This window comes from Catellatospora aurea, assembly GCF_042663325.1.
GTDB lineage: Bacteria > Actinomycetota > Actinomycetes > Mycobacteriales > Micromonosporaceae > Catellatospora > Catellatospora aurea.
Genome location: NZ_JBHTAC010000005.1, coordinates 223,435 through 264,986, shown reverse-complemented (window position 1 = coordinate 264,986; position 41,552 = coordinate 223,435). Strand labels below are relative to the sequence as shown.

The window sequence follows — 41,552 nt, the reverse complement described above, 5'->3', positions numbered from 1 at the left end:
GCCGATGGTACTGCAACGGGGACGTTGTGGGAGAGTAGGACACCGCCGGACAAACATCGCTGTTCAAGGCCCGACCATTCATGGTCGGGCCTTGACGCGTTTAAGGGCAAGGAAGGGCACCTTCACAACCTATCCGTCAGGCAAGGGCACCTTGTCAACGCCGCGTCTATTCGGGCCCCTGCCACGGGGCCCTTTTCCGTATCCAGGATCAGGGGCGTAGTAACTCCAGGAGACGTGTGGCCTGAGCCTCGACCGTGCCCGGCGGGTTGCGGTGGGCGTTCCGCCCCTCGGTCAGCACCAGCCGAAGCCAGAACATCGCCCACAGCCGGCGGCCCGCGCGCAGGCGAGTGCGGTCCACGTCGAATCGTGCGCAGAACGCCTCGATATCCGTCGTGCGCAGGGACAGATGCTCGGACAGGATCGCCAGTTCCATCGCGCGATCGGAGACCGCGGCATCCTCGAAGTCGACGATACGCACCCGTTCGCCGTCCCAGAGATAGTTCGGCAGGTGCGGATCACGGTGCCCGATGACCGTCGCGGCCGGCGGTCGGCTCAGCAGGTCCGGATCGGGGCCGTCCCACCAGGACATGGCAGCGTCGTAAGCCGCAGCGGCGACGACGTCGTCGGGTCGCGGCCCCTCGGTCAGCCGCCGCGCGAAACCGAGGTCGTCCGACCACGGCCAGGCCGCGGCCAGTTCGCCGTGCGGGATACGCCACAGCCGGGTGAGGGCCACGCCGAGCGCGAGCGACTGGGCGGTGCTCAGTCCGCCGGAGAGCGGCTCCCCGGGCAGCAGTGACATGGTCACCGTGGGCGGGTCTGCGGTGAGGTCGGCGTGCAGGGGCTCCGGCACCAGGTCGGGTTCATGCCGATGCGCCAGCCGGAGTGCCGTCCACTCGCGCAGGTGCTCATCCCGTTCCCAGGAGACGTAGCGCTTCGTGAGCCGCGTTCCCTCGACCGTCACATCATGGGTGTGCACCACGTCCGCGACGCTATCCGATCCCGATCACCGCTGGTGTCCCGCCGACCGAGGGCGCCGCCGTCCCCGTGATCGCGCCGTTCGAGATCTCACCGGTAATCGTCGAGCCGCCGCCGACACAGAACAGGGTGACAATCGCCATCGCAGTAGGGAGTTCGTATGGGCCCGCCGCCCGGCCGCGACGAAGGCTGGTTCACCAAGATCTATGACGAGCACTACCAGCAGATCCTCCGGTACGGCAGGCGTCGCCTGGCCGACGAGGACGGACCCGCCGAACTCGCGCAGGAGGTGTTCGCGGTTGCCTGGCGTCGGCGCGACGAGGTGCCCGAACACTGCCTGCCCTGGTTGTACGGGGTGTCTCGACGGCTGCTGGCCAATTACTGGCGAGCTGGCCGGTCCGCCGGGCGCCAGGTGCCGATCGCCGAGGCGGACGCCCTGCGGGTGCCGGGCTCGGCGGGCGCCGACGCGACGCTGGGGGTGGCCGACGTCAGGGCCGCCATGCGTTCGCTGTCCGACCTGGACCAGGAGATCCTCCGCCTGATCGGCTGGGAGGAGCTGACGGTCGCCGAGGCCGCGCAGGTGCTCGGCTGCAGCCGTACGACCGCGGCGGTGCGGCTGCACCGTGCCCGCGGACGGCTCACCGCTGCCATGTCTGCCCCACTCACCCCGTCCGTGCCGCTTCGCAAGCTGGCCCGATCGTGAAAGGACCTGAGATGTTTGGAGCACGGCGGACCCGTACCCTGCTCGGCCCTGCCGACCCGGCACGCCGCATGCCCCCGGAACCGCCCCGGCTCTCGGCCGCCGAGCTGATCGCCTGGGCCGAGGCGACAGCCGAGCCGAATACGCCGCGGAGAGGCGTGCGCCGCGATGCCCGACTGCCGCGGCGGATGGTTCTCGCGACCGGGGCGGTCACGCTCGCGGCCGGTGCCGTGGCGGTGATCGGGGCATCGGGTGTGCTCGTCGACGTGGAGCGTGGTCCCGCTGATCCGCCTGGCACAGCGGCGGGCCGGGTGCTCGTGCCGGTGGCGTACCAGCCGGGCACGGACGAGGCGGCCGGGCCCCGGCTGCGAGCGCTGGCCGACGGGCTGGTCGACGCCGCGTACGAGAGCAGCGCGGGCAGGTACACCTACCATCGCAAGCAGGTGTGGGGTGATCCGGTGATGACATCGCCCGACGGCCGGTTCTCGGTCGCCTTCTCCCAGGAGACGAAGGTCTGGTGGACTCCCGGCGAGCCGGGACGGCAGACCACCGTCATGGGCGTGCCGGAGTATCCGGACCAGGCATCGCGTGACCACTGGGCGAGCCGCCAGCCGGTCTCTGCGACGGCCTCGGCCGACGCGATCCCGCTGCCGCCGTTCGAGCCGGCGGCGCTGCCCTCGACCCGGCGGGAGCTGGCCAGGATGCTCAAGACCGAGCTGGGCGCGGCTGCCGTCGGCAAGGAGACCAGCAAGATCTTCGGCCGGTACGCCGTACCGCGGGCGATCCGCGCGGAGGTCCTGCGCGTCCTCGCCGACGTGCCGGGCTTCCGGTGGCGTGGCGAGGTGACCGACCGGGCGGGCCGCGCCGGGCTGGCGGTCACGTTCGACGACCGCGAGCACGGGCAGCAGCACCTGCTGATCTTCCACCCCCGCACGGGTGAGCTGCTCGCCTCGGAGCTGCTGACCCTCGGCCCGGTACGCATGAACGCCTACGAGCTGATCCTCGAAACCGGCCGCACCGACCGCCTCGGCTGACCCGCGCCTTGCCGGGCTACCCGATTCGGGTGGCCCGGCAGGGCGACCGCCGCGCGCAATCGATCATGAAGTTAGGGCAGCGACACACCGTCGAACACGCCCATAAGTTCATGATCAACGCGGAGGAGGGGGTCAGGGGCGGGTGAGGGTGGTGGTGCGGATGGTGGTCATGAGGGGGGCGGCTTCGGTGGGGGTGCGGCCGGGGAAGAGGGCCAGGGCGAGGCTGCCGTGGTCGGCCCAGCCGCAGACGGCCATGATGCCGTCGGGGGCGTCGGTGGCGCCGCACTTGAGGACGCCGCCCAGGTCGCCGGGGTCGTAGTCGGTGAGGCCGGTGACGCCGCCGGTCTCGTCCTCCATGAGTTTGAGCACCGTGTCGAGTTCGCGTTCGGGGCTGAACATGGTGGTGGTGCCGCCGAAGACCATGACGCTCTTGGCCGCGCCCTCGGCCGGGTCGGTGTAGATGCCGGTCGCCGTCGCGTCGAGTTCGATGCCGGCGGCGAGTGCCGTCAGCAGGTAGCCGGCGGTGTCCTTGGCGGCGGGGCTGTCGTCGCGGACCATCGTGCCGATCTTCTCGGGCATGGTGAGCTTCGCGTCGTTCTGCTGGGTGATCCGGATCAGCGTGGGGCCGAGCGTGAACGCCGCGGCGACCGCGCCCGCGCCGAGCACGGCCATGGCGGTGAGGGTCCAGCGTCGGCGCTTGCTGTGCGCGGCGGGCTCGTCCTCGGGCTCGACCGGGTCGGGGCCGGGCACCAGGCGCACAGCCGGCCGGGCGTACTGCGGGATCTCCACCGCTTCCGGCGCCGCCGATTCCTGGCGTACCTTCGCGTCCTGCTCTGACATGTGCCCACCTTCCGCCGACTCGCGGAGCCTAGCAAGCCGCAGCCTGCCAGCGGTGGACCCAACCGGCAGCGGCTGAATGACGCGCATGTGCCCTGCGTAGAATCGGCGGGTGACCGAACACAGCCAGCAGCCGCGCGAGCCGCGCGCCCCGTCCTCGTCCGAGCTTGCCGCCGCGTACCAGCCCGGCGAGGTAGAGCAGCGGCGGTACGAGCAGTGGGTAGCCGCCGGTCACTTCGACGCCGACGCGAAGAGCGACAAGCCGCCGTTCGCCATCGTGATCCCGCCGCCGAACGTGACGGGTTCGCTGCACGTGGGCCACGCGCTCGATCACACCATTCAGGACTCGCTGATCCGCCGCAAGCGTATGCAGGGCTTCGAGGCGTTGTGGCTGCCGGGCATGGACCACGCGGGCATCGCCACCCAGAACGTGGTGGAGCGCAAGCTCGCCGCAGAGGGTCTGTCGCGTCACGACCTGGGCCGCGAGACGTTCGTCGAGCGGGTGTGGCAGTGGAAGGCCGAGTCCGGTGGCGCGATCCTCGGGCAGATGCGCCGCCTCGGCGACTCCGTGGACTGGTCGCGTGAGCGCTTCACCATGGACGAGGGCCTGTCGCGGGCCGTGCAGACCATCTTCAAGAAGCTGTACGACGACGACCTGATCTACCGCGCCGAGCGCATCATCAACTGGTGCCCGCGCTGCCTGACCGCGCTGAGCGACATCGAGGTGGAGCACAGCGACGACGAGGGCGAGCTGGTCTCCATCCGGTACAGCGACGAGATCGTGGTCGCCACCACCCGGGCCGAGACGATGCTCGGCGACACCGCGGTGGCCGTGCACCCCGACGACGAGCGCTACAAGCACCTCATCGGCACCGAGGTGGAGCTGCCGCTGACCGGGCGGCGCATCCCGATCGTCGGCGACGCGCACGTCGACCCGGCGTTCGGCACCGGCTGCGTGAAGGTGACCCCGGCGCACGACCCGAACGACTTCGAGATCGGCCAGCGGCACCACCTGCCCTCGATCACGATGATGGACGAGCGGGCGATCATCACGGTGCACGGGCCGTTCCTGGGCCTGGACCGGTACGAGGCCCGCCCGGCCGTGGTCGCCGCGCTGCGCGAGCAGGGCCGGATCGTGGCGGAGAAGCGCCCGTACGTGCACGCGGTGGGGCACTGCTCGCGCTGCAAGACGACGGTCGAGCCGCGGCTGTCGCTGCAGTGGTTCGTCAACACCGGCCCGCTGGCCAAGGCGGCCGGGGACGCGGTGCGCGACGGCCGCACCAAGATCGAGCCCGCGGAGCTGTCGAAGCGCTACTTCGCCTGGGTGGACAACATGCACGACTGGTGCATCTCGCGCCAGCTGTGGTGGGGCCACCGCATCCCGGTCTGGTACGGCCCGGACGGCGAGGTCGTCTGCGTCGGTCCCGACGACGAGGTGCCCAGCGGTGACGGCTGGCGTCAGGACGAGGACGTGCTCGACACGTGGTTCTCCTCGGCGCTGTGGCCGTTCTCCACGCTGGGCTGGCCCGAGCAGACCGCCGACCTGGCCAAGTTCTACCCGACCAGCGTGCTGGTCACCGGCTACGACATCCTGTTCTTCTGGGTCGCCCGGATGATGATGTTCGGGCTCTACGCGATGGACGGGAAGCAGCCGTTCGACGTCGTGGCGCTGCACGGCATGGTCCGTGACCAGTACGGCAAGAAGATGTCCAAGTCGTTCGGCAACGTCGTCGACCCGCTGGACTGGATCGAGCGCTTCGGCGCCGACGCGACCCGGTTCACCCTGGCCCGCGGCGCGAACCCGGGCTCGGACGTGCCGGTCAGCGAGGAGTGGTGCCAGGGCTCGCGCAACTTCTGCAACAAGCTCTGGAACGCCACCCGGTTCGCCCTGATCAACGGCGCGCACACCGACGGCGAGCTGCCCACCGAGCTGTCGACGATCGACCGCTGGATCCTGTCCCGGCTGCAGCACACCATCACCGAGGTCGACGAGTACTTCGAGAACTACGAGTTCGCGAAGGTCTGCGACAGCCTGTTCCACTTCGCCTGGGACGACGTCTGCGACTGGTACGTGGAGCTGGCCAAGCCGGTGCTGACCGGCGACGACGCCGCCGCGGCCGAGCGCACCCGCCGGGTCCTCGGGCACGTGCTCGACCAGCTGCTGCGCCTGCTGCACCCGGTCATCCCGTTCGTCACCGACGAGCTGTGGTGCGCCCTGAACAAGGTCGAGGGCGACGCCTCGGTCATGGTCGCGTCCTGGCCGGCGGCGAACCCGGCACTGATCGACGACGCGGCCGAGGCCGAGCTGGAGACGCTGCAGCGGGTCGTCACCGAGGTGCGCCGCTTCCGCGCCGACCAGGGCCTCAAGCCGGGTCAGCGGGTGGCCGCGCAGCTCGACGGGCTGGCCGCGGCCGGCATCGCCGCACACGAGCCGCTGATGCGCTTCCTGGCCCGCCTGGACGTGCCCGGTGACGGCTTCACGGCCACCGGCACGGTCGCGGTCGCGGGTGGTGTGACGGTGTCGCTGGACACCCGGGGCAGCATCGACGTGGCCGCCGAGCGGGCCCGCCTGACCAAGGACCGGGCCGCCGCGGAGAAGGAGATCTCGCAGGCCACGGCGAAGCTGGGCAACGAGGGTTTCTTGGCCAAGGCGCCGGAGCAGGTGGTGGCGAAGCTGCGCGAGCGGCTCGCCACGGCACAAGCCGACGTGACCCGCATCGACGCGGCGCTCGCACAGCTAGGGTGACATTCGTGAGCTCTTCCGCTCAAGACGGACAGGACATGTCGTACGCCGAGGTGGAGGCCGCGCTGGACCGGCGCGGCTTCACCCGCATGGTCTTCGACCTCGGCCGCATCGAGGACCTGCTGGACGTGCTCGGCAGCCCGCAGCGGGCGTACCCGTCGATCCATCTGACCGGCACCAACGGCAAGACCTCCACCGCCCGCATGATCGACAGCCTGCTGCGCGCGCACGGGCTGCACACCGGCCGGTACACCAGCCCGCACCTGGAGACGGTCCGGGAGCGGATCAGCCTGGACGGGCAGCCGGTCGACGAGGAGCGCTTCGCCGCGGTGTACGCCGAGGTCGGCCCGCTGGCCGAGCTGATCGACGCGCGCAGCGACGAGCCGCTGACCTACTTCGACATGACCACCGCGCTGGCGTTCGCGACGTTCGCCGACGCGCCGGTGGACGTGGCCGTGGTCGAGGTCGGCCTCGGCGGCGCGGAGGACGCGACCAACGTGATCCAGGCCGGCGTCGCCGTGATCACGCCGATCGGGCTGGACCACACCGAGTGGCTCGGCGACACGATCGCCGACATCGCGCTGGCCAAGTCGGGCATCGTGCACGAGGGCGCCACGCTGATCTGCGCGCTGCAGCCGGAGGAGGCGATGGAGCCGATCCTGGAGCGCTGCGCCGAGGTCGGCGCGACCGTCGCGCGGGAGGGCCGCGAGTTCGGCGTCATCGAGCGCAATCTCGCGCTCGGCGGGCAGGTGCTGACGCTGCAGGGCCTGGGCGGGGTGTACGACGAGATCTTCCTGCCGCTGCACGGCGCGCACCAGGCGCAGAACGCCGCCCTGGCGCTCGCCGCGGTCGAGGCGTTCCTGGGCGCGGGCAAGGACCGGCAGCTGGAGGTGGAGCTGGTCCGCGAGGGCTTCGCGTCCAGCTCGTCGCCGGGCCGGCTGGAGCGGGTGCGCAACGCGCCGACGGTGCTGGTCGACGCGGCGCACAACCCGCACGGCATGGCCGCCACGGTCGCGGCGCTGACCGAGGAGTTCTCGTTCCGCCGGCTGGTGGCGGTGGTCGCCATGCTCGGCGACAAGGACGCCGAGGGTGTGCTGGAGCTGCTGGAGCCGGTCGTCGACGAGCTGGTGTGCGCCCGCAACTCCTCACCGCGGGCGCTGCCCGCCGAGGAGCTGGCGGAGATCGCGTACGAGATCTTCGGGGAGGACCGGGTGCACGTGCACGCCGAGCTGCCCGACGCGATCGAGGCCGCGGTGACCCTGGCCGAGGCGGACATCGACGCCGGCATCAGCGGCGTCGGCGTGCTGATCACCGGCTCCGTCGTCACCGTCGCCGACGCCCGTAAGCTGTTTCAGCGATGAGTGAGCAGCACGGGGAGCGCGGATGACCGAGCACAGCCACCCGGGTGAGGCCCCGGCGGGCTCGACACCGGAGGGCCCGGCCGGGCACAAGCCGGGCGAGGCCCGCGAGCGGGACATGCAGCTGAGCCTGGGCGGCAAGCCCAGCGGCCTGCGCAACCCGACGAAGGCCGTGCGCGGCCTGGGCGCGGGCACGCTGGTGCTGGAGGCGCTGGTGCTGCTGCTCGCGCTGATGCCGATCTGGGTGCTGCGCCCGCCGGGCGGCAGCATGGCCGCGGTGACCGTGGCGCTGGTCGCCGTCGTGGTGGCGATGGCGCTGACCGCCACCCTGCGCTTCCCGTGGGGTTGGCACCTGGTCTCGGTGTTCCAGGTGGCCCTGCTGCTGCTGGGCTTCCTGCACTGGGCGTTCGCGGTGGTCGGCGTCGTGTTCGGGCTCACCTGGGCGTACGTGCTGTACGTGCGCCGGACCGTGGCCCGCTAGGCGCGGGCCTTCCACTCGATGACCGCGATGCCGTGGCCGTCGGGGTCCTTGAACGAGGCCGCCCACAGTTCGAGGCGCTCGCCGTGGTTGACGACCCGCGGGGCGTAGGTGAACTTGACCCCGCGCACCCTCAGCTCCCGGTAGACCGCGTCGATGTCGCCGACCTCCAGGTTGAGGTGCACGTGGCGGCGGTTGACCGGGGTCAGCTCGGGAGTCGTGCGCAGCACCAGCCGAGTGTCGCCGGAGGCGAGCACCAGGTTGCCGGGCCCGCCGTCGATCTCGTAGAAGCCGAGCAGGTCGTGGTAGAAGACACGGGACCGGTCCAGGTCGGTGACCAGCAGTGTGATGCCGATGCCCTGGATCGACCCGGCGGAGGCGGGGCGGGCGTGCGGTGACGCGACGAGCAGGTCGTCGATGCCGGCTCCGGCCGGGGGCGGTAGCGCCACAGGGCCGGTGAGGGTGTCCGAGATCGCGGGTGCGGCCGGTTCCGGCACGTCCGCGAAGTCGATCACGTCGACGGAGGCGAAGTCCGGCGACTCCTGGTCCATCGGCGTGCGGGGTCCGGGCACGTCGCCGCTGTACAGCTCGCCCTCCAGGACGGCGACCGGCGCGGGCTCCTCGCGTGGCGCGGGCGCGCGGCGGTGCGGGCTCGGCTGGCGGCGGGGCAGCGGATCCGCGGCGGGCACCGCGTCGAGGTCGATCGGGTCGTCGTCGCGGAAGCCGGCGTAGGTGTCGTCGGACCCGCGGTGGTCGTCGTGACCCGGGTCGCCGTAGTGGCCGAGGTCGTCGTCGTGGTGCGGGTCGTCGAAGTGCGGATCGTCGTAGTCGTCGCCCGGGTCGTGGTAGAACTCGTCGTCGCCGTGGTCGAACGCCTGCTCGTAGCGCTCGCCGTGGGTGCCGACCTTCTCCCACTGGATCTTGATGCGGCGCGCGTCCGCGACGGCGACCAGGGCGGGCAGCGTGTCGCCCGCGTCCGGCCACTTCAGCACCGGGACCCGCGGGTCGTTCATGATGACGGTCTGGCCGGGGTGGCCGGGCGCGTCCACCAGCACCTGCATCTCGCAGCGGCCGAACTCGGCGCTCAGCGGCGGCTCGGAGGCCTTCACCACGTGCACGGTGCCGGCCACGTACGCCTTGTCGGCGCCGAGCATCGACGCGGTGGTGAGCAGGGCCACGGCGACGACGACCATCGCCGCGCCGACCGCCCCCAGCGGCCAGCTGCCCAGACCCGCGGACATCGAGATGACGAACAGGCCCAGCGCGCCGAGGCACACGGCGGTGGTCACCCGCCCGGGCCGGACCGGTTTGCGCCCTAACCGTGCCAACGCGTGCCTCCCCGAGCGCTGTGTGCACGACCACAGCGCGCCGCCTCCCCGCAACGCTGTGTCTTCAATCCATGACCTTAGGCGGGTCCGTCGATCGAGGAAAGTGCAGTTCGGTAGGCTGATGAGCCCACCTCGTGTTGCCGCAGGTGGGGACATGTGTCGCCTTCAAGGAGGAAGTTCGTGGCGGAACGTTCGCTCGTGCTGATCAAGCCGGACGCGGTGCGCCGCGGCCTGGTCGGGGAGATCATCTCGCGTTTCGAGCGCAAGGGGCTGACCCTCGACGCGCTCATGCTGCGCACGATGGACTCCGACCTCGCCGACGCGCACTACGCCGAGCACGTCGAGAAGGCGTTCTACCCGCCGCTCAAGGCCTACATGACCGCCGGCCCGCTGGTCGCCGCGATCGTGTCCGGCGACGAGGCCATCGCGGTGATCCGCCTGCTGGTCGGCGCGACCGACGGCCGGGCCGCGGCCGCGGGCACCATCCGCGGCGACTTCTCGCTGTCCAACCGCGAGAACCTGGTGCACGCCTCCGACTCGGCCGAGTCCGCCGAGCGCGAGATCAAGCTCTGGTTCCCCGAACTGTCGTAGCCCGTCCCTACGGTGGCCGCCATGTCGGTAGCCACCTACTCGTATCCGGGGCCCTCCGCGCTGACCGCGGAGGGTCTCGCGTTGCAGACGTCCGGCGGGTGCGGCGCGCACCCCCGGTTCTTCGACGGGTTCATGACCACCCCGCAGACCGTCGCGGTCGGCCTGCTCGCCGTCGCCGAGGTCGCCCGCGCCCGCTACTTCCAGCGCACCGACTGGGTCAGCCTCGACCCGGTGGTCACCGGCAGCGAGGACATGTTGCGGTTCGAGTCGTTCAGCGGCTGCTGCGGGGTGTACGCCCGGATGGACGTGCTGCCGTCAGGTCTGGACGGTGAGCGCCCCGAGCACGGCACCACCAACGTCGACGTGAACGTGCCGCTGCAGCTCGCGCTGGCCCGCGTCGGCGGCCTCGACCCGCTGCACCTGGCCGTCGGCCCCCAGGACCTGACCGTGTCCACCATGGACGGCTCCGTGGTCGAGCGCAAGGTGCCGCTGCCCGGCCGCTGGCTGCGCGGTTTCGCGCAGGTGCACGCGGTCACCGCGGGCATGGAGCCACGGGTGCGGATCAACGCAGCGGCGGCCGCCGAGTTCCTGCGCCGCCTGCCCAAGGACCGCAGCACGCTGTGGGCGGTGCCCGCCGGGCAGGGCCTGCGGCTGACCGCCCGGCCCGTGCCGGGAGCCGTCTGCCTGACCGGCGCGGACCGGCTCGGCGCGCTGCGCGGGCTGCTACGGCACGCCACCGCCCTCACGGTGTACGGCCCGGCCGTGCGCCCCGGCAGCGCCGCCGTCGCCTCGGTGTGGGAGCTGGAGACCCCGACCCTGCGGCTGTCGCTGACGCTGTCGCCCGAGCCGTACCGCGGCTTCTCCGGCGAGGGCGCGGTGCTGTCCGCGCTGGCCTCCGACGACGCCGCCGACGCGGCCGACCGGATCAGCGAGCTGCTCAGCCTCGCGCCCACCCTCGACGCCGACGCGCTGGCCACCGCCACCGACCTGACCCCGGCGCAGGTCCGGTCCGGGCTCGCGCTGCTGGGCACCGCCGGGCGCGTCGGCTACGACGTCGCCGAGGCCACCTACTTCCACCGCGTGATGCCGTTCGGCACCGCGGCCGCCGAGAAGCTCAACCCGCGGCTGGCGGGGGCGAAGGCGCTGCTGGAAGCCGGGGCGGTGACCGTGTCCGGCGACGTCGCCGCGGTACGCGGCACCGAGGGCGTGTACCAGGTCCGGCTGGTCGACGGCGCTCCGGCGGGCTGCACCTGCCGGTGGTGGGCCAGGCACCGCGGCGACCGGGGACCCTGCCGGCACCAGCTCGCGGTGCGTATCACGGTGTCGCAGGAGGTGCCGGCGTGAGCGCGGAGGAGCTGCACCGGGCCGTCGACGCGGCCGACGTGGCCGCCGTCGTGGCCTGGGTGCGCCAGGCCGGCGAGAAGCAGCGCCTCGCGGCGTTCGCCGGACTCGCCGCCGCCGCGAGGCAGGACGAGGACTGGCAGACCTCGCAACGGCGGGCCCCGGCCCGGATCGTCGCGCTGTTGGGCTGCGCGTCCACCGCGAAGAAGGTCGTGACCGTGCTGCATCGCGGCCAACTGCGGTGGGGACTGCGGGCCGCGCAGCCCGGCCCGGTGCTGGAGGTGCTGCGGTTGCGGCAGGTGCCGTGGCTCGGCGAGTTCGCGCAGCTGATGGCCGACCGGCTGCCCCTCGAGGGGAGCTGGGGCGCGTTCGGCCACTGGCGGCTGGTGGACGTCCTGGTCCGGGAGAGCGGCTGTGCCGTGCCGACCGGTGAGGCGTTCACCGCCTGCTGGATCGACGCGATGCGGGACGCGTCCGACGCCGACGCCGCGCTGCGGGACAGCCCGTACACGGCGGCGCTGGTGCCGATGCTGTTCACGCACGACCGGCTCGGCTCGCGGCTGGACTACGAGTACGCGCCGGACGCGCGCGGGTTCGTGCCCGCCCTGATCCGGCTGGGTGCGGGCGACGCCGCCGTGCGCCGGCTGCTCGTCGAGGGCTGCCGGGCACGGCTGCTGCGCGGGGGCAAGCCGGGGGAGCTGCGCGCGTACACCCGGCTGCACGAGGCGCTGGCGGTGACCGCACCGGAGGCGGCGGCCGGGGCCGGTGACTACCTCCGCCTGGTGGAGGCCGGCAACTCCACGGTCGCGGGTATGGCGGTGAAGGCGTTGCGAGGCGCCGACGAGGCCGGGGTGCTGGCCTGGGACACCCTGCGCGAGGTCGCTGAGCTCGCGCTCGCCCGGCCGGAGAAGACGCTGGTCAAAGCACAGACGACGTGGCTGCGTCAGGTGGCGCGACGTCGGCCGGAGCACGCGGCGGAGATCGCCGCGCTGCTGTCGGGTCCGGCGTCGCCCGCGGCCGGGCCGGTGCCGGCGGCGCTGCCGGTGCCCGTCGCGGCACCGCTGGGATCGCCGCTGGGCAGCCTCGCGGAGCTGGCCGAGGAGGTGTCGGCGCTGCTCGCGGGGGACCGGTCGGTGCCGACCGTGGAGCGGGTGCTGGCCGCGATCGCGTACTGGCGGGTGAACGACCAGGAGGCGCTGGCGCGTACCGTGCGGCCGCTCGTGGGCGCTGACCGGGCCTGGTGGGGCAGGCTCGCCGAGCAGCTGCGCGCGGTGCTGAACGCGGTGGCCGTGGTGGACACCCGGCCGGACCGGCTGCGGCAACTCGCCGCCCGGTTCCGCGGCGACGGTGCGACGCCGGCCCAGTTGCTGCGCAAGATGCGCGGCAACGGCAACGGCCTGCACCTGGTCCTCGCGGCCCGGCTCGCGGAGATGGCAACACAGCTGGTCGGCCGGCCGGTGCCGCTGCTCATGGCGACGCCGACGCACGCCAACGGCCTGCTGGAGCCCGCTGAACTGCTGCGGCGGCTGGAGCAGGCCGAGCGCGACGGGTGGCAGCCGTGGCCGCTGGACTTCGAGCAGGCCCTGCTGCGCCTGCCCCGCGAGACCGATCCTCAGGTGGTCACCGCTGCGCTGCGGCTGCGCTCGCCCGCGGGGGCCGCTTTCGCCAGGTGGATCAGCGGACCGGTGCCCGACCCTGTGTCACTGCGGCGGGAGCAGCTCGCGGACCCCAGGCGGACGATCTGGAACTGGCAGGACCAGCCGAGCGTCCGCCGGGTGGTGGCGCTCGACCCGCCCGACCCCGCCGGACCGCTGGTCCGTGAGGTTATGACGGTCGTCGGGGACGACCGCCCCACCAGCTCACCCGGGGACATCGAGGAGCCGCAGTTGTGGACGGCCGCGCTGCCGTCGCACCGGGAGGTGGTGGCCGCCTCGGCGCTGCCGATCCTCGCCGCCAACGCGGACCTCGACTTCGACGGCGGGGGCCTGCTGCCGGCCCACCTCGCCGAGTGCGGGGGACCGGTCGGCCCGGCGGTGCACCTGGCCCTGGCGTACGGCCTCGCCGCGCGCTCGGCGGCCGACCGGATCGCCGCCGTCGACGGACTGCTGGGCCTGGCCGCGACCGGGGACCTCGACGCGGCGGCGGTCGGGCGGGAACTGGGCGAACTGGCCGCGGCGGGGGTGCTCAAGGTGAACCGGTTCGCGTCGGCGCTGGACGAGGCCGCGCAGGCGGGCGCGGTCGCCGGCGTCTGGGCGATAGCCGTCGCGGCGCTGGTGCCGCTGGTCGAGCTGGACAAGGCGCGCCCGGCCACGGCCGACCTGATGGCGCTCGCGGTCCGGTGCGGCCGTGCCTGTGGGGCCGCGCACCTGCCGCCCGAGGTCTCGGCGCTGGCCGAACGAGGTGGTTCGAGTCGCCTGGTCGCCCAGGCCCGCGAGCTTCGGGCACTGGTCGCGGCGTGACCGCCCGGTTGCCTGGCAGCGCCGGCCGACGGCCTGCGGGACACACAGCCGGCTGAGCGTTCGCCGCGGGCCGAGTGGTTCGCGGCGAACGCCTGATGGACGGCTGCGGTGCAGTTCAGGGCTGGTGAAGAGTTAAGAAGGGCACCTTCTTCTACGCATGGCGCGAAGAAGGCGCCCTTCCTTTGTGGAGGGTCAGCCCTTGCCGTTGCTGACGCTGGTGTTGGTGAGGATGATCTCCGTGTCGGCGGCGACCTTGCTGCCGGCCTTCACGGACTGCTTGACGACCTTCCAGCTGACGAGCAGCGTCAGGTCCTTGCCGTCCTCGCCGACGAACTTCACGTTGGTGAAGCCGGCGTCGGCCAGGATCTTCTCGGCGTCGGTGGCCTTCTTGCCGACCACGTTCGGCACCGCGATCAGCGTCGGCCCGGCGGTGGGCGACGGCGACGGGGCGGCGGTCGGCGACGCGGCCGCGCTCGGGCTGGCGGCGGCGCTGGGGCTGGCCGCGGCGCTCGGGCTGGCGGCCGGGGGCGCGACGGTGGCGGTGGCGACCGCGGACGGGGACGCCGACGGGTCCACATCCTTCTTCTGCCACCACTTCATGTACGCGAAGCCGCCGCACAGCAGCAGGAGCAGGATCAGGAGCAGCAGGAGGAGCAGGAGCAGCCAGCGCTTGCGGCCGCCCTTGTCGTCGTCGTCCTTGTCGTTCTTGTCCTTGTCGTCCGCGCCGTGCGCCGGCTTGTAGTCGCCGCCCTTGTCATCGGCCGGCGGCGGGGTCGGGGCGGGGGTGGTGTTCTCGTCGGGGTCTGACACGTCAGGTGCCTCTCGATATCCGATGTGTACTCACGCAGCAGCACGTATGCAAACATCGGCCATGATGGCGGTCCACGCAGCTCCGGTCACTAGACCGCTGGTAGCGTCCGCAACCGCCGAACGGTCAGCCATCGACCCAGGCAGCGGCGGAGACAGGGCGGCGCGGCTTCCGTGCCTGCTGAGGGCCCGCAGGTGGCGAACATGTCGATCACTGTCGGATTCCAGCCTGGATACGGCGGCGGCTCCACACCTTCGACCCCTCGACCCATGATCGTTCGACTTGCCTGGCACCTGTGCGTATCTTGAGCCCGCTTTCGCCCACCTGCCTGGCAAGTCGAACGATCATGGTGTGGGATGCGCCCGTACGACATGTCGGGAGCGCTATCGTGCTACTGGGCTAGTAGCATTGAAGGATGCTGCTGCAGACCCCGAAGCTCGACGCCGACGATCTGCGCGTGCTGGGCGAGATCGACCAGATGCGCGCGGACCTGCAACTGCACGTCCGCGCCCGCCCGCACTGGACCGGCCAGCTGCGCCGCCAACTGACGGCGGCTGCCATCCAGGGCTCGAACACCATCGAGAAGATCACGATCGGCATGTCCGACGCGCGCGCCGTGGTCGAGGGCCAGCCCATGTCGGTGGACGTGGCCGACGACACGCAGCTGGCGATCCGCGGTTACCGGGACGCGCTCACCTATGTGCAGCAGGCTCCGCACATCGCCGACTTCGAATACCACCGCTCGCTGCTGTCGGCGCTGCATTTCATGATCGTCAAGTACAACATGTCGAAATGGCCTGGTCGCTACCGCAGCGGGGGCATCTTCGTGACTGGCTCCGACCCGTTGCGGCCGGCCTACACCGGGCCCGATCCTGAGCTGGTCCCTGGGCTCATGGACGAACTCATCGACTGGCTCAACACGGGGGATCTGGATCAGCCTGCGCTGGTGCGGGCGGCGATGGCGCACCTCAATCTGGTCTCCATCCACCCGTGGCGCGACGGTAATGGCCGGATGGCGCGCTGCCTGCACACGCTGGTGCTGGCCCGGGACGGGGTGCTCGCGGCCGAGTTTTCCTCGATCGAGGAGTGGCTGGGCCACGAGATCAACACGTTGGCCTACTACCAGGCGCTGCAGAGCCGGGGTGAGACGTTCCAGCCCGACGCCGACTGCCACACCTGGCTACGGTTCGTGCTTTCCGCGCATCATCAGCAGGCGCAGACCGTGCAGGCGCGGGTCGACTACACGGTGGTGTTGTGGCGGGCGCTGGAGGCGGTGGTGGCCGAGCGAGGGCTGCCGGAGCGGACGGTGTCCGCGTTGTACTCGGCCGCGCTGGGCGAGCTGCGGCGAGCCACCTACCAGGGGGACGAGGATCTCAGCCGGGATCAGGCCATCCGGGACGTGCAGGCGCTGGTGAAGAACGGGCTGGTCCGGGCGAAGGGCAACGCCGTCACCCGGGTGTACCTGATCGACGGCGTCGCCCGGGAGGCGCACCTGGCGGCGATGGACGCGGTGCGCAAGCCGATGCGGGAGCCGTACCGGCGCTGAGGTGGCACGCCGGGGGGATTGACATCGATCTTTGCCACTTGTGTAATGGATCGTGAACCCATCGTGATGATGGCCAGCGCTGCGTGCGCCGCCATCTGCCCCCCGTGCACCGCCTCCCGGAACGGAGGACCGCCGTGTTCGCCATCCCCCCGGTCGACTGCCCCCTCGCCTCCCGTCTGTCGCCGCACGTGGCGCTCGCCGAACAGGACCTCACCGGCTGGGCCCGCAAATGCGGCCTGATCAGCGACGGCGACGGGCAGAGCTGGCTGGCCGGCGAGGCGTACGCCGGACATGCCGGTCGGATCTTCCCCGACGCGCGGCCGGACGACCTCGCCCTGCTCGCCATGATCTTCGCCTGGTTCTACCTGGTGGACGACGTCTGCGACGGCACGGCGCACCCCGAGCCGCCCCGGCTGCGGCGTTTCGTGACGGAGCTGCTGGCCCTGCTGCACGGCTCCGACCGCCCGACCGAGGTGTTCGCGGGCCCGGCCCGGCTGATGCTCACCGAGATCTGGGCCGTGCTGCGCGAGCGCATGCCCGACGCCTGGCAGGCCCGCTTCACCGACGCGGTGGCGGTGCACCTCGACGGCGTGCTCACCGAAGCGGAGAACAAGGCCGCGGGCCACCTGCCCGGCGTCGACGAGTACGTCGAGCTGCGCCGGGCGGCGTCCGCGGCGGAGGTCTCGCACCTGCTCACCGAGCTGGCCACGCACACCCACCTGCCGGACGCGATCTACCACCATCCGGCGCTGCGCGAGGTGCGGCTGGCCGGCACGGACCTGCTGTCCTGGTTCAACGACCTGTACTCGCTGGACAAGGACATCGCGACGGCGGGCGGGCACAACCTGGTGCTGGCGATCTCGCACGAGCGGCGGGTGTCCATCGAGGCGGCGGTGCAGGAGGCGGTGGACATGTGGCAGGAGCGCATGGACGGCTTCGCCCCGCTGCGGGCCCGGGTGCCGTCGTTCGGCGCCCAGTTCGACCCGGCGGTGCACGCCCACCTGGACGGGGTGGCCGGTTCGGTGCGGGGCACGCTGGACTGGACCGTGGTCAGCGGGCGCTACCGGGGCGAGACCCGGTAGGGCGACTCACCGGAAACCCGGTGGACGGTCGGGGGTGCGGCGGCGGTAACCTGGAGCGCACAGGCATCGACCCGGCCATCACCGGTGAGCCTCCGGAAGAACAGGCCGCAGGGCCTCAGTAGAACCGGACGGGACGGCCCGTCACAGCCGACACGAGCGGTCCGCCGTGCACCTGCGGCGGGCAAGCGAGGTGGTACCGCGGGCCCCGGCTCGTCCTCGCACTGTGAGACGACAGTGACGAGTGTGACGAGGAGCCCGCGATGGCTTACCCACTGCATGACGCCGCCGCTGACGGCGTGTCCGCCAGCCCGGACCTACCCGCCCTGGAGCGGCGCGTGCTCGACTACTGGGCCGCCGACAAGACGTTCGCGGCCAGCGTGGAGCAGCGCGACGCCGGGGCGAAGGGGTCGAACGAGTTCGTCTTCTACGACGGCCCGCCGTTCGCCAACGGCCTGCCGCACTACGGCCACCTGCTGACCGGCTACGTCAAGGACGTGGTGCCGCGTTACCAGACCATGCGCGGCCGCCGGGTGGAGCGCCGGTTCGGCTGGGACACCCACGGCATGCCGGCCGAGGTTGAGGCGGAGAAGCAGCTCGGCATCACCACCAAGGCCGAGATCCTCGACATGGGCCTGGCCGAGTTCAACGAGGCCTGCCGCACCTCCGTGCTGCGCTACACCAACGAGTGGGAGCGGTACGTCACCCGGCAGGCCCGCTGGGTCGACTTCGCCAACGACTACAAGACCCTCGACCTGGACTACATGGAAAGCGTCATGTGGGCCTTCAAGACCCTGCACGACAAGGGCCTGGTGTACGAGGGCTTCCGGGTGCTGGCGTACTGCTGGCGCTGCGAGACGCCGCTGTCCAACACCGAGACCCGGATGGACGACGTCTACAAGGACCGGCAGGACCCGACCCTGGCGGTGAAGTTCCAGCTGGACAGCGGCGAGAAGGTCGCGGTGTGGACCACCACGCCGTGGACCCTGCCGAGCAACCTGGCGCTGGCCGTCGGCCCGGACATCGACTACGCGGTGATGGAGAAGGACGGCGAGAAGCTGCTCCTCGGTGCCGCCCGGGTCGGCTACTACGCCAAGGAGCTGGAGGGCTACGAGCAGACCGGCACCGTCAAGGGCGCGGATCTGGTCGGCAAGCGGTACACGCCGCTGTTCCCGTATCTGGTGGACCACGCTGGGGAGAACGCGTACCAGGTGCTCGGGGCGGACTTCGTGACCACCGAGGACGGCACCGGGGTGGTGCACCTCGCGCCGGCGTTCGGTGAGGACGACCAGAACACCTGCAACGCGGCGGGCATCCCGACCGTGGTGACCGTCGACGAGCGGGCGCGGTTCACCGCGCTGGTCCCGGCGTACGAGGGCCAGCAGGTCTTCGACACCAACAAGGCGATCATCCGCGAGCTCAAGGACCGCGGCGTGGTGCTGCGCCACGAGACCTACACCCACTCCTACCCGCACTGCTGGCGGTGTGACACCCCGCTGGTCTACAAGGCGGTGTCGAGCTGGTTCGTGAAGGTCACCGCGTTCCGTGACCGCATGGTCGAGCTGAACCAGCAGATCAACTGGACCCCGGAGCACGTCAAGGACGGCTCGTTCGGCAAGTGGCTGAGCAACGCCCGGGACTGGTCGATCAGCCGGAACCGGTTCTGGGGCTCGCCGATCCCGGTGTGGGTCAGCGACGACCCGAACTACCCGCGCACCGACGTGTACGGCTCGCTGGCGCAGCTGGAGGCGGACTTCGGCGTGAAGGTCACCGACCTGCACCGCCCGTACGTTGACGAGCTGACCCGGCCGAACCCGGACGACCCGACGGGCAACTCGACCATGCGCCGGGTGCCGGAGGTGCTGGACTGCTGGTTCGAGTCGGGCTCGATGCCGTTCGCCCAGGTGCACTACCCGTTCGAGAACACCGAGTGGTTCGAGAACCACTACCCGGGCGACTTCATCGTCGAGTACATCGGACAGACGCGCGGCTGGTTCTACACCATGCACGTGCTGGCCACCGCGCTGTTCGACCGGCCGGCGTTCCGCAGCTGCGTGAGCCACGGCATCCTGCAGGGGTCTGACGGCCGCAAGATGTCCAAGAGCCTGCGCAACTACCCCGACGTGTACGAGATGTTCGACCGCTACGGCGCCGACGCCATGCGCTGGATGCTGATGAGCAGCCCGGTGCTGCGCGGCGGCGACATGGCGGTGAACGAGTCGGGCATCCGGGACTCGGTGCGCCAGGTGCTGCTGCCGCTGTGGAACGTGTACTACTTCTTCACGCTCTACGCCAACGCCGCCGGGTTTACCGCCCGGCCCCGGACCGACTCCACGCACGTGCTCGACCGGTATGTGCTGGCCAAGACCCGGGAACTGGTGGAGACCACGACGGCCCAGCTCGACGCGTACGACCTCTCGGCCGCCTGCGCCGGGGTGCGGACCTACCTGGACGCGCTGACCAACTGGTACGTGCGCCGCAGCCGGGACCGCTTCTGGGCCGGCGACGCCGACGCCTTCGACACCCTGTACACGGTGCTGGAGACGCTGGCCCGGGTGGTCGCGCCGCTGGCCCCGCTGACCGCGGAGGAGATCTGGCGCGGCCTGACCGGCGAGCGCTCGGCGCACCTGGCCGACTGGCCGGACGCGGCGGTGCTGCCGGCCGACCACGACCTGGTCGCCACCATGGACCGGGTGCGCGAGGTCTGCTCGGCGGCGCTGTCGCTGCGCAAGGCCAAGGGCCTGCGGGTGCGCCTGCCGCTGGCGTCGCTGACCGTGGCGACGCCGGACGCGTCCGGGCTGCGCGACTTCGCCGAGCTGATCGCCGACGAGGTCAACGTGAAGTCGGTCGAGCTGAGCGACGACCTGACCGGCCACTGCGAGCAGGTGCTCACGGTGGTGCCGCGGGTGCTCGGCCCGCGCGTCGGCGGCTCGGTGCAGCAGGTCATCAAGGCGGTGAAGTCGGGGGACTGGTCGCTGGTCGACGGGGCCCCGGTCGCCTCGGGGGTCACCCTGCAGGAGGGCGAGTACGAGCTGAAGCTGGTCGCGGCCGACGCGGAGCACTCCGCGCCGCTGCCCGGCGACGCCGGTGTGGTCGTGCTGGACACGGCGGTCACCCCGGAGCTGGAGGCCGAGGGGCTGGCCCGGGACGTGGTCCGGGTGGTGCAGCAGGCCCGCCGCGAGGCGGACCTGGCCATCACCGACCGGATCGCGCTGACCGTGCAGGCGTCGGACGAGGTGGCCGCGGCGGTGCGTACGCACCAGGCGTTCCTGGCGGCCGAGACGCTGGCCGACAGCGTCAGCTACGGCGCGGTCGACGGCGGCTTCACGGGTGAGGCCGGCGACGGCGGCAACGTGACGGTGGCGGTCACCCGCAGCTGACGGGTTCACGAACGGGGCGCGGCCTGTGCCGGAAATGTCACAGGCCGCGCCCCGATCCGTATGCGGCGCAACGTCCGCGCAGCTCAGGGCCGTGGTCCAGGCCCGCAGGCGGGCGCGGAGTATCTCAGACTCCGGGCGCATAGGCGATCTGTTCCGGGGGTATGGGCCCGCTCAGAGGACTACGGTAAGTTCACTGGCCGGCTAGCTCATCACCTGTGGAGGCAGAAAGTGCCGGTGCTCTATACGGTCGGATTGTGGACGGTGGCGCCCGCGATCAAGCTCGGCTGGCGCCCCACCATCGAGGGTGCGGAGCACATCCCCGCCACCGGCGGCGCGATCTTCGCCGGCAACCACCTCTCCGTGGCCGACGAGCTGTTCCTCGGCTCCGCGGTCGGCCGGCACATCTCCTTCTGGGCCAAGGAGGACTACTTCGTCGGCACCGGCCTGAGCGGCCTGTTCTTCCGCACCCTGATGGGCGGCCTGGGCGCGATCCCGGTGCACCGTTCCGGCGGCCGGGCCGCGCTGAGCGCGTTCGACGCGGCGATCCCGGTGCTCCAGGAGGGCGGCCTCGTCGCGGTGTACCCGGAGGGCACCCGCTCGCCCGACGGCCGGCTCTACCGCGGCCGCACCGGTGTGGCGCGGCTCGCGCTCGCCGCGGACGTCCCGATCATTCCCGTCGGCATGATCGGCACCGAGAAGGTGCAGCCGATCGGCCAGGCCCTGCCGTCGCTGAAGCCCGGCCAGGTCACGGTGAAGTTCGGCAAGCCGATCGAGGTCGGGGCGTGGCAGGACGCCGAGTCGGCGAGCACCGCCGCGCGCGAGATCACCGACACCGTGATGATGGCCATCCAGCAGCTCACGGGGCAGGAGTACGTGTCCCGGTACGCTCCGAAGCGAAGCGCCGGCGACGCGGAGCAGTAGACAGGCAGGTGGTAACCGGACATCGGGCTCGCAATCGCCCGAGGTCCGGCTCTCCCGTGCGACCGCGTACCCTTGTTACCCATGCGTGGCGAGTCGGTCTTTCCCCAGCTTGAGCAGTTGCTGCCTCTGATCAGCAAGCCGATCCAGTACATCGGCGGTGAGCTGGGCTCCGTGGTCAAACCATGGGAGTCGGCGACCGTCCGATGGGTGCTGTCGTACCCGGACGCGTACGAGGTGGGCCTGCCGAACCAGGGCGTGCAGATCCTGTACGAGGTGCTCAACGAGCGCGAGGATGTGCTCGCCGAGCGCACCTACGCGGTCTGGCCCGACCTCGAGAAGCTGATGCGCGAGCGCGGCGTGCCGCAGTTCACCGTCGACAGCCACCGCGCGGTCGGCGACTTCGACCTGTTCGGCCTGTCCTTCTCGACCGAGCTCGGCTACACGAACATGCTCACCGAGCTGAGCCTGGCGCAGATCCCGCTGCTGGCCGCCGACCGTGACGAATCCCACCCGATCGTGGTCGCGGGCGGCCACGCCGCCTTCAACCCGGAGCCGATCGCCGACTTCGTGGACGCCGCGGTGCTCGGCGACGGCGAGGAAGCGGTGCTGGAGATCACCGACATCGTCGCGGCCTGGAAGCGCGAGGGCAGTCCGGGTGGCCGGGACGAGATCCTGCTGCGCCTGGCCAAGACCGAGTCGGTCTACGTGCCCCGCTTCTACGACGTGGACTACCTGCCCGACGGCCGCATCCAGCGCGTGGTGCCCAACCGCGCGGGTGTGCCGTTCCGGGTGCACAAGCGCACCACCATGGACCTCGACGCGTGGCCGTACCCGAAGAAGCCGCTGGTGCCGCTGGCCGAGACGGTGCACGAGCGGTTCGCCGTGGAGATCTTCCGGGGCTGCACCCGGGGCTGCCGCTTCTGCCAGGCCGGCATGATCACCCGTCCGGTGCGCGAGCGCTCCATCACCACGGTGGCGCAGATGGTGCACGACGGTTTGGAGTTCTCCGGCTTCACGGAGGTGGGCCTGCTGTCGCTGTCCAGCGCCGACCACTCCGAGATCGGCGACATCTGCTCCGGGCTGGCCGACCAGTACGAGGGCACCAACGTCTCGCTGTCGCTGCCCAGCACCCGGGTGGACGCGTTCAACATCGACCTGGCGCAGGAGCTGGCCCGCAACGGCCGCCGCACCGGTCTGACCTTCGCGCCCGAGGGCGGCTCGGAGCGCATCCGCAAGGTGATCAACAAGATGGTGTCGGAGGAGGACCTGATCCGCACCGTCACCACCGCGTACTCCAACGGCTGGCGGCAGGTGAAGTTGTACTTCATGTGCGGCCTGCCCACCGAGACCGACGAGGACGTGCTGCAGATCGCCCGGCTGGCGCACAACGTCATCAAGTCGGGCCGGCAGGCGACCGGCTCCAAGGACATCCGCTGCACGGTGTCCATCGGCGGGTTCGTGCCCAAGCCGCACACCCCGTTCCAGTGGGCCCCGATGGAGCGCCCCGAGGTCATCGACGCGCGGCTCAAGGCGCTCAAGAACGAGATCAACTCGGACCGCTCGCTGGGCCGGGCCATCGGCTTCCGCTACCACGACGGCGAGCCCTCGCTGATCGAAGGCCTGCTGGCGCGCGGTGACCGCCGCGTCGGCGCGGTCATCCGCAAGGTGTGGGAGGACGGCGGGCGCTTCGACGGCTGGAGCGAGCACTTCTCGTACCGCCGCTGGGTCGACGCCGCCGAGGCGGTGCTGCCGGGCTTCGGCGTGGACCTGGACTGGTTCACCACCCGCGAGCGCGAGCAGTCCGAGGTGCTGCCCTGGGACCACCTGGACTCGGGCCTGGACAAGGACTGGCTCTGGCAGGACTGGCAGGACGCGCTCACCGAGTACGAGCAGGACGACTGCCGCTGGACGCCGTGCTTCGACTGTGGTGTGTGCCCGTCCATGGACACCAGCATCCAGATCGGGCCCACCGGCAAGAAGCTGCTGCCCATCACGCCGGTCAACACCGGCCTGCGCGTGCCCGCGGAGGCCTGACGTGGGACGCACCAAGAACCAGCCGACCGGTGGCCAGGCCCCCGTCGTGCAGCGCATCCGGCTGCGGTACACCAAGCGCGGCCCGATGCGGTTCACCTCGCACCGCGACTTCGCCCGTGCCGTCGAGCGGGCCATTCACCGGGCGGGCATCCCGATCGCCTTCTCGCAGGGTTTCACCCCGCATCCGAAGATCTCCTTCGCCAGCGCCGCGCCGACCGGGGTGGCCTCCGAGGCGGAGTACCTGGAGATCGGCCTGCGCGAGCGGGTCGACCCGGCGGACCTGGCCAAGGCGCTGGACGCGTCGCTGTCGCCCGGCCTCGACGTGATCGAGGCCGTCGAGGCGGTCACGCCGGGCAGCCTGGCCGACCGGATCACCGCCTCGTCGTGGCGCATCGAGCTGCCCGGCGTGACCGACGAGCAGCTCGCCGCCGCCGTGGCGGCGTTCGTCGCGCAGAGTGAGGTCCTGGTCGAGCGGTTGACCAAACAGGGCCGCCGCACGTTCGACACCAGGGACGCCGTGGCGTCCATCGCGGCCGTCTCGTCACAGTCCTCACCACCTGACGTGGTCGGGGCAGCGCCGTGTGCGATACTCGACCTTGTCGTGCGGCAGGTCACTCCCTCCGTACGGCCCGATGACGTCCTGTCCGGCCTGCGCGTGGTTGCGGACCTGGAGCCGTCGGCGCCCCATTCACTGAAAAGTGCCAGGGCGACCCGGCTGGCACAGGGCACGCTGACCCCCCAGGGGGAGATCGTGGATCCGCTCGACGTGGATCGCGACCCCGTCGCCATCGGCGAGCGTTGACCCGACCGGTCTCCGCTCTCGGCAGACTTCGGCGGATGCCCGTCCGAGCGCCTCGACAGGCGCTCTGACGGGCGACCCCGGCGGCAAACACCGGTGCTCCTGAGTGGCTGCGTTGTGACGCGCCCGGGACCACCAGAACTGGAGAACAGTCCGGATGCTCGACCACGAGCCCGCAGATCGGCACGAGAATGCCGACAACGTTTCGCAGAACCCGCCCGGCGCGGCCCCGGCTGACCAGCCGAGTGCCGTGACCGGCGAGCACACCGGCGGCGACGCGGTGTCAGGCGCGCCTGTGCCGCCTGAGCCCGCGATGGCCCAGCCCACGACGCCGGAGACGGCCCCCGACGCGGAGGGTGAGGCCGCGCCTGCGCGGCGGCGCACCCGCAAGCGGGCCGTCGCGGCTGCCGCCCCGGAGGCCGCGGACGCGGCGGGGGAGACCTCCGAGGAGGCCGCTCCCGTCAAGAAGGCGACCCGGCGCAGGAAGAAAGCCGCAGAGCCGGACATCTCCGGCGAGTCTGGGGCGAACGACGTAACCGAGCCGGAACTTCCGGCCGTCGAGGAGCTCGCGCCCACCGTGGCCGACGCGCTCGACGAGGAAGCGGAAGAGGACGAGGAAGCGGCCGAGGCCGCTGCCGTGGCTGCCGGGCAGGTGGGCGAAGCGCCGCGCCGGCTCGCCCCGTCCGTGCTGTTCATGGCCCCCGAGGCGACGGCCACGCCGGTGCGCCCCGTGGCCGCCGCGCGGCCCGTGCCGGTCGAGGAGCCCGTCGAGCCCGCGGAGCCGGCCGAGACCGGCCGTCGCCGCAAGCGCCGTCGCGGTCGGGACGAGGAGGAGGCCGTCGTCGAGGCGGAGGCCGCCGAGCCGGTCGCCGCCGACGATGAGCAGGACGAGGACGAGGGCGAGGGCGAGGAGAACGGCCGCGCCCGCCGTCGCCGGGGCCGCCGTGGCCGTGGCCGGGGCAAGGGCGGCGCCGAGGACAACGGCGACGAGGAGCAGCCCGAGGCCGTCGAGGCCGAGGAGGAGGAGACCGACTCCGACGGCGAGCCGCTGACCCGTCGCCGCCGTCGCCGCCGCCGCAAGGGCGCCGGGGACGAGGGCGCCGAGGCCGAGGACGGCGTGCACACCGTCGTCCGCATCCGTGAGCCGCGTGCCGCCAGCGACGAGGTGCAGGGCGTCTCCGGCTCGACCCGGCTGGAGGCCAAGCGCCAGCGCCGCCGGGACGGCCGCGAGCAGCGCCGCACCCGCCCGCCGATCCTGACCGAGTCCGAGTTCCTGGCCCGCCGCGAGGCGGTCGACCGGGTCATGGTCATTCGCGAGAACCCGGACCGCACGCAGATCGCGGTCATGGAGGACGGCGTGCTCGTCGAGCACTACGTCACCCGCGCGTCCACCGCCACCATGGTCGGCAACGTGTACCTGGGCAAGGTGCAGAACGTGCTGCCGAGCATGGAGGCCGCCTTCGTCGACCTGGGCCGGGGCCGCAACGCGGTGCTGTACGCCGGTGAGGTCAACTGGGACGCGGCCGGGCTGGAGGGCCGCCAGCGGTCCATCGAGCAGGCGCTGAAGTCCGGCGACTCGGTGCTGGTGCAGGTCACCAAGGACCCGATCGGGCACAAGGGCGCGCGGCTGTCCAGCCACGTCGCGCTGTCCGGCCGCCACCTGGTGTACGTGCCCAACGGCAACGCCTCCGGCATCAGCCGCAAGCTGTCCGACGTGGAGCGCAAGCGGCTGCGCGACATCCTCAAGAAGCTGGTCCCCGAGGGCGCGGGCGTGATCGTGCGCACCGCCGCCGAGGGCGCCTCCGAGGAGGACCTGGAGCGCGACGTGCTGCGCCTGCAGGCGCAGTGGGAGGACATCCAGGCCAAGGCGTCCGAAGGCGGCGCGCCCGCGCTGCTGTACGGCGAGCCGGACCTGGTCGTCCGCGTGGTCCGCGACCTGTTCAACGAGGACTTCAAGGAACTCGTGGTGCAGGGCGACAACGCCTACGACACGGTGCAGACCTACCTCGGGCACGTCTCGCCCGACCTGGTGGACCGGGTGCACCGGCACACCGGGGTGTCCGACGTGTTCGCGACGTACCGCATCGACGAGCAGATCCTCAAGGGCCTGGACCGCAAGGTGTTCCTGCCCTCCGGCGGCCACCTGGTGTTCGACCGCACCGAGGCGATGACCGTCGTCGACGTCAACACCGGCAAGTACACCGGTGTCGGCGGCAACCTGGAGGAGACGGTCACCCGCAACAACCTGGAGGCGGCCGAGGAGATCGTGCGTCAGCTGCGGCTGCGCGACCTCGGTGGCATCGTGGTGATCGACTTCATCGACATGGTGCTGGAGAGCAACCGCGAGCTGGTGCTGCGCCGGCTGACCGAGTGCCTGGGCCGGGACCGGACCAAGCACCAGGTCACCGAGATCACCTCGCTGGGCCTGGTGCAGATGACGCGTAAGCGCATCGGCGCGGGCCTGCTGGAGGCGTTCAGCGAGCCGTGTGAGCACTGCAAGGGCCGCGGGGTCATCATCCACACCGAGCCGGTCTCCGAGCGCCGCGCGCCGGTCCACGCCGCGCCGCCGGCCCAGGCCCCGCCTGCGCCGGTCAAGCAGGCCGCCGCCGCGCCGCCCGCGCCGAAGCAGCAGAAGCCGGCGGCCGCGGACACGGGTTACTACGACACCGAGGGCTACGACCTGTCCCGGTACGAGACGGCGGCGGTCGAGGACGACGACGAGGCGGGCGAGGAGCCCGGTGAGGACGGCGGCGACACGCCCACCAGGCGGCGTACCCGCCGCGGCGGTCGGCGGCGCACCCGCCCGTAGGGATCGCTCGCGGTTGATCCGCAGGCGGGGGACTCGCATAAGCTGCCCGGGGTATGGGCGCACCATTCCCCGGGCAGTTCGCTGTCCGGCCCCCCGCAGAGCCTGGAGGACCCCTATGCGACGTTTCCTCGCCGCGGCCGTGCTCGGCGCGGCCCTGCTGACCGCCACCGCCTGCTCCGCCGACCCGACGCGGCCCGACGCGGGCTCGGGGCCCTCGGCCGGTGCTTCGGCGCAGACGAGCCCGGGCACGAGTGCCGCGCCCGGCGCCTCCGGGGCCGTCACCGGGACCACCGACGCGAAGGCGACCTGCGCCGCGGTGATCGCCGAGAGCAAGAAGTTCGTCGCGAACCTGGTGGTCAGGGCCGAGGAGCTCGGCCAGTCGCTGAGCGACCCGGAGAAGGTCAAGGTCTTCTTCGGCGCGCTGAGCAAGGACTACGTGACGCTGTCCACCACGGTGAAGGCGGAAGCGGCCAAGAGCGCCGACCCGAAGCTGCGCAAAGCGCTGGAGGACCTCGCCAAGGCCCTGGACGCCGCGGTGGCGCAGTTGAGCGACTCGCAGAAGCTCGCCGAGGACCCCTCGAAGATGCAGCAGATCCTGTTCAGCCCGGACCTGACCGCGGCCAACGAGGCGCTGAACGAGATCTGTCCGGCGGCCTGACGGCGCACGGCGACCCCGCACCACCCCCTCTGGAGGCAATTCCCATGCGACGTTTCCTGACCGCCGTCCTGGTGGCCGGATCCCTGCTCGGCGCGAGCGCATGCGCCGACGACACGCCCAGCCCGTCGGCATCCTCGTCCAGTGCGGCCGCCGCACCCGCGCCGAGCGGCTCGACGGCCGCCGCGGCGGTCTGCGCCGAGTTCGACAAGGTCTTCAACGGCAAGGCGCGGACCGACCTGACCACCGCGATCGGCGGGGTGCTCAAGGCGCGGGCGGGCACCGACGCCGCGAAGACCCAGGCCGCGGAGACCAAGCTGCGTGAGGCGCTCACCGCGCTGGAGACCCAGATCACGGGGGTCGGCGCGGTCGCCGCCGACCCCGCGGTCAAGGCCGCCTTCGACCAGGTCGCCGCGAACGTCCGGCAGACCGGTGCCGACCTGGCGTTCCTCGACGGGGTCACCAAGATCTCCGAGCTTGAGGCGAAGCTCACCCCGGCTCTGCTGTCCTGGATCATGCCTTTGGCCAGGATCTGTCCCTGAGACCGTTATCAGGCCGTCATCAGGCTTCCCTAAGCTGCCCCGGGGCGTTCACACCGCTCCGGGGCAGCTTTGTCCGCTGCCGTCACCCACTCACGTACCAAAGGACCTTTTCGCACATGCGCCGCGTTCTGACCACCGCCGCCCTCAGCCTGACCCTGCTCGGCGCCGCCGCGTGCACCGCCGACCCGGCCGAGACCACGGCCACGCCGGCGTCGTCGGCCGCCCCGGCCCCGGCCGCGTCGTCCGCCGCTCCGGCCGCGCCCACCGGCACCGCCGACAAGGCCGCGACGTGCCTGGCGTTCAACATGATGAACATCGGCGAGGAGGCCATCGGCGTGCTGGGGGCCACCACCAAGATCATCGGTGCGGCCATCGACGACGAGGAGAAGGCCAAGACCCACGTCCCGGCGCTCGTCACGGCGATCGAGGTCTACCGCGGTGAGCTGGTCAAGCTTTCCGCGGGCACGGCGGATGCCGAGGTGAAGGCGGCCCTGGACGCGGACATCGCCACGGTCGCCGGTGCCGGGCAGGCCCTGACGGCCGCGAGCGGCGACTTCAACAAGGTGCTCGAGGTCCTGGAGGGCACCGCTCTGGACATCCACGAGAACAAGACCTCGAAGGTGTGCGCCTGAGGCTGCCGATTCCGTTGTCGGCCACCGTGGCTAGGCTGCCCCGGTGGCCACAAACGAGGGTTTGGCGTGTACGGGGCCGAAGCTTCGGCCATATGACGAGTAAGCACGGGTGCCGCCGCCGACCTGGCGCACCCGATCACCCCGCATAGACAAGGAAGAACATGCGACGGATTCTGGCTACCGCCACCCTCGGTCTCGCGCTGCTGGGCATGACCGCCTGTGCCGACACCGACACCCCGACCCCGGGCGCCTCGGCGTCGATCCCGGCCGCCGCCACCAGCGCCGCGGCCGCGGCCATGGACAAGGCCGCCGCCTGCGCCGCGTACACCAAGGCGGAGGAGGCGGCCAAGGCCCCGCTCATGGAGCTGGCGATGCAGCTGGACGCGATCAAGGCCGACCCGGCCAAGGCGCAGGAGGCGGTCGGCAAGCTGACCAAGGCGTTCACCGACTTCCAGGCCGCGCTGGCCCCGATCGCGGCCGGCGTGAACGACGCCGAGCTGAAGGCCGCCGTCGAGTCCGACATCGCCGCGCTGAACAAGGTCATGCCGGCGATCGCGGCTTCCGGCGGCGACGTCACGAAGGCGATGGCGGCCCTGGAGACCCCCGAGTTCGAAAAGGGCGGCGAAGCCGTCCGCGCGCTCTGCGGCAAGTGAGCACAGCCCCGGCACGCGGTGATCGCCATCACCGCGTGCCGGGCCCGGGGGTGCCCGGTTTGGGCATCGGGCCGGGCATGACGTAGTCTTCTCCACGGTGCCCATGACAGGGCGCTGCATGCGTGCGTGTGTGCCGGCCGTCTGGCCAGGACTGCCGAGCGCAACAAAGTAGTGAAGAGTCGGCTCGCCTCGCGGGTCGATGGACCAACCGCCAGCACCTACGACAGGAGTCCGCGTCTCATGTACGCGATCGTCAAGACCGGCGGCAAGCAGTACAAGGTCGCCGAGGGCGACGTGATCGAGGTCGAGAAGCTCGCGGGCGCGCCCGGCGACGTGGTGGCGCTGTCCGCAGTGCTGCTTGTTGATGGCAGCGACCTGGTGACCGACGCGGCGAAGCTTGCCAAGGTTTCTGTTTCCGGTGAGGTCGTGGCCCACACCAAGGGCCCGAAGATCCGGATCCACAAGTTCAAGAACAAGACCGGCTACCACAAGCGGCAGGGTCACCGTCAGCCGCTGACCCAGGTCAAGGTCACCGGCATCAAGAGCGGGAAGTAGGCCTCGAGATGGCACATAAAAAGGGTGCATCCAGCTCGCGCAATGGTCGCGACTCCGCCGCCCAGCGGCTCGGCGTGAAGCGCTTCGGCGGTCAGGTCGTCAGCGCCGGCGAGATCCTCATCCGCCAGCGCGGCACGAAGTTCCACCCGGGCGACCTGGTCGGCCGTGGCGGCGACGACACGCTGTTCGCGCTCGCCGCGGGCTCGGTGCAGTTCGGTCTCAAGCGGGGCCGCAAGACCGTGAACATCGTTCCGGTCGAGGCCTGACAGTTCGTCGGAGGCGGGAGGGCGCGCGAAGCGCCTTCCCGCCTTTGCCGTTTCCGCCCCCGGAAACACCCAGGTGAGACGCGGCTAACGCCGCCCACCGGAACACCCGACCCTCACCACGCGCTGCCCTAGGGGGCACACGCGCCGCCCCACCGCCTCCCTGCCGCAACTCTTAAAGACATGCGGCCTCGGGAGGCCGTCCTGGCCGCGACTCTTTAAGAGTTGCGGCGAGGGGGCAGGCCGCGATGGGCGGGGTGCAAGCGGGCATATGCTGGTTTTTTGTTGATGTATGTGGAGGATGGAACGTGGCTACGTTCGTGGATCGTGTGGTGCTGCACCTGCAGGCGGGTGACGGTGGCCACGGCTGCATCTCCATCCACCGCGAGAAGTTCAAGCCGTTCGGCGGGCCGGACGGCGGCAACGGCGGGCACGGCGGCGGCATCCTGATGCAGGTCGACCCCAACGTGCACACGCTGCTGGACTTCCACTTCCACCCGCACATCAAGGCGACCAACGGCAAGGGCGGCGCGGGCAACAACCGCGAGGGCGCGAACGGCGGCGACCTGGTGCTCAAGGTGCCCTCCGGCACGGTCGTGCAGACGCTCGACGGCGAGGTCATCGCCGACCTGGTCGGCGCAGGCACCACGCTGGAGATCGCCCGGGGCGGCCGGGGCGGCCGCGGCAACGCGGCGCTGGCCAGCGCGCGGCGCAAGGCCCCCGGCTTCGCCGAGCTGGGCGAGCCGGGCGACCGGCTGGACGTGGTCGTCGAGCTGAAAAGCGTCGCCGACGTGGGCCTGGTCGGCTTCCCGAGCGCCGGCAAGTCCTCGCTGATCTCGGTGATCTCCGCGGCCAAGCCGAAGATCGCCGACTACCCGTTCACCACGCTGGTGCCGAACCTGGGCGTGGTGCAGGCCGGCGAGCACGTGTTCACCGTCGCCGACGTGCCGGGCCTCATCCCGGGCGCGGCTGCGGGCAAGGGCCTGGGCCTGGAGTTCCTGCGCCACATCGAGCGCACCGCGGTGCTGGCCCACGTGGTGGACACCGCGACCCTGGAGACCGACCGCGACCCGGTGGCCGACATCGAGGCCCTGGAGGCGGAGCTCGCGCAGTACGGCGGGCTGGAGGACCGGCCCCGGATCATCGTGCTGAACAAGATCGACGTGCCGGACGGCCGGGACCTGGCCGACATCACGACCCCTGACCTGGAGAAGTTCGGCTGGCCGATCTACCAGGTCAGCGCGGCGACCCGGGAGGGCCTGCAGGACCTGGTGTACGCGCTGGCCCGGATGGTGGAGGAGCACCGGGCGGCCGCGCCGGTGCTGGAGCCGACCCGCATCGTGCTGCGCCCGAAGGCGGTCGACGACTCCGGCTTCGAGATCGCGCAGGACCGCGCGGGCGTCTGGGTGGTCAAGGGCAGCAAGCCCGAGCGCTGGGTGCGCCAGACCATGTTCGACAACGCCGAGGCGGTGGGCTACCTCGCGGACCGGCTCGCCCGGCTGGGGGTCGAGGAGAAGCTCGGCAAGCTCGGCGCACAACCCGGCGACCCGGTGCGGATCGGAGAGCGCGAGTTCGACTGGCAGCCCACGATCTACGCGGGCAAGGACTTCACGCCGGGCAACCGCTTCACCGACGAGCGCCTCGAGGACGACATCACGCGACCGAGGGCCGCGGAGCGGCTCGCGGCCCGCAAGGCGCGGCGGGTGCGCGCGGAGGGCGACACCGTGGGCGACGAGTGGCTGCCCGACGAGCGGGATCTGCGCGCCGCGGACGATGACGACGACGACGATCTCTAGGCGGCGGTCCCAGGGCGGACACTGTTAAGTAAAGGTTCGGTGACAGTGTCCGCCATCTCACCGTGTACGGCCTCGCTGTGCGGTTTGTGAAACAACGCGGAAACATGCCCTGGCTAGCGTCCTGACGGTGTTGATCCAGCACCGTGAGATCACCCACCCTGATGTCACCGCGCTCGTGCTCGCCGCTGAGGACGAACTCTTCACGCGGTATCCGGGCACCACCCGTTCGCCCCTGGACCCGCACGCCCGTTTCGTCGTGGCGTACGTGCTGGGCAGGCCTGTCGGCTGTGGCGGCATCGTGCCGTCCGCGCCGGGTGTCGGCGAGATCAGGCGGATGTTCGTACTGCCGGCGCATCGCCGCGCCGGGGTGGCCCGCCGCATCCTCGCGGCACTGGAACGACGGGCCACCGCCCAGGGCTGGGACTCGATCATCCTCGAGACCGGCGTGAACCAGCCTGAGGCGATCGCACTGTTCGACTCGTCCGATTACCAGCGGACCGAGCCGTACGGCAGGTACATCGGCAACCCCTACTCGGTTTGCTTCACGAAGAAGCTCATCAGAAGCTGACGAGTCCTATCGCCTCGCCGGCTCGCCGCAACGTGGCGGCGGCCCGCGGGCGTGCCCGTGACGCGCCCTCGCGCAGCACCCGCTCCACCGCCTCCGGCCGTCGCCGCAGCGCCTCGTAGCGCTCCTGGATCGGCCTCAGCACCGCCACCACGGCCTCCGCGGTCTCCCGTTTGAGCTGCCCGTACGAGGCGAAGTCGCCGGCGGACCCGGTGCAGGCCTGGTAGATCTCCAGCAGGTTGGTCACGCCGGGCTGGTTCTCCCGGTCCCGGCGCACCGTGCTCCCGCTGTCGGTGACCGCGCGCATCACCTTGCGGCGTACCACCTCGGGTTCGTCGAGGATGCTGATCACGCCCGCGCTGACCACATTGGTCTTGCCCATCTTGGCCGTCGGGTCGGCCAGGTCCATGACCCGCGCGGCGACCGGGGCGGGCACCGCCACCGGCACCGTGAAGGTCGGGCCGTAGCGGCCGTTGAACCGGGTCGCGACCGCTCGGGCCAGCTCGACGTGCTGCATCTGGTCGTCGCCGACCGGCACCTGCTCGGTGTCGTGCAGCAGGATGTCGGCCGCCATCAGCACCGGGTACGTGAGCAGGCTGAGCCGCACCTGCTCGCCGCGGGCGGCCTTCTCCTTGAACGCGACCATGCGCTGGGCCTCGCCGTAGCCGGTGGCGCATTCCAGCAGGTAGTGCAGTTGGGCATGCTCGGGCAGGTGGGACTGGACGTACAGGGTGCAGCGTTCCGGGTCGACCCCGGCGGCGAGCAGCACCGCGGCCTGCTCCAGGGTCAGCCCGCGTACCGCGGCGGGGTCGTGCTCGACGGTGAGCGAGTGCAGGTCGGCGAGCATGGTGATGGTCTCGGTGTCGTCCTGGCCGGCCACCAGCGGCGCGATCATGCCGAACAGGTTGCCGAGCTGCAGGTGGCCGGTCGGTTTGCAGGCGGACAGCCGGCGGGCGCGGACGCGGGTCGGGGCGATGGTCATGTCGGTCTCCTCGGGAGTCGGCCGCCCCGTCCGGAGACCCCGGCACGGCGGGAGCCGCGCACGAAGAAGGCCGCCCGGAGGGGCGGCCTGGGTCGTCTACTGGGTTCGCGGAAGCGGGCCGCCCGTCAGGGCAGCCACCACATGGGGTTCGTCGTCCGCATGGCGACCATTGTCCCCGCACCGGCCTTGATCGGCAAGAACGTAACGGAAGGTAAGGGGCTACCGCCCGTTCACCACCTGCCGTCGTCAGGCAGGATGGGCGTCATGTCGCATCGTTGCCTCAGCCACCTCGAAGCCGTCGCGCGGGCCGCCACCGTCCGGAACCTCGCGTACGCCCTGGACGTGGACCTGACCACGGGAGACGAACTCTTCCGCACGGTCACCACCGTCCGCTTCACCGCCGACCCCGGCGCCGAGACGTTCCTGGAGGCGCGGCCGGAGCGGCTGCTCGGCGCCACCCTGAACGGCGTCGCGCTGCCCGCGGAGGCGTTCGCCGAGGGGCGGCTGCGGCTGACCGACCTCGCCGCGGACAACACCGTCGTGGTGTCCGCCGAGTATGCCTACACCCATTCCAGCGAGGGCATCCACCGCTTCGTCGACCCGGCCGACAAGCAGGTCTACGTGTACGCGCAGCCCTCGATCACCGACGCGCCCCGGTTCATGGCCTGCTTCGACCAGCCCGACCTCAAGGCGCCGGTGACGCTGTCCGTCACCGCGGACCCGTCCTGGCTGGTCCGGGCCAACGCGGAAGGCGAGCAGACGGTAGCGGGCCGCTGGGAGTTCCCGGCCACCAAGCCCGTCGCGACCTACCTGATCACGCTCGTAGCCGGTCCTTACGTCGCGGTGACCGACAGCCACGACGGCATCCCGCTCGGCGTGTACGCCCGCGCCAGCTACGCCGAGGTGCTGGAGCGCGACGCGCCCGAGATCCTCTCGCTGACCAAGGCGTTCCTGGACCGCTACCACGAGCTGTTCGGCGTGCGGTACCCGTTCGGCAAGTACGACCAGGCGTTCGTGCCCGAGTTCAGCTGGGGCGCGATGGAGTTCCCCGGCTGCGTGGTGTTCCGCGACGAGCTGCTGTTCCGGGCTGCGGTGACCGACACCGAGCGGCTGGAGCGGGCCGCCATCATCGCCCACGAGATGGCCCACATGTGGTTCGGCGACCTGGTGACCATGCGCTGGTGGGACGACCTGTGGCTGAACGAGTCGTTCGCCACCTACATGGGCTACCGGCTGGTCGCCGAGGTCACCCCGTGGCCGCAGGCCTGGACCCGCTTCGGCGTCGGCCGCAAGGCCTGGGGGTACGCCGCCGACCAGCGCCCCTCCACGCACCCGATCGCGCCGAGCGAGGTCGCCGACACCGACGCCGCGTTCGCCAACTTCGACGGCATCTCGTACGCCAAGGGCTGCTCGGCGCTGCGCCAGCTCGTCGCGTTCATCGGCGACGAGGCGTTCCTGAACGGGCTGCGGGCGCACTTCGACAAGCACGCCTGGGGCAACGCCACGCTGGCCGATCTGCTCGGCGCGCTGTCGCTGGCCAGCGGGCGCGACCTGGACGCCTGGGCGCAGGCCTGGCTGCGCACCCCGCAGGTGAACACGCTGCGACCGGTGATCGAGTGGGCGCAGGACGGTTCGTACGCCTCCGTCACCGTCGAGCAGACCGCCGCCGAGCAGTACCCGACGCTGCGCCCGCACCGGGTCGGCCTGGGCTGGTTCGACGAGCACGGCGCCTGGCAGCACACCGAGATCGAGGTGACCGGCGCGCTCACGCCGGTGCCGCAGCTGTCCGGCGTACGCGGCCGCGGCCTGCTGCTCAACGACGGCGACCTCACCTTCGCCAAGATCCGGCTCGACGAGCGCACCCGCGCCGAGCTGCCCGCGCTGCTGGCGGCGCAGCCCGACCCGCTGTCGCGCTCGCTGTGGTGGAACAGCGCCTGGGACGCCGTCCGCGACGCCGAGTGGCCCGCCACCGAACTGGTCGAACTGGCCGCCGCGGCGCTGCCCGCCGAGCCGGACGTGACCATCGTCGAGTCGGTGTTCGGGCTGGCCCGGTACGCGGCCACCCGCTTCGTGCCCGTGGACGGGCAGGCGGCGGCCCGCGCGGCGCTGGCCGGGGCGGCCAAGACCCTGCTGGCCACCGCCGAGCCCGGCGACCGCGACCAGCTCGCCGCGGCCCGCACGCTGCTCTCCACCGCCGGCGAGGACGACCGCGCGGTGCTGCGCGGCTGGCTTTCCGGCGCGGACGTGCCCGCGGGCCTGGCCGTCGACGCCGAGCTGCGCTGGGCGATCCTGGGCCGGCTCGCGGTGCTCGGCGACGTGACCGAGGAGGAGATCGACGCCGAACTGCAGCGCGACACCAGCGACAAGGGCGAGCAGGAGGCCGTCCGGGTGCGGGCCAGCCGCCCCGACCCGGCCGCCAAGGCACGGGCGTTCGACCTGGTCGTCACCGAGCAGGGCCAGTCGAACCGGATCGCGGCCGCGGCCGGGGCCGGTCTGTGGCAGCCGGAGCACGCGGAGCTGACCGAGCCGTTGGTGGCCCGGTACTTCGCCGAGCTGCCGCGCTCGGCGGGCCGCTCCGGCGACATGCTGGCGCACCTGGTCAAGGCGTCCTACCCGGGGTACGCCGTGTCGGAGGACACACTGGCCGCCGCGCGGGCGGCGCTGGCGGGGGACATGCACCCGCTGCCGCGCCGCGCGCTGGCCGACGAGACCGACGACCTGGCCCGCGCCCTGCGCGCCCAGCAGGCCGCCTGACCAGCCCGTTCGTCCCGCCGGCCGCCCCGCTCCACCCCGGGCTCGCGGCGTCCGGCGGGCTCGCGGCTCACCGGCCCCGCCCGACTTAGACGTTGGCCTATGACATCGAATATGATCGCCGATTTTTCGATGTCATAGGCCAACGTCGATGACAGGCCGGGGTGTGACGCGCGCGGGCATAGAATCGGCGCGTGGCGACACGTATCGGGATCATGGGCGGCACCTTCGACCCCATCCACCACGGTCACCTCGTCGCGGCCAGCGAAGTGGCTGACCGGTACGCCCTGGACGAGGTCGTCTTCGTGCCCACGGGCCGGCCGTGGCAGAAGACCGAGCACGCGGTCACCCCGGCGGAGGACCGCTACCTGATGACGGTCATCGCGACGGCGTCGAACCCGCGGTTCAGCGTGAGCCGGGTGGACGTGGACCGGGTGGGGCCGACGTACACCGTCGACACGCTGCGCGAGCTGCGCGACCAGTACGGCGAGAAGACCGAGCTGTTCTTCATCACCGGCGCCGACGCGCTGTCGAAGATCCTGTCCTGGAAGGACGCGGACCAGCTGTTCGAGCTGGCCCACTTCGTGGGGGTCACCCGTCCGGGGTTCATGCTGACCGACGCGCACCTGCCCGCCGACGTGGTGAGCCTGGTCCAGGTGCCGGCGATGGCGATCTCGTCGACGGACTGCCGCCGCCGGGTCGCCGCGGGCCAGCCGGTCTGGTATCTGGTACCGGACGGGGTAGTGCAATACATCACAAAACGGCATCTATACCGCTGATGTCCGGGTGTCCCGGCCCACCGCGTGTCTATCTCGGCGGCAGACCGGGTAATCACTGTGAGACTCTGGATGCTGAGCCTGATCGCGAGCATCGCGACCGGGCCACCGACGAAAGGACCAAGGTGCCCGCAACCGAGCGTGCCGTCGAGATGGCCCTGGCCGCCGCGCAGGCGGCCGCCGACAAGAAGGCCGAGGACATCGTCCTGCTGGACGTGGGCGAGCAACTCGTTCTCACCGACGTCTTCGTGGTCGCCTCCGCTCCGAACGAGCGCCAGGTCCTGGCCATCGTCGACGCTGTCGAAGAGGCTCTGCTGAACCTGCCCGAGAAGGCCAAGCCGGTGCGCCGCGAGGGCGAGCGGGCCGGCCGCTGGGTGCTGCTGGACTTCGGCGACATCGTGGTGCACATCCAGCACAGCGAGGAGCGCGAGTTCTACGCCCTCGACCGCCTGTGGAAGGACTGCGCCCGGATCGAGTTCGTCGACCGCGACCTGGCGACCCAGGACGCCGCGTGAGCGAGCCGCGCGAGCGAACCCAGTGGGTCCGTTCCGCCGCCGACGAGCGCAGCGAGGAGAAGGCGTGAGTCTGGAGCGGGGCCAGGAGTCGATCACGCGAGTGCTGCTGTGGCGGCACGGCAACACCGACTGGAACGCCGCCCAGCGGGTGCAGGGCCAGCTCGACGTGCCCGTCAACGACCGCGGCCGGGCCCAGGCCCAGGCCGCGGCCGCGGTGCTCGCGCGCGGCGAGGCCCAGCTCATGATCACCAGTGACCTGAGCCGGTGCACGATGACCGGCGCGCCGCTCGCCGAGCTGACCGGCCTGGTGCCCGAGCGAGACGCCCGGCTGCGCGAGCGGCACTTCGGCTCGTGGCAGGGGCTCACCACCCCGGAGGTGCGTGAGCGTTTCCCCGAGTCGTACGCCCGCTGGCGTGCCGCCGACCCGGACCCGGGCGACGGCATCGAGTCGCTGCCCGACTTGGGCAAGCGGGTCAGCGAGACGATCCGGCAGGCCGCCGAGCGGGTGCCCGGCGGCACCGCGGTCCTGGTCAGCCACGGCGGCGCCATCAAGTACGGGGTGGCCGCGCTGCTCGGCTGGCCCGAGGAGATGCTGCCGACGATCGCCCCGGTGCAGAACTGCCACTGGGTCGACCTGATCCTGCAGCCGTCGTACGGGTGGCGGGTGTCGGCGTACAACGTCGGCGCCTGACGTCCCCCTCGCGCAACTTGCCCCCGGGCGGTAGCGTCCGAACTGACATGACCACACGAAGCCCCCTCACTCATCTGTTGCTGACCGGCGCGCTGCTGGGCGGTCTCCTGCTCACCGCGTGCGCCCCGAGCGAGGAGCCGGAGGTGGGCAGCTCCATGACCCCGCCGCCGTCGGCCTCCGCGGTGCCGCCGAGCACCGGCAAGCCGAAGCCGAGCCTGTCCGGGCCCGTGGTGCCGCCGCCGGCCAAGGACGGCCAGCCCATCTCGGTGCGCGGCCTGGTCGAGCGGGTGGAGCTGGAGGGCGGCTGCACCGTGCTGCGCGCCGACAACGGCACCACCTACCAGCTGATGGGCGGCGACCCGAACGTCGTCAAGCCCGGCGCCACCGTGCGGATCAGCGGCCGGCTGCGCGCCGACATCATGACGATCTGCCAGATGGGCCCGGTGCTCGAGGTCGACTCGGCGCAGCCGGCATGACGAGTTAACGTGCCCGCATGTCCGTAGCAGTCGTCACCGACTCCACCGCCTACCTGCCCGCCACCGTCGCGGACGGGTCGCTGACCGTCGTGCCGCTGCACGTCGTGCTGGGCGGCGTGTCCGGGCGGGAGGGCGTCGAGGTCTACCCCGCCGAGGTCGCCGTCGCGCTGGCCGCCCGCCGCGTCGCGGTGACCACCTCGCAGCCCACCCCGGCCGAGTTCGGGCAGGTCTACGACAAGCTGTTCGCGACCGGTGTGGACGGCATCGTCTCGGTGCACCTGGCCGGCGCGCTGTCCGGCACGCTCGGCGCGGCGTCGACCGCGGCGGGCGAGGCCGCCGGGCCGGTCGAGGTGATCGACTCCTGCTCCGCCGCGATGGGCGTGGGCTTCCCGGCATTGGCCGCGGCGCGGGCCGCGGCGCAGGGCGAAGACCTCGCGGGCGTACGCGAAGCCGCCCTGCACACCATCGACCGGACCAGCACCTTCTTCTACGTGGACACGCTGGAGCACCTGCGCCGCGGCGGCCGCATCAACGCCGCCTCCGCCCTGCTGGGCACCGCACTGGCGGTCAAACCCCTGCTGGAGGTCTCCGCGGGCGGCATCACCATGCGCGACAAGGTGCGCACCGCGGCTCGCGCGCTGGACCGGCTGGTCGCGCTCGCCCTGGAGGCGTCCGGGGACGGCCCCGTCGAGGTCGCCGTGCACCACCTGGCGGCCGCGGAGCGGGCGGAGTGGATCGCGCAGGCGCTGCGGGAACGGCTCGGCGATCGGCTGTGCGAGCTGTACACCAGCGAGGTCGGCGCGGTGGTGGCCGCGCACGTCGGTCCCGGCCTGGCCGGCGTCGTCGTGCACCGCCTGCCCGAGGCGGCTCAGTCGCTGCTGGACGAGCAACTCTGACTTCCATGGGTGGCGCTGCGGCGGGGGCGTGGTGATACTCAGCGTTCATGGAGAAGGCTCGTTCTGAACTTCTCGGCCGGGACCTGGCGCATGCGCTGCGTACCGGCCCGTTCTCCGCCGCGTTGCACCTGGCCATCGAGGATCGCGGCATCCGGCCTGAGGAGATCCAGGAGAAGCTGTCCGCCGCCGGCATCAGCGTCAGCCTGGCCACCCTCAGCTACTGGCGGCGTGGTCGCAGCCGCCCGGAGCGCCCCGAGTCCATGAAGGCGGTGCGGCTGCTGGAGCAGATCCTGTCGCTGCCCGCCGAGTCCCTCATCGCCCAGCTCGGCCCGCGCCGCCCCCGGGGGCGCTGGCTCAACCAGCCCCCGGGGACCATCGACATCGACCGGCTCTTCGAGGACGGCAACAGCGTCTCGAAGATCATCCGTGAGCTGGATCGGTGGATGTACCACGAACTCACGCGGATCAGCCTGCACGACCTGTACCAGGTCGGCGCGCAGCGCCAGGAGCTGCGGCTCAACTGCCGCCAGGTGCTGCGAGCCAACGTGGACCGGGTGTCGCGCACCGTCGGCATCTTCCGCACCGACGACCTGGGCGCGCCCACCGGCGTGCAAGCCCTGCGCAACTGCCGGCTGGGCCGGGTGCGCTCGGACCCCGAGTCGGGACTGCAGGCCGCCGAGATCATCTTCGACCGCATGCTGTCCCAGGGCGACACCGTCGTCCTGGAGTACGAGTTCGAGAGCGGCTCGATGATCGCCACCGACAACTACTACCGGGGCTTCTCGGTGCCGGTGGGGGAGTACGTGCTGCAGGTGCAGTTCGACCGCGACGCGGTGCCGGCCCGCTGCTACCGCTTCGAACGGCGCGGCCTGCACGCCCCCGACCAGGGCGTACGCGAGGTGTGGATCGGCTCGACGCACGGCGCGCACCTGGTCGCGACCGACATCCCGCCGGGCATCGTCGGCATGCGCTGGGAATGGGAGTGAGCGGCCGGGCATCGTCGTGAGACGCCCGGCCGCTCGGCCCCCCGTCGGCCTCCTGATCAAGAGGCCCCCCGGATCAGGAGACGCTGATCGTCACGTCGTCGATCACCCAGCTGGTCTGCAGGGACTGGTCCTCGACGCCGTTGAACTTCAGCGTCACGGTCTGCCCGGCGAACTGGCTGACGTTGACGACCTTCTCCACGTACGCGGAGTTGGCGTCGAGGTTGGTCTGGGTGGCCACGGTCGTGCTGCCCATGGTCACCGTCAGCCGGTCCCAGATCTGCCCGTCGGTCTCGGCGGTGCTGATGCGCACCCAGTACCGCAGCGTGGCGCTGGTGCAGCTCGCCGGGATGGTCACCGACTGCTGGACCCAGTCGGTCTGGGTCTGGCCCTGGCCGCCCAGCCAGGCGCTACGGGTGCCGGTCTTGCCCGGGTAGCCGTAGCTCGACCAGGCGCCGACGACGCCCGTGTCGGCCGTCCACGGCGTGGTGCCGCTCTCGAAGCTCGAGTTGCCGACGACCTGCGCCGCGGTGCAGCCGCCGCCACCGGTGGTGATCGTCCAGGTGAAGTTCGTCGACCCGGTCTTGCTCGCCGAGTCGGT

At 71.6% G+C, this 41,552-nt stretch carries 37 protein-coding genes (1 of these 37 running past the window's edge); 30 read left to right on the top strand and 7 right to left on the bottom strand.

Annotation, left to right across the window (positions count from 1 at the left end; translation table 11 throughout):
• Positions 1–208: 208 nt before the first annotated feature.
• Both ACFQO7_RS07745 and ACFQO7_RS07740 read right to left on the bottom strand, forming a co-directional pair.
• Positions 209–979 carry a phosphotransferase gene (locus ACFQO7_RS07745; protein ID WP_376805765.1) on the bottom strand — a complete coding sequence of 257 codons (771 nt, stop codon included), beginning with the start codon at positions 977–979 and terminating at the stop codon, positions 209–211.
• 10 nt (positions 980–989) lie between these two features.
• The gene (locus ACFQO7_RS07740; protein WP_376805764.1) at positions 990–1,118 is read right to left on the bottom strand and encodes a hypothetical protein; all 129 of its coding nucleotides are present in this window, start codon (positions 1,116–1,118) and stop codon (positions 990–992) included.
• A gap of 17 nt (positions 1,119–1,135) precedes the next feature.
• Here ACFQO7_RS07740 and ACFQO7_RS07735 point away from each other — a divergent pair, with 17 nt between their 5' ends.
• On the top strand, positions 1,136–1,678 hold the full coding sequence (locus ACFQO7_RS07735) for an RNA polymerase sigma factor (RefSeq protein WP_376805763.1): 543 nt from the start codon (positions 1,136–1,138) through the stop codon (positions 1,676–1,678).
• An 11-nt stretch (positions 1,679–1,689) separates the two neighbouring features.
• Complete coding sequence (locus ACFQO7_RS07730) at positions 1,690–2,709, top strand: CU044_5270 family protein (protein WP_376805762.1); 1,020 nt, start codon at positions 1,690–1,692, stop codon at positions 2,707–2,709.
• 132 nt (positions 2,710–2,841) lie between these two features.
• Here ACFQO7_RS07730 and ACFQO7_RS07725 read toward each other — a convergent pair whose 3' ends face one another.
• On the bottom strand, positions 2,842–3,549 hold the full coding sequence (locus ACFQO7_RS07725) for a hypothetical protein (RefSeq protein WP_376805761.1): 708 nt from the start codon (positions 3,547–3,549) through the stop codon (positions 2,842–2,844).
• A 109-nt stretch (positions 3,550–3,658) separates the two neighbouring features.
• Here ACFQO7_RS07725 and ACFQO7_RS07720 point away from each other — a divergent pair, with 109 nt between their 5' ends.
• The 3 genes from ACFQO7_RS07720 to ACFQO7_RS07710 are packed head-to-tail and all read left to right on the top strand — an operon-like array spanning position 3,659 to position 8,128.
• The gene (locus tag ACFQO7_RS07720) at positions 3,659–6,292 is read left to right on the top strand and encodes a valine--tRNA ligase (RefSeq protein WP_376805760.1); all 2,634 of its coding nucleotides are present in this window, start codon (positions 3,659–3,661) and stop codon (positions 6,290–6,292) included.
• A gap of 35 nt (positions 6,293–6,327) precedes the next feature.
• Complete coding sequence (locus ACFQO7_RS07715) at positions 6,328–7,650, top strand: bifunctional folylpolyglutamate synthase/dihydrofolate synthase (protein WP_376805774.1); 1,323 nt, start codon at positions 6,328–6,330, stop codon at positions 7,648–7,650.
• A gap of 22 nt (positions 7,651–7,672) precedes the next feature.
• On the top strand, positions 7,673–8,128 hold the full coding sequence (locus ACFQO7_RS07710; RefSeq protein ID WP_376805759.1) for a DUF4233 domain-containing protein: 456 nt from the start codon (positions 7,673–7,675) through the stop codon (positions 8,126–8,128).
• Here ACFQO7_RS07710 and ACFQO7_RS07705 read toward each other — a convergent pair.
• Positions 8,125–9,453, bottom strand: a complete 1,329-nt coding sequence (locus ACFQO7_RS07705; protein WP_376805758.1) for a VOC family protein — start codon at positions 9,451–9,453, stop codon at positions 8,125–8,127. The two genes, ACFQO7_RS07710 and ACFQO7_RS07705, sit on opposite strands and share 4 nt — an antisense overlap.
• Positions 9,454–9,633: 180 nt before the next feature.
• Between ACFQO7_RS07705 and ndk the strand changes: the two genes are divergently transcribed.
• From ndk to ACFQO7_RS07690, 3 genes are read left to right on the top strand one after another with little or no spacing between them, the layout of a single operon-like run.
• The gene (gene ndk / locus ACFQO7_RS07700) at positions 9,634–10,044 is read left to right on the top strand and encodes a nucleoside-diphosphate kinase (RefSeq protein ID WP_376805757.1); all 411 of its coding nucleotides are present in this window, start codon (positions 9,634–9,636) and stop codon (positions 10,042–10,044) included.
• Positions 10,045–10,065: 21 nt separating this feature from the next.
• A complete protein-coding gene (locus ACFQO7_RS07695) occupies positions 10,066–11,388 on the top strand; it encodes an SWIM zinc finger family protein (protein ID WP_376805756.1) in 1,323 nt (440 codons plus the stop codon).
• Positions 11,385–13,844, top strand: coding sequence for a DUF7824 domain-containing protein (locus ACFQO7_RS07690; protein ID WP_376805755.1), 2,460 nt, complete (start codon positions 11,385–11,387; stop codon positions 13,842–13,844). The genes ACFQO7_RS07695 and ACFQO7_RS07690 overlap by 4 nt, the downstream gene beginning before the upstream one ends.
• A gap of 192 nt (positions 13,845–14,036) precedes the next feature.
• On the opposite strand, the gene ACFQO7_RS07685 is transcribed toward ACFQO7_RS07690, so the two are convergent.
• Positions 14,037–14,654, bottom strand: a complete 618-nt coding sequence (locus ACFQO7_RS07685; RefSeq protein WP_376805754.1) for a PASTA domain-containing protein — start codon at positions 14,652–14,654, stop codon at positions 14,037–14,039.
• A 413-nt stretch (positions 14,655–15,067) separates the two neighbouring features.
• On the opposite strand from ACFQO7_RS07685, the gene ACFQO7_RS07680 reads away from it, so the two are divergent.
• The 15 genes from ACFQO7_RS07680 to ACFQO7_RS07610 all read left to right on the top strand — a co-directional run bounded on the left by ACFQO7_RS07680 (position 15,068) and on the right by ACFQO7_RS07610 (position 32,884).
• Positions 15,068–16,198 carry a Fic family protein gene (locus ACFQO7_RS07680; RefSeq protein ID WP_376805753.1) on the top strand — a complete coding sequence of 377 codons (1,131 nt, stop codon included), beginning with the start codon at positions 15,068–15,070 and terminating at the stop codon, positions 16,196–16,198.
• Positions 16,199–16,332: 134 nt separating this feature from the next.
• On the top strand, positions 16,333–17,280 hold the full coding sequence (locus ACFQO7_RS07675) for a terpene synthase family protein (protein ID WP_376805752.1): 948 nt from the start codon (positions 16,333–16,335) through the stop codon (positions 17,278–17,280).
• Between the two features lie 260 nt (positions 17,281–17,540).
• Positions 17,541–20,657 (top strand): isoleucine--tRNA ligase, encoded by a 3,117-nt coding sequence (gene ileS, locus ACFQO7_RS07670; RefSeq protein WP_376805751.1) that lies wholly within the window; start codon positions 17,541–17,543, stop codon positions 20,655–20,657.
• 228 nt (positions 20,658–20,885) lie between these two features.
• Positions 20,886–21,578, top strand: a complete 693-nt coding sequence (locus tag ACFQO7_RS07665) for a lysophospholipid acyltransferase family protein (RefSeq protein ID WP_376805750.1) — start codon at positions 20,886–20,888, stop codon at positions 21,576–21,578.
• An 81-nt stretch (positions 21,579–21,659) separates the two neighbouring features.
• Complete coding sequence (locus ACFQO7_RS07660) at positions 21,660–23,612, top strand: TIGR03960 family B12-binding radical SAM protein (RefSeq protein WP_360533591.1); 1,953 nt, start codon at positions 21,660–21,662, stop codon at positions 23,610–23,612.
• 46 nt (positions 23,613–23,658) lie between these two features.
• Positions 23,659–24,414: a TIGR03936 family radical SAM-associated protein gene (locus ACFQO7_RS07655; RefSeq protein WP_376805773.1), complete on the top strand. Its 756-nt coding sequence runs from the start codon at positions 23,659–23,661 to the stop codon at positions 24,412–24,414.
• A gap of 154 nt (positions 24,415–24,568) precedes the next feature.
• Positions 24,569–27,220, top strand: a complete 2,652-nt coding sequence (locus ACFQO7_RS07650) for an Rne/Rng family ribonuclease (RefSeq protein ID WP_376805749.1) — start codon at positions 24,569–24,571, stop codon at positions 27,218–27,220.
• A gap of 115 nt (positions 27,221–27,335) precedes the next feature.
• Entirely contained in the window at positions 27,336–27,878 is a 543-nt protein-coding gene (locus ACFQO7_RS07645) for a hypothetical protein (protein WP_376805748.1), read from the top strand.
• A gap of 44 nt (positions 27,879–27,922) precedes the next feature.
• Positions 27,923–28,417 (top strand): hypothetical protein, encoded by a 495-nt coding sequence (locus ACFQO7_RS07640; protein WP_361056139.1) that lies wholly within the window; start codon positions 27,923–27,925, stop codon positions 28,415–28,417.
• Between the two features lie 116 nt (positions 28,418–28,533).
• Positions 28,534–29,049 (top strand): hypothetical protein, encoded by a 516-nt coding sequence (locus ACFQO7_RS07635; RefSeq protein ID WP_376805747.1) that lies wholly within the window; start codon positions 28,534–28,536, stop codon positions 29,047–29,049.
• 161 nt (positions 29,050–29,210) lie between these two features.
• Positions 29,211–29,702 (top strand): hypothetical protein, encoded by a 492-nt coding sequence (locus ACFQO7_RS07630; protein WP_376805746.1) that lies wholly within the window; start codon positions 29,211–29,213, stop codon positions 29,700–29,702.
• Between the two features lie 240 nt (positions 29,703–29,942).
• Positions 29,943–30,257 carry a 50S ribosomal protein L21 gene (rplU, locus tag ACFQO7_RS07625; RefSeq protein ID WP_155374923.1) on the top strand — a complete coding sequence of 105 codons (315 nt, stop codon included), beginning with the start codon at positions 29,943–29,945 and terminating at the stop codon, positions 30,255–30,257.
• 8 nt (positions 30,258–30,265) lie between these two features.
• Positions 30,266–30,523, top strand: coding sequence for a 50S ribosomal protein L27 (gene rpmA, locus ACFQO7_RS07620; protein ID WP_191841170.1), 258 nt, complete (start codon positions 30,266–30,268; stop codon positions 30,521–30,523).
• 305 nt (positions 30,524–30,828) lie between these two features.
• Positions 30,829–32,316, top strand: coding sequence for a GTPase ObgE (obgE, locus tag ACFQO7_RS07615; protein ID WP_376805745.1), 1,488 nt, complete (start codon positions 30,829–30,831; stop codon positions 32,314–32,316).
• Between the two features lie 127 nt (positions 32,317–32,443).
• Positions 32,444–32,884 (top strand): GNAT family N-acetyltransferase, encoded by a 441-nt coding sequence (locus ACFQO7_RS07610; protein ID WP_360533568.1) that lies wholly within the window; start codon positions 32,444–32,446, stop codon positions 32,882–32,884.
• On the opposite strand, the gene trpS is transcribed toward ACFQO7_RS07610, so the two are convergent.
• Entirely contained in the window at positions 32,874–33,863 is a 990-nt protein-coding gene (gene trpS, locus ACFQO7_RS07605) for a tryptophan--tRNA ligase (RefSeq protein ID WP_376805744.1), read from the bottom strand. The genes ACFQO7_RS07610 and trpS overlap by 11 nt on opposite strands.
• 264 nt (positions 33,864–34,127) lie before the next feature.
• Between trpS and pepN the strand changes: the two genes are divergently transcribed.
• From pepN to ACFQO7_RS07570, 7 genes are all read left to right on the top strand, one after another.
• Complete coding sequence (gene pepN, locus ACFQO7_RS07600; RefSeq protein ID WP_376805743.1) at positions 34,128–36,617, top strand: aminopeptidase N; 2,490 nt, start codon at positions 34,128–34,130, stop codon at positions 36,615–36,617.
• Between the two features lie 191 nt (positions 36,618–36,808).
• On the top strand, positions 36,809–37,393 hold the full coding sequence (gene nadD, locus ACFQO7_RS07595) for a nicotinate-nucleotide adenylyltransferase (RefSeq protein ID WP_120316517.1): 585 nt from the start codon (positions 36,809–36,811) through the stop codon (positions 37,391–37,393).
• 122 nt (positions 37,394–37,515) lie between these two features.
• Entirely contained in the window at positions 37,516–37,905 is a 390-nt protein-coding gene (gene rsfS / locus ACFQO7_RS07590; RefSeq protein WP_203692539.1) for a ribosome silencing factor, read from the top strand.
• Between the two features lie 91 nt (positions 37,906–37,996).
• Positions 37,997–38,596 (top strand): histidine phosphatase family protein, encoded by a 600-nt coding sequence (locus tag ACFQO7_RS07585; protein ID WP_376805772.1) that lies wholly within the window; start codon positions 37,997–37,999, stop codon positions 38,594–38,596.
• Positions 38,597–38,643: 47 nt separating this feature from the next.
• Complete coding sequence (locus ACFQO7_RS07580) at positions 38,644–39,072, top strand: DUF5818 domain-containing protein (RefSeq protein ID WP_376805742.1); 429 nt, start codon at positions 38,644–38,646, stop codon at positions 39,070–39,072.
• 17 nt (positions 39,073–39,089) lie between these two features.
• A complete protein-coding gene (locus ACFQO7_RS07575) occupies positions 39,090–39,968 on the top strand; it encodes a DegV family protein (RefSeq protein ID WP_376805741.1) in 879 nt (292 codons plus the stop codon).
• A gap of 47 nt (positions 39,969–40,015) precedes the next feature.
• Positions 40,016–40,954 carry a hypothetical protein gene (locus tag ACFQO7_RS07570; protein ID WP_360533552.1) on the top strand — a complete coding sequence of 313 codons (939 nt, stop codon included), beginning with the start codon at positions 40,016–40,018 and terminating at the stop codon, positions 40,952–40,954.
• Between the two features lie 73 nt (positions 40,955–41,027).
• Here the strand turns inward: ACFQO7_RS07570 and ACFQO7_RS07565 are convergent, their stop codons facing one another.
• Positions 41,028–41,552 carry the 3' end of a S8 family peptidase gene (locus tag ACFQO7_RS07565; RefSeq protein ID WP_376805740.1) on the bottom strand. It continues 1,434 nt past the right edge of the window, so 525 of the gene's 1,959 nt are visible here — the last part of the coding sequence; its start codon lies beyond the right edge, outside the window; the stop codon is at positions 41,028–41,030.

What these genes read in the sequence shown, in the direction of transcription:
- ACFQO7_RS07645 (WP_376805748.1), top strand. Translation starts at nt 27,336, where the DNA reads ATGCGACGTTTCCTCGCCGCGGCCGTGCTCGGCGCGGCCCTGCTGACC.
- ACFQO7_RS07630 (WP_376805746.1), top strand. Translation starts at nt 29,211, where the DNA reads ATGCGACGGATTCTGGCTACCGCCACCCTCGGTCTCGCGCTGCTGGGC.
- ACFQO7_RS07715 (WP_376805774.1), top strand. Translation starts at nt 6,328, where the DNA reads ATGTCGTACGCCGAGGTGGAGGCCGCGCTGGACCGGCGCGGCTTCACC.
- ACFQO7_RS07640 (WP_361056139.1), top strand. Translation starts at nt 27,923, where the DNA reads ATGCGACGTTTCCTGACCGCCGTCCTGGTGGCCGGATCCCTGCTCGGC.
- ileS (WP_376805751.1), top strand. Translation starts at nt 17,541, where the DNA reads ATGGCTTACCCACTGCATGACGCCGCCGCTGACGGCGTGTCCGCCAGC.
- ACFQO7_RS07730 (WP_376805762.1), top strand. Translation starts at nt 1,690, where the DNA reads ATGTTTGGAGCACGGCGGACCCGTACCCTGCTCGGCCCTGCCGACCCG.
- ACFQO7_RS07570 (WP_360533552.1), top strand. Translation starts at nt 40,016, where the DNA reads ATGGAGAAGGCTCGTTCTGAACTTCTCGGCCGGGACCTGGCGCATGCG.
- rpmA (WP_191841170.1), top strand. Translation starts at nt 30,266, where the DNA reads ATGGCACATAAAAAGGGTGCATCCAGCTCGCGCAATGGTCGCGACTCC.
- pepN (WP_376805743.1), top strand. Translation starts at nt 34,128, where the DNA reads ATGTCGCATCGTTGCCTCAGCCACCTCGAAGCCGTCGCGCGGGCCGCC.
- trpS (WP_376805744.1), bottom strand. Translation starts at nt 33,863, where the DNA reads ATGACCATCGCCCCGACCCGCGTCCGCGCCCGCCGGCTGTCCGCCTGC.
- ACFQO7_RS07695 (WP_376805756.1), top strand. Translation starts at nt 10,066, where the DNA reads ATGTCGGTAGCCACCTACTCGTATCCGGGGCCCTCCGCGCTGACCGCG.
- ACFQO7_RS07650 (WP_376805749.1), top strand. Translation starts at nt 24,569, where the DNA reads ATGCTCGACCACGAGCCCGCAGATCGGCACGAGAATGCCGACAACGTT.
- ACFQO7_RS07735 (WP_376805763.1), top strand. Translation starts at nt 1,136, where the DNA reads ATGGGCCCGCCGCCCGGCCGCGACGAAGGCTGGTTCACCAAGATCTAT.
- ACFQO7_RS07710 (WP_376805759.1), top strand. Translation starts at nt 7,673, where the DNA reads ATGACCGAGCACAGCCACCCGGGTGAGGCCCCGGCGGGCTCGACACCG.
- ACFQO7_RS07635 (WP_376805747.1), top strand. Translation starts at nt 28,534, where the DNA reads ATGCGCCGCGTTCTGACCACCGCCGCCCTCAGCCTGACCCTGCTCGGC.
- ACFQO7_RS07580 (WP_376805742.1), top strand. Translation starts at nt 38,644, where the DNA reads ATGACCACACGAAGCCCCCTCACTCATCTGTTGCTGACCGGCGCGCTG.
- rplU (WP_155374923.1), top strand. Translation starts at nt 29,943, where the DNA reads ATGTACGCGATCGTCAAGACCGGCGGCAAGCAGTACAAGGTCGCCGAG.
- ACFQO7_RS07740 (WP_376805764.1), bottom strand. Translation starts at nt 1,118, where the DNA reads ATGGCGATTGTCACCCTGTTCTGTGTCGGCGGCGGCTCGACGATTACC.
- ACFQO7_RS07680 (WP_376805753.1), top strand. Translation starts at nt 15,068, where the DNA reads ATGCTGCTGCAGACCCCGAAGCTCGACGCCGACGATCTGCGCGTGCTG.
- ACFQO7_RS07725 (WP_376805761.1), bottom strand. Translation starts at nt 3,549, where the DNA reads ATGTCAGAGCAGGACGCGAAGGTACGCCAGGAATCGGCGGCGCCGGAA.
- ACFQO7_RS07575 (WP_376805741.1), top strand. Translation starts at nt 39,090, where the DNA reads ATGTCCGTAGCAGTCGTCACCGACTCCACCGCCTACCTGCCCGCCACC.
- ACFQO7_RS07660 (WP_360533591.1), top strand. Translation starts at nt 21,660, where the DNA reads ATGCGTGGCGAGTCGGTCTTTCCCCAGCTTGAGCAGTTGCTGCCTCTG.